At 57.5% G+C, this 50,467-nt stretch carries 36 protein-coding genes and 2 tRNA genes (1 of these 38 only partly in view); 17 read left to right on the forward strand and 21 right to left on the reverse strand.

Translation table 11 applies throughout. The features are described from left to right. From HY298_15335 to HY298_15350, 4 genes are all read right to left on the reverse strand, one after another. A protein-coding gene (locus HY298_15335) for a heparinase II/III family protein (protein MBI3851631.1) crosses the window boundary here: on the reverse strand, nt 1-424 show its 5' portion. Its footprint begins 3,692 nt before the window's first position; only the first 424 of its 4,116 coding nucleotides appear in the window; it begins with the start codon at nt 422-424; its stop codon lies beyond the left edge, outside the window. 21 nt (nt 425-445) lie between these two features. After that, on the reverse strand, nt 446-1,582 hold the full coding sequence (locus HY298_15340) for a hypothetical protein (GenBank protein MBI3851632.1): 1,137 nt from the start codon (nt 1,580-1,582) through the stop codon (nt 446-448). A 58-nt stretch (nt 1,583-1,640) separates the two neighbouring features. Continuing rightward, the gene (locus tag HY298_15345; protein ID MBI3851633.1) at nt 1,641-2,948 is read right to left on the reverse strand and encodes a DUF1552 domain-containing protein; all 1,308 of its coding nucleotides are present in this window, start codon (nt 2,946-2,948) and stop codon (nt 1,641-1,643) included. 98 nt (nt 2,949-3,046) lie between these two features. Further along, nucleotides 3,047-7,378: a DUF1592 domain-containing protein gene (locus HY298_15350; GenBank protein ID MBI3851634.1), complete on the reverse strand. Its 4,332-nt coding sequence runs from the start codon at nt 7,376-7,378 to the stop codon at nt 3,047-3,049. 543 nt (nt 7,379-7,921) lie between these two features. Between HY298_15350 and HY298_15355 the strand changes: the two genes are divergently transcribed. The 5 genes from HY298_15355 (at nt 7,922) to HY298_15375 (ending at nt 12,290) form a co-directional block, all read left to right on the forward strand. Continuing rightward, nucleotides 7,922-8,629 (forward strand): Crp/Fnr family transcriptional regulator, encoded by a 708-nt coding sequence (locus tag HY298_15355; GenBank protein ID MBI3851635.1) that lies wholly within the window; start codon nt 7,922-7,924, stop codon nt 8,627-8,629. 42 nt (nt 8,630-8,671) lie between these two features. Next, nucleotides 8,672-9,544, forward strand: coding sequence for a sugar phosphate isomerase/epimerase (locus HY298_15360; protein ID MBI3851636.1), 873 nt, complete (start codon nt 8,672-8,674; stop codon nt 9,542-9,544). Between the two features lie 26 nt (nt 9,545-9,570). Next, nucleotides 9,571-10,533, forward strand: coding sequence for a hypothetical protein (locus tag HY298_15365; protein MBI3851637.1), 963 nt, complete (start codon nt 9,571-9,573; stop codon nt 10,531-10,533). Nucleotides 10,534-10,540: 7 nt separating this feature from the next. Continuing rightward, nucleotides 10,541-11,419: a sugar phosphate isomerase/epimerase gene (locus HY298_15370; GenBank protein MBI3851638.1), complete on the forward strand. Its 879-nt coding sequence runs from the start codon at nt 10,541-10,543 to the stop codon at nt 11,417-11,419. A 298-nt stretch (nt 11,420-11,717) separates the two neighbouring features. After that, nucleotides 11,718-12,290, forward strand: a complete 573-nt coding sequence (locus HY298_15375) for a hypothetical protein (protein ID MBI3851639.1) — start codon at nt 11,718-11,720, stop codon at nt 12,288-12,290. Between the two features lie 292 nt (nt 12,291-12,582). Here HY298_15375 and HY298_15380 read toward each other — a convergent pair. Continuing rightward, a tRNA-Lys gene (locus HY298_15380) sits at nt 12,583-12,658 on the reverse strand. A 170-nt stretch (nt 12,659-12,828) separates the two neighbouring features. Here HY298_15380 and HY298_15385 point away from each other — a divergent pair. The 4 genes from HY298_15385 (at nt 12,829) to HY298_15400 (ending at nt 16,342) form a co-directional block, all read left to right on the forward strand. Further along, the gene (locus HY298_15385; protein ID MBI3851640.1) at nt 12,829-13,314 is read left to right on the forward strand and encodes a response regulator; all 486 of its coding nucleotides are present in this window, start codon (nt 12,829-12,831) and stop codon (nt 13,312-13,314) included. A 202-nt stretch (nt 13,315-13,516) separates the two neighbouring features. Next, on the forward strand, nt 13,517-14,845 hold the full coding sequence (locus tag HY298_15390) for an MFS transporter (GenBank protein MBI3851641.1): 1,329 nt from the start codon (nt 13,517-13,519) through the stop codon (nt 14,843-14,845). 81 nt (nt 14,846-14,926) lie between these two features. Further along, nucleotides 14,927-15,709: a hypothetical protein gene (locus HY298_15395; protein ID MBI3851642.1), complete on the forward strand. Its 783-nt coding sequence runs from the start codon at nt 14,927-14,929 to the stop codon at nt 15,707-15,709. A 63-nt stretch (nt 15,710-15,772) separates the two neighbouring features. Beyond that, the gene (locus HY298_15400) at nt 15,773-16,342 is read left to right on the forward strand and encodes a hypothetical protein (protein MBI3851643.1); all 570 of its coding nucleotides are present in this window, start codon (nt 15,773-15,775) and stop codon (nt 16,340-16,342) included. Between the two features lie 208 nt (nt 16,343-16,550). On the opposite strand, the gene HY298_15405 is transcribed toward HY298_15400, so the two are convergent. The 8 genes from HY298_15405 to HY298_15440 all read right to left on the reverse strand — a co-directional run bounded on the left by HY298_15405 (nt 16,551) and on the right by HY298_15440 (nt 28,783). After that, nucleotides 16,551-16,625 (reverse strand) — tRNA-Asn (locus tag HY298_15405). A 107-nt stretch (nt 16,626-16,732) separates the two neighbouring features. Next, entirely contained in the window at nt 16,733-19,951 is a 3,219-nt protein-coding gene (locus HY298_15410) for a hypothetical protein (protein MBI3851644.1), read from the reverse strand. A gap of 14 nt (nt 19,952-19,965) precedes the next feature. Continuing rightward, the gene (locus tag HY298_15415) at nt 19,966-22,617 is read right to left on the reverse strand and encodes a hypothetical protein (protein ID MBI3851645.1); all 2,652 of its coding nucleotides are present in this window, start codon (nt 22,615-22,617) and stop codon (nt 19,966-19,968) included. Nucleotides 22,618-22,721: 104 nt separating this feature from the next. After that, the gene (locus HY298_15420; GenBank protein ID MBI3851646.1) at nt 22,722-23,123 is read right to left on the reverse strand and encodes a type II toxin-antitoxin system VapC family toxin; all 402 of its coding nucleotides are present in this window, start codon (nt 23,121-23,123) and stop codon (nt 22,722-22,724) included. Continuing rightward, entirely contained in the window at nt 23,120-23,374 is a 255-nt protein-coding gene (locus tag HY298_15425; GenBank protein MBI3851647.1) for a hypothetical protein, read from the reverse strand. Before HY298_15425 ends, HY298_15420 begins: the two co-directional genes overlap by 4 nt. Nucleotides 23,375-23,446: 72 nt before the next feature. After that, entirely contained in the window at nt 23,447-25,996 is a 2,550-nt protein-coding gene (locus HY298_15430) for a DUF1553 domain-containing protein (protein ID MBI3851648.1), read from the reverse strand. A gap of 21 nt (nt 25,997-26,017) precedes the next feature. Continuing rightward, nucleotides 26,018-27,349, reverse strand: coding sequence for a DUF1501 domain-containing protein (locus HY298_15435; GenBank protein MBI3851649.1), 1,332 nt, complete (start codon nt 27,347-27,349; stop codon nt 26,018-26,020). A gap of 96 nt (nt 27,350-27,445) precedes the next feature. After that, nucleotides 27,446-28,783 carry a DUF1501 domain-containing protein gene (locus tag HY298_15440; GenBank protein MBI3851650.1) on the reverse strand — a complete coding sequence of 446 codons (1,338 nt, stop codon included), beginning with the start codon at nt 28,781-28,783 and terminating at the stop codon, nt 27,446-27,448. Between the two features lie 217 nt (nt 28,784-29,000). On the opposite strand from HY298_15440, the gene HY298_15445 reads away from it, so the two are divergent. The 3 genes from HY298_15445 to HY298_15455 all read left to right on the forward strand — a co-directional run bounded on the left by HY298_15445 (nt 29,001) and on the right by HY298_15455 (nt 31,846). Further along, nucleotides 29,001-29,369: a hypothetical protein gene (locus tag HY298_15445; protein ID MBI3851651.1), complete on the forward strand. Its 369-nt coding sequence runs from the start codon at nt 29,001-29,003 to the stop codon at nt 29,367-29,369. 93 nt (nt 29,370-29,462) lie between these two features. Further along, a complete protein-coding gene (locus tag HY298_15450) occupies nt 29,463-29,855 on the forward strand; it encodes a hypothetical protein (protein ID MBI3851652.1) in 393 nt (130 codons plus the stop codon). A gap of 1,730 nt (nt 29,856-31,585) precedes the next feature. Next, the gene (locus HY298_15455; protein MBI3851653.1) at nt 31,586-31,846 is read left to right on the forward strand and encodes a hypothetical protein; all 261 of its coding nucleotides are present in this window, start codon (nt 31,586-31,588) and stop codon (nt 31,844-31,846) included. Here the strand turns inward: HY298_15455 and HY298_15460 are convergent. Genes HY298_15460 through HY298_15470 form a run of 3 tightly spaced genes read right to left on the reverse strand, consistent with a single transcriptional unit; the run spans nt 31,814 to nt 32,665 of the window. Next, nucleotides 31,814-32,020, reverse strand: coding sequence for a hypothetical protein (locus HY298_15460; protein MBI3851654.1), 207 nt, complete (start codon nt 32,018-32,020; stop codon nt 31,814-31,816). The genes HY298_15455 and HY298_15460 overlap by 33 nt on opposite strands. A 3-nt stretch (nt 32,021-32,023) precedes the next feature. After that, nucleotides 32,024-32,497 (reverse strand): PIN domain-containing protein, encoded by a 474-nt coding sequence (locus HY298_15465; GenBank protein ID MBI3851655.1) that lies wholly within the window; start codon nt 32,495-32,497, stop codon nt 32,024-32,026. Nucleotides 32,498-32,512: 15 nt separating this feature from the next. Continuing rightward, on the reverse strand, nt 32,513-32,665 hold the full coding sequence (locus HY298_15470; protein ID MBI3851656.1) for a hypothetical protein: 153 nt from the start codon (nt 32,663-32,665) through the stop codon (nt 32,513-32,515). 181 nt (nt 32,666-32,846) lie between these two features. Between HY298_15470 and HY298_15475 the strand changes: the two genes are divergently transcribed. The 4 genes from HY298_15475 (at nt 32,847) to HY298_15490 (ending at nt 39,839) form a co-directional block, all read left to right on the forward strand. Beyond that, nucleotides 32,847-33,971 carry a glycosyltransferase gene (locus HY298_15475; GenBank protein ID MBI3851657.1) on the forward strand — a complete coding sequence of 375 codons (1,125 nt, stop codon included), beginning with the start codon at nt 32,847-32,849 and terminating at the stop codon, nt 33,969-33,971. A 28-nt stretch (nt 33,972-33,999) separates the two neighbouring features. Continuing rightward, the gene (locus tag HY298_15480; GenBank protein MBI3851658.1) at nt 34,000-35,400 is read left to right on the forward strand and encodes a 1-acyl-sn-glycerol-3-phosphate acyltransferase; all 1,401 of its coding nucleotides are present in this window, start codon (nt 34,000-34,002) and stop codon (nt 35,398-35,400) included. Between the two features lie 201 nt (nt 35,401-35,601). Beyond that, complete coding sequence (locus tag HY298_15485) at nt 35,602-39,021, forward strand: PD-(D/E)XK nuclease family protein (GenBank protein MBI3851659.1); 3,420 nt, start codon at nt 35,602-35,604, stop codon at nt 39,019-39,021. A 56-nt stretch (nt 39,022-39,077) separates the two neighbouring features. Further along, a complete protein-coding gene (locus HY298_15490; GenBank protein MBI3851660.1) occupies nt 39,078-39,839 on the forward strand; it encodes a Nif3-like dinuclear metal center hexameric protein in 762 nt (253 codons plus the stop codon). Nucleotides 39,840-39,884: 45 nt separating this feature from the next. Here the strand turns inward: HY298_15490 and HY298_15495 are convergent, their stop codons facing one another. The 5 genes from HY298_15495 to HY298_15515 are packed head-to-tail and all read right to left on the reverse strand — an operon-like array spanning nt 39,885 to nt 46,866. Further along, nucleotides 39,885-41,057, reverse strand: a complete 1,173-nt coding sequence (locus tag HY298_15495) for a hypothetical protein (protein ID MBI3851661.1) — start codon at nt 41,055-41,057, stop codon at nt 39,885-39,887. A 17-nt stretch (nt 41,058-41,074) separates the two neighbouring features. Beyond that, nucleotides 41,075-42,598: a radical SAM protein gene (locus HY298_15500; protein ID MBI3851662.1), complete on the reverse strand. Its 1,524-nt coding sequence runs from the start codon at nt 42,596-42,598 to the stop codon at nt 41,075-41,077. A 14-nt stretch (nt 42,599-42,612) separates the two neighbouring features. Next, nucleotides 42,613-43,761, reverse strand: coding sequence for an aminotransferase class I/II-fold pyridoxal phosphate-dependent enzyme (locus tag HY298_15505; GenBank protein MBI3851663.1), 1,149 nt, complete (start codon nt 43,759-43,761; stop codon nt 42,613-42,615). A 50-nt stretch (nt 43,762-43,811) separates the two neighbouring features. Continuing rightward, nucleotides 43,812-45,857, reverse strand: a complete 2,046-nt coding sequence (locus tag HY298_15510; protein MBI3851664.1) for a dehydrogenase — start codon at nt 45,855-45,857, stop codon at nt 43,812-43,814. A 4-nt stretch (nt 45,858-45,861) separates the two neighbouring features. Then, nucleotides 45,862-46,866 carry a GDP-mannose 4,6-dehydratase gene (locus HY298_15515; protein ID MBI3851665.1) on the reverse strand — a complete coding sequence of 335 codons (1,005 nt, stop codon included), beginning with the start codon at nt 46,864-46,866 and terminating at the stop codon, nt 45,862-45,864. Between the two features lie 307 nt (nt 46,867-47,173). Between HY298_15515 and HY298_15520 the strand changes: the two genes are divergently transcribed. Then, complete coding sequence (locus HY298_15520; GenBank protein ID MBI3851666.1) at nt 47,174-50,230, forward strand: immunoglobulin domain-containing protein; 3,057 nt, start codon at nt 47,174-47,176, stop codon at nt 50,228-50,230. Nucleotides 50,231-50,467 lie beyond the last annotated feature (237 nt).

Here is a 50,467-nt window from a genome sequence, read left to right on the forward strand (position 1 = left end):
CGCGGACTTCGAGCGGTGGCGGCTTCAAGTTCGTTGGCGCGCCGAGAATTTGTTCGATCGTTGAGGCGATTTGTTTGCGCCGCTCCTCCCAATCGCTGACGGTGGTGATGCGGTTGGTGCCGCTCTGGTCGCCACCAAGGAGCGGTGCCAAATCACGTCGACCGACCTGGTCAGTGCGCAAGTCCGGCTTCTGCCATGTCGTCACCTGGCGCCACTGATTCCAATCGTGGCCTTCCCAAGCGTGGAGGCGAGTGGAGCATACCAAAGTCGCAGCCAACACGAGCGAAGTCACCCGCCTTCCGGAGTAGTGGCGTCTCGGCAGAGCGCCGCATTCTTTTCCCAAGAGCAAGTTGGCGGCGCTCTGCCGAGACGCCGCTACGGCGCCCTGAAGAAAACTCGTCAGATTGGAGATGATCGGGTGCATTCGTGGTCTTCCGGCAGCCGACTACTTGCTGGCAGGCTTGCCTGACGCCGCCGGCGGCAGACTCAGATACGCAATCCCCAGCGGCACTGCCGTGGTCTCGCGATCCAATCCTGAGCTGCGACTGAATGCGATCAGGCGTTCTCGAACCGCAGGAAAATATCTGCCCAACCGTCCCCATTTCAGCACGGCGGAAGAGTATTTGTTGAATTTGTCCCCGCCGCCCACGGTGTCGCTGATGCGGTCGTCCGCCAGCATCACACGCTTGAACAACGTCTTCTCCAGACGCGCAAGATCGTCGCGCGTGAACACGATCTCGTGCTCGAAACACAGCACCACGAAGTCCACGTTGATAGTCGCGTGCGAGATGTCCTCAAAACTGTCTCCGGCGCCGTCGAGCGGCGGCCAATCGGCCCAGACGTACGAGCCGTCGTCCATCGGCCGCAGACGATTCTTCAGAAACCGCGCGAGCCGGGTCACTCGCTCGCGATGCTTCGGCGTCTTCGTTGCGTCGTCAATCGCCAGCCACGCCCGGGCGAGCGCGTTCTGCATGTTCAAGGGCAGATGTTTTTTGAGGTACGGACAATAGACGTAACCTTCGTCCGCTCCCGGGCCTTCGCGAAACTCGCCGTCATGCGCGGCCACGGCTTCTTCCGCGATTTGCAGCAACCGGTTCGCGTCCTTGCTCCAGAGCGTTTTCAAAGACGCCTCGCTCCGGATCACCGCCGCAAACCGTGCCATCGGCGCCACAATCATTCCGGTGTGAACCGCCCAGACGTAACGCGTGCCCTTCGAGTAATTGGTGGAACCCCACGCGGGCAATACTTGGCCGCGGATCTCATCGCGCGAACCGCGGCGGTCGTCGCGGGACTTCGCGATCCAGTCGGACAAATTGACGATCAGCGGGACGTACTTCGCGTCGCGCGTGGCGTCGAGCATCTCGACCAGCGCCGAGAGTTGATAGCTTTCTCCCCAGGCGATTTCGCCGCCTTGGTCCGTGGCCGGTTTGCGAACCGCCCGTTCCACCGCGGGAATGATGATGCGGTCGAATCGTTCCGCCAGTTGGGCACCTTCGCCGCCGGCTGCGGCCCCCACCACCCGGCCGCCGGTCAAAATCGCGAAAGCAAGGAGCATGAACGTGAATCTTTCGCGAAATGGCATGATCACATCTTGACCAAGGTTTTTTCCAGCCAGTCGGAAAGGATGCGCCCCGCCCTGACTACACGGCTTCGAGGGGTGTCGTCGCATCGCCGAACTTCGGCAGGCGCACGTCCATCTTGTCCATCATGGAAAGATAGAGTCGGCACATCTGGCGATCTGCCTTCGCTTTATAGTCCAGCACACGGCCACCCTTGATGCGTCCACCGGCGCCGCCGAGCAGGACGACAGGCAACTGCGTCGCATCGTGGCTTCCCGTCAACATGCTGGAGCAGTAAAGCAGCATCGTGTTGTCCAGCAGCGTGCGCGGGCCTTCCTGGATGGCGTCGAGTTTACGGGCGATGTAGGCGACTTGTTCGAGGAAGAATTGGTTCACCTTGAGCCAGTCGGCGGTGTCCGAGTGCGAGAGCAAGTGGTGAATCATGTAGTCCACGCCTAGGTTCGGAAAGCGCAACGAGCTGTGGTCGTTGTTCAGCTTGAGCGTGGTGATGCGCGTGGTGTCGGTCTGGAAACCGAGCACGAGGATGTCGCACATCAACTTCATGTGCTCGGCAATGTCCTGCGGAATGCCGTCGGCGGGACGCGGGATGTTCGGCGCGGTAAGGGTTGGACGCCAGCCCTGCAATTCGCCTTTCTTGCCGGCGTTTTCGATGCGCTGCTCCACGTCGCGCACGGAATCGAGATACTCGTCGAGTTTGCGCTGGTCGTTCGCGCTGATATGCAGGCGCAGGTCTTTCGCGTCGGTTAGGACGGCGTCGAGCACGCTCTTGTCGCCCTTGCTCGCCGCATCCTTGAACAGCCGGTCGAACGCAAGCGCGGGATAAATCTCCAGCGGTGTCGGTGTGGTCGGCGAACTCCACGAGATGTGCGAGCTGTAGAGCATCGAGTAATTCTTGTGGACGGACGGGTTCGACTTCTCGCAACCGAGCACGAGGCTCGGCACCTTGGTCGAGTGGCCGTAGTGCTGCGCCAGCAACTGGTCGATGCTCGTGCCCGAGCGAATCTCGCCGCCTGAGGCCAGCGGCGCGCCGGAGAGGAGGTTCCCCGTCTGCGAGCTGTGGATGTTTCCCTTCTGCGCCTCCTCGTTGTAGAGGCCGCGGACGAACAGCATCTTCTCGCGGAAATCCGTGAGTGGCGAAAGCACCTTGCCGAGTTCCATCTCCTTTCCTTCGCCCTTGGCCCACCATTCCTTCGAGTGAAAGCCGTTGCCGGAAAACAGCACCGCGAGCCGCACGGGTGCCTCGCTGGCGGGTTTGACACCGACGGGAGGCATGTCGCCCCAAACGGTGAGTGATTCCATCCACGGCAGCGCCATCGTGACGCCGACCCCGCGGAGAAATGTGCGACGCGAGAATTTGTGAGTGGTCATAGTCTGCTTATGGTTCAGGCTTCACACTAGCGGAACTGCTCGGGACACGCAAGGCACGAAATCGAGCGGGTCTTTTGACTTGTGTTGGTGCGTCATGGTTATTCCTCGAGCGCCATTTCCTTGCCGCGTATTTCACGGAATTGCTTGCTTCGCACAATCGTCTCGATGGCGGCGGTGACGCGGTAGTCGTTTGACTTGAGCCGCGCGCTCATCTCCGAAATCAACGGGCCGTCGGAAAGTTGCACGCCGCGACCCAGCGAATAACCGAGCAGTTTCCGGCAAAACTGTTTTACAAATGCGTCCCGGCGTTTCGTCAGCAGGTAATGGCGCAGACCGTCGAGGCCGTCGAACTCGGCGCCGTCCATCGTTTTCGCGTGCGTGTCGATTAAACGGTCACCAAGGTCGCGCTCGCGGCGGCGGCCGATGGCGTCGAAGCCTTCCAACGAATATCCGTAAGCGTCGATGCGCCGGTGGCAACCGTAGCACATCGGGTCGCTGGTGTGTTTCTCGGTCAGTTGCCGCACGGTGAGTGTCTCGGTGGCCTCATCTTCGGGCAAACGTGGCACGTCCTTTGGCGGGCGCGGCAGTTTTTCGCCCAGCAATACTTCGCACAGCCAGTTGCCGCGCAGGATCGGACTGGTGCGCGAAGCCCCGGATTGTTTCGCGAGCGTCGTGGCTTGGGCAAGGATGCCGCCGCGTCCGAACTTTTTCACGCCATCCACGCGACGCCAGCCGTCCGGTTGGAATTCAACCTTCAGGTTGGCAGGCGAGAATTCAGATTGTTCCGGCAAGCTAAAGCTTGAACTCCAACTGATGCCGTAATGCTTCGCCAGGTCTTCGTTCAGAAACGTGTAGTCGGCATCGAGGATGTTGAGCACGGAACCGTCATGTTGGAAGAAATCGGTGAAGAAGCGGATCGTTTCCTCATACATCGCGCCACGCAGAGCGGTGAAGGTCGGGAAATGCCGCTCGCTCTTCTCGCTCAATTCGTCAAAGTCATAAATGTGCAGCCAGGCGCAGGCGAACTCGGTGGCGAGGCGGCGCACGCGCGGGTCTCCGAGCATCCGGCGCATTTGCGCGGCGAGCACTTTGGGATCGCGCAGCTTGCCACTGGCAGCAACAGCCCGCAGTTCGGCGTCCGGAGCAGACGACCAGAGGAAGTAACTCAGGCGCGTCGCGAGTTCCCAATCATTCACCGGCCCCGGCTTGTTGCCCGGCCCCGGTTTCTCGGCCCGATAGAGAAACGCCGGTGATACCAACACGCGAGCGAGAGTCAGTCGGATGGCCTGGCCGTGGGGAATCTCCTCGGCGCGCAGCTTGCGATACAACCCGCGCAACTCGTCCTTCTCGGCGTCGCTGAACGGACGGCGATAGGCGCCATCGGCAAACTTCAACACTGCGTCGAGATGCTGCGGCTGCGTGTCCACGAGCAGTTTCTTGAATTCTTCCGCCCGTTGCTTGATGGGCTGGCGTAACGGCTCGAAGGCGCTTGGGTCGGCATCCTGCGTGGCGTATTGCCAGAGTTGCTCGAAGGCATCGACGAGCTTCAGCGCGTCGTGGCTGACGTAGTGCAACTCCGCCCAGAGCCGGTCCAGTTCGGCGGCTTGCGCATCGTCGAGCATCAACCGGCGGAGATGTTCATCCTCCCGGTAGAACAGGGTGAGGGTCACGACCTCATCGACGGGCACGATCTTCGTGTAGCAGAGCGCCGCGGGAAACACCTGGCGAAACTCGTCGAGTGCGGCTTCGATGCGTTTCCGCGTCGCGCTGCCGTCCGTCACGAGAACGGGTGAGTCAGAGACCGCAGGACGTTCACCATCGGACCAGGTGCTTTTGCCGCCTTGCTCTTTGACTCCCCCCGCTGCCAGGCCCGGAGTGGCGGAGGGTTTTGTCGTAAGCACCTGCATCTGCACGCTTCCCTCCGCGCCGGTTTCGCGGTGCAGCGTGCCCGTGGCCAGGAATTCGCAACCTTCTACAAAGTCGGCGGGCAGTCGCACTTCGACAACCGACGGTGCCTGCACACAAAGGCTGGAGGGGCTTAGCGCGGCGCCGTTGGGATGCTTGCCGAAGAGCGCGGGGTCGAGACCCCATTCCGTGGCAGCCGACGTGAGTCGGCTCTGATTTTCTTTGGAGGAAGTTTGAGCGGACTCACGTCCGCTGCTACGGAGGATGGAAGAAAGTAACGGCCCGTTCAACGAAGTAAGCTGCCGGTAAAGCGCGGCATCAGGCGCATCCTTCGCGAGTCCCGCCGCGCCGTTGAGCAACAGACGCTGGACTTCCTCAGCGAGTCGATGCTTTTCCTCGGCGCTCCCGCTGGATTGCCACTTCGCGAGCAGAGAACCCGCGGGCAGAACGGACTCAGGCCCGCCGCCGTTATCAGGCTCGTTATAAAAATGCCAGACGCCAGCGTTGCCGAAACTGTCGGCATGAGGATTGCCCGCCAGAATGTTTGGAGAAACTTCGCGCGAGAGATTCCATTCGTGCTGGCCGTCGCTCAGATTGAATTCGACCGCGGTGAGGTCGCACGAATGATTGCCATCACGTGGCCCGATGGCCAAGGACATCACATCGCCCGGTTGCACCGCGAGATTCTCGAAGGGACCAAATTTCACCTCCTTTGCGCCTTGGGACTTGCCGGCGGCAAGCCGCTGCCGCGAATTGCCGCGGCGCAATTCCAGAAACCACTCGATGCCGTTGCCACACTCGGGATGCGCGTGCTGCACGGTGCCCTCGACCCGCAGCGTGGCCGCCACGGGACTGCGCCAGCCAACGACGACGCGCAACTTGGGCGACGGATGGACCGCCACGCCGTGCGGTTTCATGTTTCCCGGCACGCGCACATGCTGGTCGGAAGAGTTGGCGATGACGCTCAACGCATCGGCGCCCGCCCAGCCCTTGATAAAATCATAACTTTGCAGGCTTTCCATTTTTTGAGTCATGTGCGATTCAATCCGCGCCTGCCCCGAACCGATGCCCAGGTAATCCAACCATGCCGCGAGCACTGCCACCTCGACGCCGTGCTTCTGCGCAAGTTGCTCCACTGCGGTTTTTTCGGGTGCTGCGCCCGCCTCGGCCGCTGCTTCCAGGCATTTCGCCGCACTGGAGAAAACGCGTTCGCGATGGGTCGTGAGGGCGCTGATGGCCGCCCGAACATCCCGCAACGAAAGGTCCGGCCGCCCCGGAGCGACCAGGCGCGGATTCTCCCAGACGGCGAAGTCATTTTCGTTCCCGTCACCGGCATCCGAGGTTGCAAGATAAAGTGTGATGTCGTTTCCGTTCGTGGGCGCTGGCAGCTTGAGTCGCAGTTCACGTTCGTTCGCCAGCGGCGTCACCGGCAACTGCCACGCCTTCGGGCCATCGCGTTTGCCGATGTGCCCGACCGTGGTGAAACGCCACAATGCCTTCTGCCATTGCACGATGTTGGCGGCGATCGCCGCGGCATCACCGGGTTTTGCGGTCCGCCACTGCGCTCGAACCAGATCAAGCACGAGCGAAGGGTTCGCACCGTTCAGCGTCGTCCACAGCGTGCCAAGATACTTTGCATTCAGCCTGTGTTCGCGCGCCACTCCGGCAATGGTTTTTTTCCCGGACTTGAGCGCGTCGCGCTCCGAAAGCGTCGCTGTAAGATACTTTTCCAATGGCAAGACGCCGCCGTCCTTGGTGTCGAACTTGATCCCCTGCAAATTCACCGCCGTTCCCCCGCCGTTATCGGCGAACTGACCGTAGAACGCGCGAATCGCAGCAAGTTTTTCTTCCGTCCAATCGCGCTGTGATGTGTGGGGGGAGAACCGCAGGCCATCGGGCAACAACACCGCGTGGCTGGCAATGTCCTTGGCTGCGTCGAGATACTTCGTGACGAGCGCCGGCGACATGACGAGCGAGTTGCCGACGTTCATGAAACCCTCGCCCGAAGCCGAATCCACCGGGAACTCCCGCGCCGGATCAAGGGACGCAACGCCGGTCAGATCGCGGATAGTGTATTTGTATTCAGCATTGGAGAGTCGGCGAAGGACGACGGGACCGGGGTCGCCCGCGCGGGCCCTGGCGGCTTGGTCGAGCGCGCTGTTGACCCAGCCGAGCAAGCGGTCGCGCTCGGGCGCGGTAGGTTGGGGCTTTTCCTTGGGCGGCATCTCGCCGAGTGAAAGCTGTTCGACCACGCGCTGCCAGGCGCTCGGGTGCCGGAGCACTTCATCGAGCGAAGTGAACCGCTCCAGGTTAAGGTCGCCCTTATGTTTCTCGGCTGAGTGGCAACCGAGGCAATACTGTTTGAGAACAGGGTGAATTTGTTTCGAGAATTCCCTTTCAAGCGACCGCAGGCCCGGCCTGCTCGCGGCAGGCAGAGTAAGGCTCGCCAGGAAGAACACTCCGGCGGCAAATGAAAAAAACAAAAGTCCGTGCAACCGCATAAAATCGTCAACCAATGATGTCACGAATCATATTGGCCACGACGACGACGGTCAACCGGCAACACGCGGTGGAAGTCGCCAGTTGAGGGCGGCCACGGCAAGGCTGGCGCGCCTGCACAACTCCGCAACGACAAGTGGCATAAGGCCAAGCTCGTCCCTCTTCCTCGTCACGAACGCATCTCGTCTTGTGTGGGGTGTGGCTAAGGTCCGGTTCGCCGACACGGCTTCGCCACCCTGTCATCTGACTCTGAGCGAACGCGCTGCCTGTCGCCGCGCAATAAAAGGCAAGAGAAAGCCAATTTCGGGGCAGCGCAGACCTCCAATCCGAGAGCATGGTTACGTTCAATGAACACAGCTACACGCATTGTTGCCACTGGAGTCGTTTGCCCTGGGTCCAGACGTAATGGTGTTGCGAAAGCAAATGGGAGTGTCCGCACCGTGGAATGCGCTTCCATTCCCGGTCAACGTCCAGCGAATGAAGGAAGCAATGCCGCGAAGCTGGAAACTTTGCGCCGTTGTCCGCTCTTTGCTGAACTACCGGGTGGAGATCTGCCCCTTATCACCGGCTTGACGGTCTCGAAAAGTTTGGGAAAAGGAGCTTACTTGTTCTATGAGGGTGGCCCGGTGCACGGCATTTACATCGTGCAGAGCGGGGCAATCAAACTGTCGCGGACGAGTTCCGGTGGAAAGGAACAAGTGCTCCATATTTTCCGGGCTGGAGAGTCCTTTGGCGAGGACGGCCTGGTGTCCGAAGCCGGTAATCTGGCCGACGCCCGGGCGGTGCAGCCTTCGTTTGTGTGGATGATCCAGAAGGCCGGCTTCCTTGCGTTGGTCAGGCGCAAGCCAGCTCTCGTTCTGCCGCTGCTGCGGGCCTTGCATGAACATCAAGCCACGCTCATGAGGCTGCTCGATGATTTGGCGTTCAAAGACGTCAACACCCGGCTGGCCAACTGGCTCATTGAACACTGCCCGGATCCGCATAGCGCACGGCCCTGTTGCGTCGAGCCGTCGATGCCCATGAACGTGCTGGCCGCCGAACTGGGCACGGCGAGCGAAACGTTCTCTCGCGCCTTGACCCGGTTTCGGAAAGAAAACCTGGTCTCCACCGACCGCAATAAGATCGTTTTGCTCCAACCTTCGAGACTGACGTCCTATGTGGAACAGGCCGCGCCGTTAACCAGGTTCGTTTTTCCCTTGGCCGCCGCGGCACCGTGTCGCGAAAAGCCGGAAAATATGGAGAGCGAACCGCGCTTTGATAAAGAGCGACGTCGATAACCATGTGGGTTCTTGCTCAAACCGAACCATCCAACCAATACCATGATTCACCTGGGGCTGCATACTGACAACTGGAGGCCGTTGAGCGTCGGGTTCGAAGCGGCGTGTGAAAAGATCGCCGCCACGGGCCTCAAGCATATCGAGTTCTGCGCCATCCACGGCCAGAACTTTATCGCGGCGCTGGGCTACGATCCCGGTGTCTCTTTGCAATCCAACCCGCGCGCCCTCCGTCGCTTCCTCGACAAGCGCAATCTCCGAGTTTCGCAGATCGATGGGTCCTATCCGATGATGGGGCCGAACGGCTCCGCCTACGGCGTGCAGTACGTCACGCAGAGCATCCGCTTCGCCGCCGAACTGGGCTGCCCGATGGTGGACACCGTGGACGGCGCGTTCGAGACACCCGGCCTGACCCGCAAGGAGGTCTTCCGCGTCACCTGCGATAACTACCGCCAGTGTCTCGCCTGGGCGGAAGACTACAAGGTCGTCATTAATGTCGAACCGCATGGCCCCTACACGAACGACCTCGATTTCATGCGGCGTCTGTTCAAGGAATTCGAGTCCGAATATCTGCGCTGCAATTTTGACACGGGCAACACGTTCATCGCCGGCCACAATCCGCTGGACTACCTCAAGGCGCTGCGCAAATACATCGTACATTGTCACATCAAGGACGTCAGCGGCGCGTTGGCGGCGGCGGCACGCGGCGAGGAGACCGGCATCGGCTGCAGCATCGTGCCGATTGGCGGCGGCGTGAACGCGCAGAACATCCGGCGCTGTCTCGATTATTTGAACCAGACGCGCTGGGACGGCGTCGTTTCGATCGAGTGTCACGGCTCGGATGAAAACATCGCGGCCAGCGTCAAGTGGATGAAAGCGGCGGTCAAGGCGAAGCGGTCGCCGCAACAGCAAAAGTAAGAACCCCGAACAGAAAGCGAAACACCATGAATCGTCGTTCATTCGTCAAAAGCAGCCTCCTCGGCTCCGCCAGCTTGGCACTGGCGCTGAATTCACGATCTGAGGATCCCTCCAAACCCGAGGCCGCACCGTCTGCGGCCAAGGACGCACTCCCCAAAGGCCGCATCGGCAAGCTCAAGGTCAGCCGCCTCATTCTTGGCGGCAACCTGCTCACACACTTCACCCACAGCCGCGACCTGCAATACGTCTATCGCCTCGCGGCTCAATACAACACCGACGAGAAAATCATTGAGACGCTGGCCCTCGCCGAGAAACAGGGCATCAACACCGTCTCCATGCACAACCCGCCGCATCCGATTTCCGTGCTGCGCCGTTACCGCAAGGAGCGCGGCGGCAAGATCCAGTGGATCATTTGTCCCACCGCGCCACCCGAGCCGGACATGGCCAAGTACCGCGCGCACGTCGAGGAACTGATGAAGGACGGCTGCGAGGCCATTTACCTGTGGGGTGTTCACGCGGACTCACTGGTGGCACAGGGGAAGATGGATCTCGTGGCCAAAGCCGTCGAACTGCCAAAAGAGTTCGGCGCGCCCTCCGGCGTCGGTGCGCACTCGCTGGACGTGGTCAAAGCCTGCGAGGAGCATGGCGTGAAAGCCGACTTTTATATCAAGACCTTCCACCATCACAGCTACCCGACTAGACCCAAGGCCGACCAGATCAAGGGCGCCTACAACGAATTTCCCGGCTACTGGTGCGCCAACCCGCAGGACACCGCCGAGGTGATGAAATCCATCAAGAAGCCTTGGATCGCCTTCAAGACCATGGCCGCCGGCGCCATCCCGCCGAAGAACGCCTTCCGCTACGCCTTCAAGAACGGCGCGGACTTCGTGCTCGCCGGCATGTTCGACTTCGAGATCGCCGAGGACACGCAGCACGCGCGCGACGCCATTGCCAGCTACACCGACCGCGAGAGACAATGGACGGCGTGACGGGACCATGAGAAAGTTCTGCCGAACAGTTCTCGCGCTCGCAGCGACATTCCTGGCTGCGCACGACACGACTGCCGCACCCACGAACGCCTTCTTCCCGTTTTGCATCGACTGGCATGACGCCAAGAAGCGCAACTTCGAGGAGCAGGCCGAAATGCTCAAAGAACTGGGCTACGACGGTGTGGGTCACATCTGGCTGGACAAGGTGGAGGAGCGGATCAAGACGCTCGACGCCGCCGGGCTGCGGTTGTTTCAGATCACGATGGTGGTGGACGTCGCGCCGGGCAAGACGCCCTACGACACCGCCCGTTTCAAGGAAGTCTGCGCGGCCGTCAAAGGGCGTCAGATGCAGTTCGATTTGCTCCTCAACGGCAGGAAGCCATCCGACCCTTCCGTCGATCCGCGCGCGGTGGAAATCCTGCGCGAGATGTCCGACCTGGCCCGCGATTCCGGTTCACAGTTGTTGCTCTATCCGCACCTGGGTTCCTGGGTGGAACGCATCGAGGATTCCCTGCGCGTGGCGGACAAGGTGGACCGCCCGAATGTGGGTGTGATGTTCAACCTTTGCCACTGGCTGCGCGTGGACAAGCAGCGCGACTACAAACCACTTTTGCGGCAGGCCCTGCCGCGGTTGTGGGCCGTGTCCATCAACGGTGCCGATGAGTTCGACGACCAGCCCGGGTGGGATCACTACATCCAACCGTTGGACAAAGGATCCTTCGACATCGCTGCGTTCCTGCGCACGCTGCGCGATCTGGGTTACACCGGGCCGATCGGCCTGCAGTGCTACGGCATCGGTGGCGATGCGCGCGATCACCTGGCTCGTTCGATCAACACCTGGCGCCGCTTGAACTCTACCCCGCAGAAAGTCGAACTGAACAAGTGAACGTCAGTAGAGGTCACCGAGCGTGCCGGGAAGCGATCTCAAAGAAAACAGAAGGAGGATCGATGGGCTCAGATCAGACCCGGTGACTGAGCGATGTTTCTTCACTCGTCGGTCAAAAAGAAGGCCAATATACGGTTGGCAAATCGCAAGAACCGGGTAGCGGTTTGCTTCATTGGCCGGTTAGAATTTGTCACAAATCAACCAACCATCTGGCGCCTGTTTACGGCAAGGCCACGGACGGGAAGCAATTCTGTCTGAACCGCGGCAGCCCCAGATAGAATAAAATCTAGCACGAACTATGAAAAACAAACTAATTCCGAGCGTTCTTCTTTGTTGGCTGAGCCTGCAGGGGATCAATGCTGCCAACGTATTCGAAAGTGTGGAAGGTGAATGGAGCATTTTGGGGAAAGAGACGGTAAAATTCAAAGGACAGAAACAAAGCACTTATTTTTCGGACTTGTTTTCGTTCTACCACGACGGAAGTTTCACCACGAGCGAACTGGGGAGTGGAGTTTGCACGCAGACGGGTTCGAAGGTCACCATGAGCGTCGCTGACCAGGAGTTGCTGGATGTGATCAACGGCTATTTCGACTCGCTTGGCTACGGAGGAATAATCTATGCCGATTCTGTGCAAAGCTTGAAGTTTTCCGGCAAGCTGAAGAAGGGAGTTTTGTCGGGAACCTTCAAATGGGGATTTACAGTATCCGCGCCAGCCTATGGAGTTTACAATCTAAAGGCGAGCATCTTGGGGAAATACTCCGGAACAAGGATTTCCGGTAGTGCCAGCAGTCGTGACTCGTCCGAAGTGGCGGGACGCCCACTCTACGGTCTCACAAAAGAAATCGTAGTTTCGATAACAGCCAGGGAATAGAGGCGCTGTCTGAATTTTGCCGGGATAATCAGGTTGAGGTGACATGGTCAAGCGCCCGTCGAGGTCCGGTTGGAGGACAGACGGGCGTGCTCTTCCCAGCAACCACGTTCAACAATTCCGCGCCTGCCAGTTTGTTTCTGGCCCGCCCAATCCCCTCCTGAAGTCAGCAGGATTTTTCAAACCGGACTCGCGCGGCGCCGACAATTGATATTTCTACAACGCCGGTGGTACTACGCTTGATACTGCGCTGATGGATTGCTATCCGGATGACTTTCGCAAGTGGTTGAGTGAATGGTGCCCCGGCCAGGACTCGAACCTGGGACCAATTGATTAAGAGTCAACTGCTCTACCAACTGAGCTACCGAGGCACTCAAGGGACGTGGAGAATTGTGGCGCGCTGCATTTTTGTCAACTCTCCGTTGCCACCAACGCCAATCAGCTTTGCCTGGCCGCGTCCGCTTAACTCCAACTGCAGGACCGCCTTGACAATTAGGTCATTGCTTTCTTGAGGCTCCGCGGATAAATTGCCGCGGTTCGTATGGACACGACTTCTTCCGCGGTCCCTCCACCGCCAGCCGGGCGGCGGCGCAAAGTTCTGGTCGTGGATGATAACGCCATCGTGCTCAAAACACTTGCGCTCAAGCTAAAGTCCAATGGCTATGACGTGTCCACCGCGATGGATGGCCCGGAAGCCATCAGTTTCGTCCGGAAGGAAAAGCCCGATCTCATCCTGATGGACGTCAGTTTCCCACCCGACGTGGGGCATGGTGGCGGCGTGGCGTGGGACGGTTTTCTGATCATGGACTGGGTGCGGCGCATCGAGGAGGCGAAACATATCCCCTTCATCGTCATTACCGGCGGCGACCCGGTGAAATACGAGAAGCGCTCACGGGACGCCGGGGCTGTGGCTTTTTTTCGCAAACCAATCGATCACGAGGGTTTGATCAGCGCAATCCGAAGGACCCTCGGCGAAACGACCGAACCCCCGACTCCCGGCTTCGACACCACAAATTTCGAAATCTGAGGTCGCAGTCAACCTACTTGCTGATCTCCAACGTGTGGCCTGGCAAAGTTTGCTTGCGATTCCTAACTGCCAACTGCGAGCACAAATTGTAGTACGTGAGTGCCGTGCTTGGTTGGCTTTGTTCACGGAGGAGGAATTACACTTGCCATTGACGAAACCGACGTGAACGGATAACACCTCCAGTCAAAATTCCTTTTAAGTTTTGAACAAAATAATTTCAACCGCTGCCGCCGTCCCGCCGCTCCAAACTCGCGTCCACCAGGATGTCAAACACCTGCGCGACCTCTCGCCGCAACAATGGAAATCCGGCATCGCCGCGTGGCTGGGCTGGTTGTTCGACGGGCTGGACATGCATCTCTACACGCTGGTGGCGGCCCCGTTCGTGGCGCAACTGCTGCACGTTGCCAGCGCCGCGGATCCTTCCGTCAAGCGTTACAGTTCCTGGATTCAGGCGTCGTTTCTCATCGGCTGGGCCCTGGGCGGCGGGTTCTTCGGGCGCATTGGCGACCGGCTGGGACGCAGTCGCGCGCTGAGTCTGACGATTCTGACTTATGCGCTGTTTACGGGCCTCTCCTTTTTCGCGCAAACGTGGTGGCAATTGATGATCTTCCGTTTTCTGGCGGCGCTCGGCATTGGCGGCGAATGGGCGGTGGGCGCGTCGTTGTTGTCCGAGACGTGGCCGCGTCGCTGGCGACCGTGGATCGCCGCCGTGTTGCAGACCGGTGTCAACCTCGGCGTTTTGCTGGCTTGCCTGGCGACGTATCTGATGGCCGACTTGAAACCGCGCTACGTTTTTCTGGTTGGAATTCTGCCGGCCTTGATCGTTTACTGGATTCGGCGCAACGTGCCGGAGCCGGAGGAATGGCACGCGGCGAAATTGAAGGCGCTACATCACGAGCCGGGCGTCGCGGAACTTTTTCGCGGCGATGTTCGGCGCATCACTGTGTTGACGATCATTGTCTGCGCATCGTCGCTGTCCGCCTGGTGGGCGTTCATGTTCTGGCATCCGCAACATTTGTTCAACCTGCCCGAACTTTCCTCCTGGTTGGAAGCCGACCGCAAGAAACTGATGAGCACAACGTTTTTCACCGTCATCTCCACGTCGATCATCGGCAACTTCGTCGCCGGCTGGTTCGCAAAACTTTTTGGTTATCGGCGGACGATCGCCGTGATGTTTTTTTGTTTTGTGCTGGCGATGTTGGGAGCGTTCGGTCAGCCGCATCATTACAAAGCGCTCGTCTGGTTCTGGTTTCCGGCGGTGGGTTTTTGTTCGGGTGTTTTCGGATTGTTTACCATGTTCATGCCGCCGTTGTTTCCAACGCTCTTGCGAACCACGGGGGCGGGGTTCTGTTACAACATCGGGCGTATCGCCGCGGCCTTCGGCACCGTATTTTTCGGATTGTTCTCCAAGGTGGGCGATTTTCGAACTGCGCTTTTGTTCGCCGGCTCGTTGTTTCTCCCCGCCGCCATCGTGGCGCTTTTTCTGCCCGAGCCGCCGGATGAACCGACGCCGAGCATGCCGCTGGAATAGGTGACTGGGGCCATCCGTTTACCAGCATTTGAGTCCGTTCTCGGCTTGCCTTGCCCCGCCTCAGGCGCAAGAATGTGCACCATGATTTCACCGCGATGCTTCATGGTTTATTGCCTGACGTGGCTGCTATCCTGGCAGCCCCAGGTCACCACGGCCGGGCCGAATGGCCCGGGTCGCTACCGAGGTTTGGGTCAACCGCCGGAAGGATTGCTCCCGGACGCGGCGCGGGAATACCGGAATGTGCTGAGTTCGCTGAACACCACCGCGGCGAAGTTGGAGAAAAGCCATGGCGACCGACTCCCCGAAAGCCGACCATCGCTCCAGCAGATTCAGAGTGATGCTGACTTTCTCCAGAGGAAATGGATCGACTGGTCCCAACGGCATCCGGGCCGGAGTTCCTATTCCGGCACAAACGTGAGATTGGAGCCGTACTTCCGCGCTCTCCAGGCAATGCAGAAGCAGTTGAAGGAGTCGCCCAAGAGCAACGATGAGGAGATTCTTGGGACGGTAAAAGCTGTGGCGGCGGATTTACATGCCAAAGCAGAGAATTGCCGCCATTCCGCGGATGGGCTGGGCAAGGACATCAAGGTGACCGTGCGCACGAAAAAGGGAACCGAAGAGGCCCCAGGCTATGAGGTCTGGTGCGCGCCGATGGCGCTCGTCAAATTCAAGAATGAGCACATTCGCTTTCCGAAAATCAGCAGTCCCACCGTGTTCAAGAACTTTGCGCCCGGCCATTACGTGATGTGGCTGGAAAAAGGAAAAGAAAAGCTGCCGCCGGTGACACAGACCATCGGCGGCCACGGAGAAACGGAATTCGAGATAGACCTACCGGTTTCCGCGGAGTCGGAAGGCCCAAAGTAGGGTCAAGCATTCATGGGTAATCCCGTTCAAGAAGTCTTAAAGCGATCCCAAAAATCCTGGGTGATGCTCGCCCAGACCGCCACGTGGGTTTTGGGAGTGTTGGCCGGATTTCTTCTGCCGCCACCGATTGGGACCCCGCAGGAAAGCCAAGTCTGGGTGCGCTTCGCTCAATTTGTGATCACGGTCTTGATCGGATTACTGGTGCTCGCGGCGTTGCGTTGGGAGAGGAAGAAAGACGCTTTCCGCTGGGGCGCGATTTCCCTGCTATTTTTGTTTTTGGGAACCGCAACATTTTTCGGCTATCAATTCTTCGCAGCCCGTTGGACAACGACATATAACGAGCAACGCGTGGTAATCGGAGACGTCTATACCGCTCACGGGCGTGGGTACCATGACGAAAATCCAAACCTCCCGCCCGCGGATTTGATCATGGATCACAAGGGCGAAGTCGAGAAAATCTGGACTCGAGAATCAATCGCGCAACGCCGTTTGCTCCTTGCCGCCATGTACGTGCTGGCGATGCCTCTGTTCACGGTCTGTGTCATGAGCATTGTGCAGGCCCTCCACTGTGCCGTCGCCAAGACCAACCGTCGGAGACGCGTCGCTGCGTCGGCCCACCGAACTTCGCATTAGAGTGATTGCCATAAGACATTTCGTTTCCACGAACCTGAGTACGCCAATCGAGCCACTGAACGCCCCGGCCCCTCCAAGGAGGGGAGCAGCGCAGGGTGGATTGCTCCCCTCTTGGGAGGGGTCAGGGGTGGGTAAGTTGCGAAAGATGTACCGTCATCTCGCGCTGCAAATGGGATGAAGTTATAGGAACAACAGTTGGCTTCAAAAATGGCTCCAAAGGCAGGACTCGAACCTGCAACCCATCGGTTAACAGCCGATTGCTCTACCATTGAGCTACTTTGGATGCCAACGGGTGCGTAATCTACAAATCACTCCCATACGCGTCAACTGTTTTACCCGGCGGCTCGGCGGAGGGATTTGGGAAATCAAGTTAACCGCCGAGACAAAGCGCTACTTGGCTCCGGGTGGAGCAAATGTGGCCATGACTTCCGCATTGGTGCCATTCCAAACACGCAGAACACTGTCATCACCACCGGCGATGACGATTTTGCCGTCCGGCGTGATCGAAGCCGAGTTCATGAAATTGGTACCGCCTTCGTAAGAACGGATTTTCTCGCCGGTGTCAGTCACCGTTCGAATCTGGTCGTCGCCGGAAGTAGCCAGGGTTTGGTCCGTAATTCCAATGAAACTGATGGAGGTCACTTCCTTGCTGAAACCTTCAATGGTTTTCCTGCGCTCACCGGTCACAAAATCCCACACTTTGATCACGTTGTCGGCGCCGGCACTGGCCAACGTTCGCCCGTCCCGTTTCCAACTGACGCCGAGCACGTGATGGGTGTGCCCTTCAAATGTCTTCACAACTTTCCCGCTGCTTAGATCCAGGACCTTGGCAAATTTATCAGCGGCGCCGGAGGCCAGATATTTTCCGTCAGCGGAAAAATCCAGGCTGAACACCGCATCACTGTGAACGTTGGTGAACGATTGCATCAGCTTGCCGTCAGCAACCTGCCAGATTTTAATGTCACCGCCGCGAGTCGGTTCGCCGCCGCCCGTCGCCAATCGTTTGCCATCGGGACTGAATCGGACCGCGTTGACCCGGTCACTGATGGGCGATGAGGCGTCGCCGGTGCCGATGGTTCGTTCGAGAGTCCAGCCGGCATTCAAATCCCAGATCGCCGCGCTGCGGTCCGCCGCACCGGACGCCAACGTTGCATTGCCGGCAAAAGCGACGGCAAAGACCGGACCTTTGTGCCCTTTGAAGGTTTCAATGGCGGCGCCGGTTTCGGCGTTCCACGTATGAACTGCCTGATCATCCCCTGCCGTCGCCAAGAGGAGATTGTCAGGCGAGAAGGTAATCATGCGAATCGGTTTTTCGGAATCGGCAGAAGTTTTTTTAGCGGATTGAAGTTCAGTGTCTGATTGTTTTTGGAACTCTTCGGCTGATTGAATTGCGGCCTTGGCCGCGGTCACTGCTTCCTCTGTCTTGTAGGCGGCTTTGGTCGCAAGTTGAAGCTCGTGCTCGGCATTGGATTTTGGCAACTCGGCTTTTTTCAACTCCGCTTCGGCGTCTGCCAGGGCTTTGGTGGCGGCGTTGAATTTGTCATTCACCGGTTTGAATTTCTCCTTCACTTCCGCAGGAAGCTTGTCGAGGACGGCCTTGGCCTCGGCGGCCGCTTTCGCCTTCGCGTCGGCTTCGGCAACCAGTTTGTCAACGACTGCTTTTTCCGGCGACGGCTTTTCCTTGGCGGCCTTGACTTCGGCAGCAGCCTGAGTCGACGCTTTTTCGGCGGCTTCGTGAGCTTCAGTGGCTTTCTTGACCTCGGAAAATTCAGCGAGCGCCTTTTCAGCGGTGGCTTTGGCTTCGGTGGCATTCACGACGTTTGTCTTTTTCTCACCGTAGGTTTTTTCCGCCGCGGCGAGAGTTTCGGTGGCTTTCTTCACCCGATCGAGTTGAGCGTTTTGGTTGTTCGTCGCGGTTTGAAAAGCCGTTTTCCGATAAGTCACTTCATTGTTAGCGAAGGCCAGTTCTCGCTCTTTCGCCGCCTGGAATTCCTGAGCGTAACGGTCACCTTTCAATTCGGAGACTTCCTTGCCTGTCATCGCATCCCAAAGTTTGGCGACATTGTTCAGTCCGGCGGAAGCGAATCGTTTCCCATCGTTGCGCACGGCCACGGACGCCACCGGGCCGCCATGTTTCATCTGCCGGATCAACTGGCCATCCTCGATGTTCCACTGCCGGATGGTGCCATCGCCGCTGCCGGAAATAACTTGCGCGCCATTCGGCGGAAGCGCGGCCAGCGACGTGACCGGCCCTTCGTGACCTTTGATTTCCTTGAGCGCCGCGAGTTCCCTTTTGGCCACATCCACATACCAGACACGGATGAGATAATCCGCGCCGCCTGAGGCGATTTGCCGGCCGTCAGCAATCCAAGTCACGGTGTTTACTTCCGTCGCAGTTTGGGTCTGGCAAAGAACCTTGCCTTTGCCGAGGTCCCAAACCCGGATGGTTTTATCCGCCGAACCGGAAACGAGCTTGCCGCTGTCGGGCGAAAAACTCAGTCCATTCACCGCGCGCTTGTGACCTGAAAGTTTCCTGACGGATTTGCCCGTGGCCGGATTCCACAACCTGATGCTGCCGTCGTCGCCGCCAGTCGCCAGCCATTTCCCATCGGGGCTGACTGCCACCGCGAGAACCGCTTGGCGGGCGATTGAGGAAAGATTGAACTTCTGAACGTCCTTCGGACGTCGCCAGAGTTTGACCTCGCGATAGCCGCCGGAGGCAAGCACATTGCCATCAGGATTGAACGCGAGCGAATGCACCAGGTCGCGATGAGCCACGCCAAACTGCTTCTTCTCCCTCTCCCCTTCCGCAGGGGAGAGGGCCGGGGTGAGGGGTTTCTTTTTGTAGGCTGCACTGCGGCCCGCTGCTTCCGATCCGGTTTTGAGCAGTTGCGGGTCGGTCAATCGGGTGACCAGTTGCTTCGAGGGAAGGTGATAAATGAAAATCTGATTGGCGCGCGCGCAAGCGGCGAACTGCCCATCCGAAGTCAACGCCACCGCGTAGATCGGATTCAATCCCTCCGGCAACGGCTGCCAGACGATCGGACCGGTGCCGTGGACCTCGCCCTTCGCGCCTTGATCGATCCAAAGCTTGATGAGTCCCAATTCTTCGGGCGTCAGGTCGGATGCTTCGACTTTGTTGTTTTTGGGCGGCATCATGGGTTTCACCTGGTGCGATGCGATCTTCAACAGCAAGCTGTCGCCGCTACGTTTGGGCACAACGACCTTTCCCGATTCGCCTCCCTTGAGGATGTCTTGCGGCGTTTCGAGAATCAGTTCGGCCTTGGTCGTGGTTTTGTTGTGGCAGGCCAGACAGTTGTTCTTGAGGATCGGCAGAATTTCCTTCTCAAAATCAACGGGCGTCTTCCGAGCGATTTTGGCGATGGGTATCGGCTTCCGTTGAACATCGGCAGGCGGAGTGTCTTCGGAAAGCAGAAGGGATGGACAAAGGAACAGTCCAAGGATCGCGAGGACGGAGAAATGTTTTCCAATTCGTGTCCTGAGCGTAAAGTAGCCGCCGACGTAAGGAGGCGGAAGGAACCTCGCTGTTTTCCAGACAGGACTCCGCCTCCTTACGTCGGCGGCTAAGGCTTTTCTCGACTTTGTCATTGGTCCAGGGAGAATCATTTGGCGGCGGGTGTCGTCGGCGTGGGAGTAATTTTCAAATTGATGGGCGCCGAGTAAACGGTGACGGTCACATCGCGGGGTTCGGCCGTCTTGGCCGTTTCCTTCGCGCGCGTCGCGGCCAGCTCTTTACTCTTTTCGGCGTCTTTGAGTTTGGCGGGCGCTTCGGCCTCGGCCTTCTCAGCAGCGATTTGGGCCTCGGCATCCGCCTTGGCCTTGGCTTGAGCTTCCGTCGCCGCTTTTTCGGCAACAACCTTCGTTTCAAGCGCGGCCTTGGATTTTGATTCAGCTTCTTCGGCGGCTTTTGCGGCGGCCTCTTTCGCAGCGAGCAATTCCGTATCGTCGGGTTTCTGTTCAAGCGCGGCTTTTGCGGCGGCCAGTTTTTCAGCGGCCGTTTTTGCCAGGGCTTCAGCTTCGCCTGAGGCTTTGGCAGGTCCGGCGACTGCTTCGGATGCTGCTTTGGCTTTGGCGGCGGAGTCGGCTGCGGTTTTGATGGCGGCCTGCTTGACTTCCGGCGCCGACTTGATTGCCGCGGTCAGATCAGCGATCAACTTTTCAATTTGCTTGAGGGCCTCCTCCGCGGCTTTGGCGGCTTCGGGATTGTTGCGGTATTTGCCCGGCGTCTGGGTCTGAAGATGGAAACTATGTGTGCCCGGCGGAATTTTGTATTGATTGAGGTCAAGCTCGATGGTCGCGTTGGTGGCTTTACCATTGACTTCAATTTCTTTCAGCTTGTCGAGCGCCGGGATGCCGGCGGCTTTGAGTTTCAGAGTCGCGTTAAAGTCAGCACGACGAATGACCTTGAGCGGAATTGTTAATTTCCCCGCCTCCGACGTTTCCCAGAGCTTGTTCTCGCCCGCTTCGATCGAGATGGGCGCGGCTTCAACTCCGCTCACCGCCAACACAAAATCCCGGGTCAAACGTGATTGAATGGCGTCGATGTTGTAGTCGGTCACCGTCCAGTTCACCGTGGCGCCGCGCGCTTCACGCAACACTTCGGCGTCCCCGGTTTTGGCTTTGCCGACTAGTTTGATCGGGCCAACCCAGCCGGCGGCATTCTCAGTCGCCGTCAACATGAGCATCCCGGAGCTTTTGTCCTTTTCGATCTTCGCTTCGTTAGCAGTGACGCCGGCCTGGAGACCTTCAACTTTGAGTTCAATGTCGCCGTTGAAATTGTCGCGCCGAAACGCCATCACTTTGATCGGCATGGTTTCACCGCGGCGCAACAGGGGGGTCCACAGCAAAGCTTCCTTCGCGTCTTTGTTCGGCGAAGGTGGCGCTTGCGGGACGACCAAAAGACGAAAGTCGGGCGCTTCCTTGCGAATCGAGAGGCGATACACCAGACGCGGGTCAGGTTGAAAACGGTTGAAGAGGTCGCGGACTTCCAGCCGATAGGTGCCGTTTTCCTCAGCCTCGAAACGACCGGAAGGATCGCGCGTCGCTGTTTTGTATTCCGCGCCGCCGATGTTGGAGTCGGTATCGTAAAGCTCTTTTACGTCGGAAACCTGCTCCTCGCCTTTGTCGTTTTTCGAAACGCGCTGGATGAGCGCGAACGGATCGGTCGGCAATCCCAAGCGCTGTGAAAAAACTTCCACCCAGTAAACATCGCCTTTCTTCGCGTCGAACGTGACCCAGTCCCGGTCGCCTTGCGGGTACAACTGACCGACAACTTCGCACGGTGGAGAAATGCTTTGCGCCTGCGCGGGCTGATCGTTTGGCTGTTGTTCGGTCGCGACCGTCGCCGTGGCAAAACTGATCAACACGGGATTCGAAACTCCGTGCGGCGCGCTCAAGCGGTATTCAAAGGCGTCGAGCGTGGCGTCGGACGGCTTCAGCGCGCAACTGAGATGTCGCGGGGCCACCGGGTCACGCGGCAGTTCGATTTCGACTTCGAGTTGCTCCAGCGGTTTTCCGTCAATGGACAAATCCTTGGCCGGAGTGCCACCCGGCAAATTACGCCCGTAAAGGACATACTTGCCTTTCGTGCCGGCCAATCCCGAAGGCGGGAAAATGAAGTCAATATGCGGCGCGGTGCCGACCGCGAGCCGATAAAAATATTCTCCGCCGCCGCGAAAAATGAAGTCGTGAACCTTGAGCACGTACTCGCCGTCGGCTGTCGGCGTAAAATCCAGCAGGCCCCCCTTACGATTGCGTTCGAGTTCCTTGCCGGCGGAGTCATACAAAAGCAGCGCGGGATCCACCCGCGAATCGATTTCCCTGGCGTTGCACTCGATCAGAATTCGCTGACCTTTCCTCGCGGTGAACTTGAAGTAATCGAAAGCGTTCGCTTCGGAATGGCCGTTGACGATTGTACCCAACGGAATTGTCGTGGCGCTGGCAACTGTGGTGTTCGTGGTTGGCGCAATGCTTTCGGGTAAATCGCCGACGACAAATGCACGCGGATTTGAGATTCCAAATCGCCCAACCACGCGCGCTTCATAAACTCCAGGCGGCACGTTGGTGGCGATGCTGACGAGAAATTTGTTTGCTTCCGGCAATGCGTTGGTTTCCCCGACTTTTTGTTTCGCGGTGATGCCGGTGTGCGAAAAATGAAGCTGGTTGGCTTCGTCTAGATCGGCGCCGGTCAGGCTGATTTCAAACTGGCTGCCGACTTTTCCGCCCGGCGGAAAGACCGTGAGCAGGCGGGCCACGGGGAGTTGGGCAAGAAACGGTTGGACTAGGACAGTAAGCCATAGAAATGCGAACAGGCACACCCGTATCGCACGTTGGCGGGAATTGTGCACAGCAACCATCTTCATGCCCATAGCCTGAAACCGACGCGTTCAAAATGAGCATCAAAGGTAAATGCTCGGTGAACATTTTCTTTGCGCATTAGAACAAACGAAATGCAATCGGTGAAGCTTACCTCCTGATCCGCATATTTTTCAAACAATTCCAGAGCCTCCAGTTCTTCCACCATGCCTGGCCGGAAAATCTGGAACAATTCGGACGAGTAGATGATTCGCGCTTTTGCCGCAGCAAAACGATAGCTGCTGCGACGAGCCAGTAAGGTAGCGGTTTCGTCCAGAATAAAATTGCTGGTAATACAGTGTTCTCCTCTGCGCCGCACCTTCTCCCATAAGTCGAGCGCTGCTTGATGATACTGGTCGCCGATCAGGTAACGCCCAAGCAGGGCGCCTGTATCAACGAAAATCATGCCTCATCTCCGTAAAGGTATTTGTCGTGCTTAAGCGATGTATCTCTTGGCACCTTGCCGTTAAAGAAGGTCGTATCGGCAAAAAAAGGATCATCTTTGCGGGGGTCTCTGACTTTTTTAAAAGACTTTGCAGAACGTATATTCTGGTCCGCCAGTTCGATGATTTTGGTTACCAGCTTTTCAACCTTGCGGGCAGTCGTTGGCCGCCACTTCTTCAGCTTTCGTTCGAGTTGTTGTGCAATCGCGGTCATGACTGAAAAACCATAGTTGCAGGGAATACTCGTGTCAATTCAAGCCTGCTTGGCCAACGAAAATGTTTCAGCTTAATGATTGAACAAAAACTCCTTGGTGTTAATCAAGGCCCAGATGATGTCCTCGTAACCTTGCTGTTTGCCCAGCTTCGGATCGGCTTTCGCGTCCTTGTCCTTCGGCTGCTTGCCGAGGTAATTCAGGGCCAGTTGGATTTCCTTTGCCTCCGGCGCGCGCGAATAAACCGTGTAATACAGCTCCCGGATTTTTTTCTCGTCGTCCTGTTGGGCGTCGCCCACCAACAACGCCGCGCAGCCATTGGGATTGGTCAGCTTGTCCTGCACATCCTTGGAGTTCAGCAGGTGCAGGCTTTGCGCGAGGCTGGCGTCCTGCGAGCGCTCACATTCGCACGAGCTTGAAGATTCGGGCCGGCCGAACACCGCCAGAAAATAGGAACTGGAATTGAAACTGTTGTCGGGCAGTTGCACGGCCCGCGTGCCCGCCGGCAAGCCTGCAAATTTGCTGTCCGACTTCGTCACTTCATCAACGGCATCCAACAACACTTCGGCGGTCAATCGCTTGGGATAGTAACGCGAAAAGTATTGTTTATCGACGGCATTGAATTTGTTGGGCAGCGAACTGAGTTGATAAACTTGCGAGCGGCAAATGGTGCGCACGAGATTCTTCAGGTCGAAGCGGCTCTCGATGAAATTCCTGGCCAGCGCGTCGAGCAGTTCGGGATTGGTGGCCGGGTTGGTTTCGCGCATGTCGTCTTCCGGATCCACCAGCCCGCGACTGAAGAAGTGTTTCCAATATCGGTTCACCAGCGCCTTGGCAAAAAACGGATTTTCCTTGCTCGACATCCAATCGGCCAAAGCCTGGCGCGCGTCATCATCCGGTGAGAGTTTCACTGGAGCACTGCCCAAGCCCGCCGGGGGCACGGGTTGCTTGGTTTTTTTGTTCGTGGCCGTGGGCATGGTGCGCTTGGCGTAGATGATTTCCTCGCCCGGCTGGGCGCCGGCTTTCCGATCGACCTGGGAAAAGAAAGCGGCGAAGCTGTAATAATCCTGCTGACTCCATTTTTCGAACGGATGATGGTGACATTGCGCGCATTGGAGTCTCATGCCGAGGAAAAGTTGCGCGGTATCTTCGAGTTGCGCGTTGGGGTCCTTGACCTGGCGATACCAGGCCACTGGCGGGTTCTGGCTGATGTCGCCGGACGCCGCCACGATTTCGCGCGCAAACTGGTCGTAAGGTTTATTGGCCAGCAAACTGTCGCGAATCCAATCGTAAAACGCATACGTGCCGCGCGTGTGCGTTGGCGCGCCGCGCTTGTTGCGCAACAGCGCGCTCCATTTGTTGGCGAAGTAATCCGCGTAATCCGTGCTGTCGAGCAGGGTATCGATCCACTTCTCCCGTTTGGCCGGGTCAGCATCCGCCAGGAATATTTTGGTTTCCTTCACCGTGGGCAATCGGCCTGCGATATCAATGCACGTCCGGCGAAAGAAGGTTGAATCATCGCAAATCTCCGAAGGCGGCATGCCCACCGTTTTCAGTTTCTTGAAGACCAGTTCGTCGATGAAGTTTTTCGCGACGGGCAGATTCTCGACCGGAGCGCCGAGTGGAACAGTGGCGCGGAAGACGGCGACCTTCGCCTGATAGCGGATCATGACCGCCACGTCGCCGGGTTGCTCAAAGACTTTGACCCGGCCGGTGCCATCGGTCTTGGCCAGGTCTTTGTCGTTCGGTTCAAACAGCGCGCTGCGCGTCACGTCCTCCGTCGCGCCATCGGTGTAATGAGCCACGACGACCAGTTGCTGCTCGCCTGCCAACGGCATCGTGCGCTCCTTTGGAAACACTTCGATCCTGGCCACTGTTGGATCAGTGGGTTTGCCATAGGGCATTCCCTGCGCGATCCAGCGCAGCAGCAGTTTGTAATCATCGGAATCGACGTCCAGCCGTTTGCCGCCGCCGTGTGGCAATGTGGCCGTGGCTTTCATCAACAACAGACTGCGATCAGGCGCCGCTGGAAATACTCGGCGACCACGGGCCTCCTTGGTCAAATGTTCGTAATCCTCCGACGGTTCGAAACCGAGCAGCGAAAGTTTGAAGCCGTTCTGACCGCTCGATTTGCCGTGACAACCGCCGGAATTGCAACCGGCCTTGGTGAAAATCGGTACGATCTGGTTCGGGAAATTGATCCGGGGAACATCTTTGAACTGCTCTACGTTGACAGACAGTGTGGCCGTCAAACCGTCCGGACTTTTTGCCGTGATCGTGGTGGTGCCATCGGCAAGCGGCGTCACGCGGCCACTCTTGCTCACTTGAATCACGCCCGCCGGCGAAGTCTCGTAGCTGACGTCGCGGGTGTAATCGCGTAGCCCGCCCGAACTGAATTTTGCCGTAACGAGCAATTGTTGCCGCGCGTCGGCGCCTCGCAAACGAAGCACCTGATTTGTTTCCGCCCCGGCGACCGGTTGTGCGACCAGTTCCAAAGCGGTTACTTCGCCGGGTGACTTCGAGTCGGTCGTCTCCTTGGCCAGCGCAATGGAGCTGGAGGTGCAAACTCCGATCAACACGAGGATCGATGCGGCTCTCCCGATTGCGTTTGTTCGATTCAGCATGATTGCTCTTGAGAAAATGGTTTAGATTAATTCCTTCATCGGCTGATGCCCGTCCACAAGGTACTGCGGGCGACCGGCCAGATCAGGCAGGGTGACCTTGTTCACGTCGATGTCCATGTTGTGGTAGAGCGTCGCAAAGACTTCCTGGAAATGTACCGGGCGATCATGGGCTTCGCCGCCCAGACGGTCGGTCGAACCAATGACTTGTCCGGTCTTCATCCCGCCACAGGCCAGCAACGCGCACGAGACATTGGGCCAGTGGTCGCGTCCGGCATCTTTGTTGATCGTCGGCGTCCGACCGAACTCGCCCCAGACGATCACGGAGACATCCTTGTCCAATCCGCGCTGGTGCAGGTCTTCCACCAGAGCAGTGACGCCCTCGTCGAGCATTGGCAGGCAGGTGCGGGCATTTTGGAAATTGCTGCCGTGATAATCCCAGAATCCGAACGCGCAAGTCACCACGCGCGCGCCGGCCTCCACCAGCCGCCGCGCCATCAAAAACTGCTGATTGTAAAGCGGCGCGGCGTCACCATGCGGTTTCGGATCGCCCTTGCCGTAGCGTTCGATGGTGCGTTTGTCTTCGCCTTTCAAATCCAGCGCCTCGACCATTTTGCTCGAAGTCAACATGCCGAACGCCTGTTGGTTGAACGCGTCGAGGCCAGCCATCAACCCGCTTGAATCGACATCTCGGCGAAAGTTATCGAAACTGTTCAGCAACGTCTTTCGGTCTTCCAACCGGTCCAGCGTGATGCCATTGAGCGTCATGTCGGTTTTCCCGTCGCCTTCCGGGTGAAAAGAATGATGGGCAACGCCGAGGAAGCCGGAAGAAGCCGCGTTGTAGGGGTGATGTTGCATCTTCGGCTCCAAACCAATGTACGCCGGCACCGCCGGGTCATTCGCGCCCTGTAGTTTCGAGACCACCGAACCAAACGACGGCCAGCCGCCGGGCGGTTGGTTGCGGGAAATGTGCCCGGTCATGCAATGAAAATCCGTGTGCTCATCGATCATGCCGACGATGGAGCGGATGGGCACGAGCTTGTCCATCATCGCCGCCATGCGCGGCAGGTGCTCGCAAATCTGGATGCCGGGAACGTTCGTCTTGATCGGTTTGAATTCGCCGCGAATTTCCGATGGCGCATCCAGCTTGAGATCGAACATGTCCTGATGCGGTGGACCGCCCGGCAGATAAATCATGATGACTGCCTTGTGCGATTTGCGGACGCCCGACTGCGCCTCCGCCTGGAGCAACTGCGGCAGCGCCAGCCCGCCCAATCCCAACGCGCCGACCTTCAGGAAATTCCGCCGGGAAATCCCGTCGCAGAAGCGGTGCTGTTGGCCGTAGATCGTCAGCATGAGGAAAATTTCAAATGACGAATGCCGAATGTAGAATAAATTTGGTTCGTCATTTCGGCGTTCATTTCAAATTGCAAATTCGACATTCGGAATTTGCTAAATCAGTTCTGGCATCGGCTGGCAGCCGCTCTCGACCAGATATTGCGGACGGCCTGAGAGATCCGGGATGGTAACTTTGCTGACATCGATGCCGAGGTTGTGATACAGCGTGGCGAAGACATCGCCGAATTGCACGGGCCGCTCCGTGGCTTCGCCGCCCAATCGGTCCGTCGCGCCGATGACCTGTCCCGTCTTCATGCCGCCTCCCGCCAGCACTGCGCACGAAACTCTGGGCCAGTGATCGCGCCCGGCGTCTTTATTGATCGTCGGCGTGCGACCGAACTCGCCCCAGACAACCACCGAAACATCCTTGTCCAATCCACGCTGGTGCAAATCTTCGACCAGCGCGCTGAGTCCTTGATCGAACAGCGGCAGGTCCTGTCGCAACGCGCCAAAGTTGTCGCCGTGATGGTCCCAGCGGCTGAACGCCAGTGTCACGCAGCGCGCTCCCGCTTCGACGAGCCGGCGTGCGATGAGAAAATGCTCCATCAATTTTGGTCCGCCATCGTCGCGGTTCTTCGGATCGCCTTTGCCGTAAAGTTGCACGACCTTCTTGTCTTCCTTTTGCAGATCGAGCGCTTCGAGAAGTTTGCTGGAGGTCAACAGCCCGAACGCCTGTTCGTTGAAAGCATCGAGTCCTTCCATCAAGCCGCTGGCATCGACATCGCGGCGAAAACCATCAAAGCGGGCCAGCAAGTTCTTGCGGTCCGCGAGGCGGTCGAGCGTGACTCCGTTGAGGACCATGTCGGCTTTGCCCGCGCCTTCGGGCTTGAAGGGCGCATGAGCGATGCCGAGAAAACCGGGTTTGCCGGGATCGGCCCATTCCATGTGACCCATCTTCGGCGCGAGACCAATGAACGCCGGCACCGCCTTGTCAACCGGCCCTTGAAGTTTGGATACGACCGACCCGAGCGACGGCCAGCCGCCCGGAGGTTGGGGCGAGGTGAGGTGGCCCGTCATGCATTGGAACGCATCATGATTGTCCCGCGCGCCGACAATCGACCGTATGACCGTCAGCTTGTCCATGATGCCGGCGATGCGCGGCATGTGCTCGCAAATCTGGATGCCAGGGACTTTGGTCTTGATCGGCTTGAACTCGCCGCGAATTTCCGACGGCGCGTCCTGCTTGAGATCGAACATGTCCTGGTGCGACGGCCCGCCCGGCAGGAAGATCATAATGACGGCCTTGTGCGATTTGCGGATGCCGGATTGCGCCTCGGCGCGCAGCAATTGCGGCAACGTCAAACCGCCCAGCCCCAGCGCGCCGATCTTCAGAAAATTCCTGCGCGAAATGCCGTCGCAAAACCGCGATTTATTACCGTAGATCGTCAACATAACGCTGCTTCAAATCTCCCCGCCAAGGGTTCAAATCTCATAGACGGGTGCACTGTAAAGAGTGTTCCTTTCCGGGCGTTTCTTGTCAAGCGTGGAGACAAAGGAGGATTGAGCCTGTCAAACTGTTGTTTACAGATTAGAGAGGCAGTTATAGGGTGCGAAGTGTGAAGAGAATCAGGCCGCGCCGTGCGGTCGAATAATAAACGTTGGGGCGCATATGAAGTCCATCGCATTACTTTCGAGCCTGTTCATGTTGGTCGGTTTGGCATGGGGGCAAGTCTATTTCTCGAACAACGTTACCAGAGCGGAAGCCGTCCGAGTCGCATCGCATCTCAAGATTGGTATGTGGGAGGAAGATGCCGCGAAGTTACTTGCGACGAACGGACTGAAGCACGCAATCGGTGTTGGCGCGAAAACGGGATGGAATCGCGATTACGGTCTGTCGGACGGCTGCAGTCTTGTGCTGGACTACAGAGCACGCGACCTTAGACCGAATGGCTGGGGTGGGAACGGCGCTCTCCAGAAAGCATTCATACGAAGCAATGGGGTGACGATTGTTTCCATCACCCTTACGAATGCGCCCTAACGAGAGCGTTGAAGCGCCGCACCGCTCGCCACGTAGGACGCGACTATTACAGTTGCTGGGCGTTTACGGCGGCGGTCTTGTTGTTAGATAACTATGCACCAGCTTCCATTTGGAGCCTCCATCTCAGATACTGTGCTTGCAGAACTCAAAAGAGCTGCGGTGCATGGTCGTGACCAAACACCGGAAATGCTTCCAGAGATACGATTGGTTGAGGTCTGTGGGGATGCGATGGCTGGTTTGAGGCCGACATCGGAGGGACGGTTAAGCTTTCGTACCGAGCCAGTGAATCGCCTGGCTGCATATTCCGCACGTCCTGCGGCCACGAAATGGGAGTGGGCTATTCTTCTGTTCGAGCGCAAATATGCGCACAGCGTATTTGTCATCGGAGAATTCGAGTTCGAGATCGGCGAGGAAGCACAAACCGCTCTCAAGGGCAAGGTGCTCGACTTGGTTGACAACAAGATCATCGCGATTCTATCCACATGACATCATCTAAAAAGAGCGCCCCAGCGCCGCCCCGCTGGGCAGTCGGAGGGTTAGCTGTGGTTCGTGGGCGACGCTTGCAGCCGGAGCGGGTTCCCAGCGGCAGTCGCTTCGTTTGAGAATCCCAACGGGATTCCAGCACTCAGCCCAAGGTTGCGAGGAACGAGCTACCTTGGGTCCACATCCAAAGAATAATCCAACCCCAACGGGGGTTGCATCACTCGCGTCCGGTGACGGATGAAACCCCGTTGGGGTTTTCCTTTTCTGCGGTCAACCCAGGGTAGCTCGTTCCTCGCAACCCTGGGCTGAAGGACGAAATCCCTTTGGGATTTTCTCCGCGCCTTAACGTCTTGGCGCGGATTCCCCAAACCTTTCGCACATCTTAGGGCACCCTTCGCACGGCAACCGGCGCGGGCCAGGGCTTATGCCAGAGTTTCTGCGTTGACCCGGCTGGGACTTGCGGCCAAATTGGGAGCCAGTGATTCGAAAACAGAAAACCAAGCCTTGTCCCCGGGAGCAGGCCCAACGCCGGGTAGGCAAAAAATCTTCTGCTCAATCTAAAGGTTAGCCGGCATCGCGCCGTTTGTATGGCTCAAGTTTGCGGAGATTCATCATTCGATTTCTTGTGGAATCGCCAGCACGACGTTGCTCTCGGAGTGCTGCGAAAGGCGGCAGATTCGTGGACGATCGATGGCGTTGCCGCGGTTTCCTTGGATGCCGTTATCGCGGCGTTATTGCGTATCTACCTGTCCGAGTGGCCCGATTTTGGCGGAATAATTCAGGAGACGCGAGACCTTGAGTCGTGGCTTCAGCTAGTGACAACCGCGCACCAAGAGATGCTGACTCTTCGTCCGAGCGCCGACCCCGCAGTCCTTGGTCGCCTTGATGCCGAGTTGTCGTTTGCCGCCAAGCAGTGGGCTCTCGGAGACCCCGAATCGCCTCCGACGGCACATACCATCAATGCTATCGAGCATATTCTGTTTTCCAGCAAGTTGACTCGCCGCCCTCCAAGTCCCAAGATGCCGACGAGCCTGTTGCACCATGAATCACCATCGTCCGTCGGCTAACCAGAGCGCTCGCTGCAAATGAAGGCATCGCATTTGAACAGATTATCGCGGAGAATCATCAAGTGCGTTCTCGCCGCAGCCATTTCTATCCTCTTGTCGGGTTGTATGACGGCTAGCCAACAGTCCGACTGGCAATGGAAACAGTACAACCCGGAATACCGGGATCCGTTTCCTAAGAATCCAAATCCGTTTGGGCCGGGGATATTCTAACTGGCATCGAACTCAATATGCACTTGCTACGCCCAATCCTCCTTGCGTCAATTGTCGGACTTTGCGCAACGAGCTGTCTGCACGTGACGCCACTTGTGACCAGCGATACCGACAGGACTGGCTGGGTGAAGGTGACAACTGTTGCAGCAGTTGGGGTCGCCAAGATGAAGCGGGTTATGAATCAAGAGGGCATCCCTGCTTGGTTTGACGCCAGCGGTTACCCGTATTATCCGGTTACAGTTCCACCAGAGTACCGAGACCGGGCCGCACAGATTCTTACAAAGAAAGGATATCGTGTTGTTTTTGAATGAGCCGGCTAACAAGAGCGATCCAGCGCCTACGAGGGTTGTCAAGAGTCGAGAACGCTGAGCGACGCGGGCAGCACGCCGGAAGCGTTTACCAAATCTCTCGATTTGTGACGTCATTGCCAGATGTGACCAAACACCAACTTCAATCATGCGCATCTTGATCGCGACGGTGACAGCGGGCGCCGGGCATTTGCAGGCGGCGGCCGCGTTGGAGGAAGCGTGGCGCGCGTTGCGCCCGCACGACACTTTGGAGCGCGGTGATCTGCTCGAATTCGTTTCGCGGCTGCATCGACAAAGCGCGTCGAACAATTCTCCTTCTCCTGGGGGAGAAGGTCGGGATGAGGGCGGACGTTTCCTCAACTTGATGGGGTTGTCCTTACTTCTGTTTGGGCGGTTCTTCGCGCAGTGAGTATGCGGTTTCCTTTTCGCGGGGCGCAGGAGAGACGAACTTCACGCCGCGCGCGGCGGCTTCGCGCTCGCGCTCGCGGACGTAATCGAAAAGGCGCTTCAAGTCGTAACCGGTCTCGCGCGCGAGGTCGTCGCGCGTCTGGCGGATTTCAGTCAGGATTGTATTTGTTTTCATGGCTCAAGATTCCAGCAAATCGAACGGGGTGCAAATCGCGGGACAGGGCCAGCCCGCCCGCGCGCAGATGCGTTCGATCTGCCGGCTGATGACAATGTTATGAATGTGCGTGCAATTCCAAGTCAGCAAAATATCCATCCGATGCACGGCGGCCACCGCGATGTGCGCGGCGTCCACTGCGGCTTTGGCGGGAATCAAGCCCGTGCTGAGAATCTCGGCGGCAAGTTCGCGGACGTCTTCCGTCGCCGCCAGGCGCGGCAAATCCTGAAGCGCCGCAGCGCGGGCCACCGACATTTCCGCATCTCCGCGTCCCGCTTCAATGTCCACAAATTCGGAAACAAAAAGTTCGTAATCGCTCCGCTGCTGTTCCCACCACTTCCGCGTTGCGGCCTGCTGGCCGTGCATGATGGCGTCCCGGTTCTCCCGCGCGACGAGGTAGCTGGGAATGGTGGTTTCGAGATAGAGCCGGGGTTTCATTCGCGAGCCTGACGATTAGATGACGGCCGTGTTGGTGACGAAGTCCGCCATCGGATTGAACGCGCCATCGCTGCCAATGTGGCCGTTGTTGACCTGCGCCCGCGCGTTCGCCGTGTGAAAGAGAATGGCAGTAGCGAAAGTGCAGCCGCATTGAAAAGTATTTCGCATAGGTTTCCTTTCAGATGTGGGGTTCTGATTGATTGCTTTCATACTCCTTTGGCTGATTCCCGCAAGCTGGAAATAGTTGGCGCATGTTCTGAAGTTTTCACGCCAAGAAATCCAAAGAATAAATTTCCTGTTCACGCGCTCGACGCTCGGCTAAACAACTGGCGTTCATATAAATCCAACCATGCGCATCTTGATCGCGACGGTGACAGCGGGCGCCGGGCACTTGCAGGCGGCGGCCGCGTTGGAGGAAGCGTGGCGCGCATTGCGTCCGCACGACACTTTGGAGCGGGTCGATCTGCTCGAATTCGTGTCGCGCCTGCATCGCAAGGTTTATGTGCAGGGCTACGTGAAGTTGGTCGAGCACGCGCCGGAACTTTGGTCGCTGGTTTTCAAAAAGACCGACAACCCGGCGTTGGTCCGCAAGGTTTCTCGCATCCGCCGCACCTTTGCCCGGCACAGCAACAAAAAATTCGTCCGTTACATCCGACACTTTCAACCCGATGTCGTGCTTTGCACTCATTACCTGCCGTTGGAGATTCTGGGCTATTTGCAGACCCGAAAACGCGGTCCTGATCCGTTGACGGTCTCCGTCGTCACCGATTTTGAGGCGCACGCGCTCTGGATGGAACAGGCGGTGGACCTTTATTGCGTGGCGGCGGAAGAAACCAAGGCCCGGCTCGTAGCGCGCGGCGCAAGTCCGGGCAACGTGGTGGTGACGGGCATTCCCATCGCGGCGAAATTTTCAAACCGTCCCAACGCGCGCACCGTCCGAAAAAATCTCGGGCTGCGCGATGACCTTCCCATTCTGCTCGTGCTCGGCGGCGGTTTCGGCATGGGGCCGGTAGCGGAGATTCTTGCCGAGCTTAACAAAGTGGAACGTCCGTTCCAGGTCCTTGTGGTGGCAGGTAAAAACAAGAAATTGCAACACGAGCTGGCTTGTCAGGAACATCGACATCCAACCAAAGTGCTCGGTTTCGTCACGAACATGCATGAGCTTATGGCGGTGGCAGACCTCATCATCACAAAGCCCGGCGGGCTGACGACTTCCGAAGCGTTGGCGCTGGGAAAACCGTTGTTCATTCTGAATCCGATCCCCGGTCAGGAAGCCGCGAACAGCGACTTCCTGCTCGAACGCGGTGCAGCGGCCAAAGTGAACCGGGTGGAGGACCTGCCGTTTCGATTGGAGCAACTGATCGGTTCAAAGAAACTGATGGAGATGGCGCGCGCGGCCAAAGCGCTGGGCCGACCGCACGCCGCCGAAGATGTCTGTCGCGAAGTTGCCCGGCGATTGAAAACGCAGGCGTGATCGGGCACAGTCAGTTCGATGTCTCGCTGTGAATGCGCTCGAAACCAGTCTCACCAAGTTGACCCGCGCGCTGATCCGCGTGGCGCTCGGTTTTTATTTCAGTCGCATCGAGCGTTTTCACGCGGAGCGTGCTCCCGCGATTGGGCCAGTCATGTTCACCGCCAACCATCCGAATTCGTTGACCGACGCCTTTGTGATCGGCACGTCCGTTCCGCGCAAAGTTCATTTCGTCGCCACCGCGCAACTGTTCCGGTTCAAACCGCTGGCGTGGTTTTTGAAACAATGCGGTGTGATTCCGATCAACCGCGTCAAGGACGACCCGCGAGCGATGCGGACGGTTTTCGACACTTTCGAGGCGTGCTTCCGCGTGCTCGAACGCGACGGCGCCATTGTCATTTTTCCCGAAGGCATCACTCACGACGATCCGCAACTCAAGACCGTCAAGAGCGGCGCCGCGCGGATGGTGCTGGAACTGGAGCATCGGCATGGCGGCAGACTGGGTCTGCAAATTGTGCCGGTGGGATTAACGTTTTCCGCCAAGGAGATTTATCGCAGTAAAGTGCTCGTGAATTATGGCGAGCCGATTCGCATCGCGGAATTCGTTGGCGGTTACGAGGAGCGACGGAAGGAATCCATCAATGAACTTACGGCGGAGATCGAACAGCGCATTCAGTCGCTCATGCTCCATTTACCAAAACTGGAGCAGGCCCGCGTCATCGAGGCCGTCAAGCGGCTCTACCTCGACCGGCTTCGGCTGGGAAATCTGATTGTCAAGGAGCCGATTTCGCCGCGCGCCGAGGAGTTGCTGTTGACCCAGGCGATTGCCGATGCGGTTGAATACACTCAGCGCACACAGCCGGAACGTCTGACGGCTTTTATTCAAAAGCTTGATCGCTACGAAGGGTGGCTCAAGCGGTTGAAACTCTCCGATGAAGCGATAGAACTTTTTGCGGATCGGAAGAATTTGATCGGGCATGAATTTGCCTGGGCATTGATGGCGGTGTTGGGAGCACCCGTGGCGCTGTATGGCTGGGCGCATCGGCTGTTGCCGGCGGCGGTGGTGCGCTGGGCCGTGAACCATTTCATCAAACGTGAGCACCGCAAGTCCCCGGCTTCGACAACCGCAATCATCTCAGGCATCGTCAGCTTTGGCGTCATTTACAGTTTTTACGTTTGGCTCATTCACCGCTGGCTTGGCTGGCCGGTGAGTTTGTGGTTCGCGTTATCGCTGCCGGTGACGGGATTGATCGCGCACTATTATTTGCGCGAACTGCGCCGGCTCGCCGCCGGTTTGCGGATCACGATGATTTTTTTCAGACTTCCGATTGTCACGCGACGGCTGTTGGGAATGCGCTCGGCGTTGATTGCGGAGATTGAATCGTTGCGGACTGAGTACCGCCTGACGTTGCAGCCAACGTCAGGCTCGTGAAACGTAATACAAGGGCAAAGATTTGCCGATGCCCCCTCACCCCATCCCTCTCCCCATCGAATGGGGAGAGGGTGGCCTTTAGGCCGGGTGAGGGGAATTCCCTTCCGAGATTCTTTTTGAGGATTGTTGGAATCCAACCGTAGAACCAGCCGGTCGCAAACTCACCTTTGCGTCTGCGCTTTTTTTGTTTATCAATCCTTCGTGCAAACGCGCTTCCTCCTCGGCCCGGCTGGCAGCGGCAAGACGTTCCGTTGTCTTGCTGAGATTCGCGCGGCGTTGCGAGCATCGCAGGAAGGCGACCCGCTGATTTTTCTCGCGCCCAAACAGGCCACGTTTCAATTGGAGCGGCAGTTGTTGGCCGACCCGTCGCTGCCCGGCTACACGCGGCTGAGCATTTTGTCGTTTGAACGACTGGCCGATTTTGTTCTCGAACAACTGCATCGACCCCCGCCCAGCCTTTTGACCGACGAGGGGCGATTGATGGTGCTCCGCGCTCTGTTGTCACAAAAGCGGAGCGAACTGAAACTGTTCCGTGCCTCGGCGCGCTTGCCGGGCTTTGCGCAACAGCTCAATCGACTCCTGCGCGAGTTGCAACGGTATCATCTGACGGCGGATCGTCTGGAGAAACTCGCTCAACAAGTCGGCAGCCACGAATCGCTCCGAGACAAACTGCATGATCTGGCGTTGTTGCTGCGAGCGTATCTCGACTGGCTGAAAGCGCACGGTTTGCAGGATGGCGATTGCTTGCTGGACGTTGCGACCGAGGCGCTGGCGTCCGACAAATCTCCACTCCGCATTCAGAACCTGTGGCTGGATGGATTCGCCGAGATGACCCCGCAGGAACTGGATTTGCTCGCCGGCGTTTTGCCGCGTTGTGAGCGGGCGACGCTGGCTTTCTGTCTGGAAAACGAATCGACTCAGAGCGTCTCGTGGCTTTCGCCTTGGTCGGTCGTAAGCCAGACGTTTAGCAATTGCTTTGCGGAATTGAAGGCCATTCCGAACTGCGACGTGACGGTTGAAGTTCTGGACCGACAACCTGCCCAAAGCCGCTTCGCAGCCAGTCCGGTATTGCAACACTTAGAAAAATGTTGGGCGAAGCCTGAACCCTTTCCAGGAGGAACGACTTCCACGTCGTCCCTGACCGCCTCAGCAGATAAAGAACAAATTGGCGACGCAGTGGAACGCGTCCCTCCCCCACCGGAGGACGCGCTCCGCATGGTCGCGTGCGCGAATCCCGAAGCCGAGGCCACGTTCGCCGCGCGCGAGATTTTGCGGCACGTCCGTGACCGCAACGGGCGATTCCGCGATTGCGCCGTCCTGCTGCGTTCGCTGAAAGGCTACGACGATTTGCTGCGGCGCGTGTTCACCCGCTACGAGATTCCTTTCTTCCTCGACCGACGTGAACCGGTGGCGCATCACCCGCTCGCCGAGCTGACACGCTTTGCGTTGCGCACCGTTGCGTTCGACTGGAAACAGGAGGATTGGTTTGGCGCGTTGAAGACCGGCCTGGTGCATGACGACGAGGAAGCCATCGACCGGCTGGAGAACGAGGCGCTGGCTTATGGCTGGAAGGGCGAGGTCTGGTTGCAACCGTTGGTCGTTCCCAAAGAGTCAAAGCCGGCCGGAGACCGGGAACGATTGAGGGAAAAAATAGTTCCACCGTTGGAACAACTGGCTAAGCGAACCGGCACTCCGTTGGCCGGCGCGGAACTCGCCGTGGTGTTACGTGAGTTTTGGCGGCAGCTTGGAATCGAGCAACGCTTGGAAGCGTGGGCCGCTGCCGCCGATCCGGCCTCCGACCTCCGGCTTCCGACTTCCGTGCATGCGACGGTCTGGGATCAGCTGCAAGCATGGCTGGAAAATCTAGAGCGCGCATTTCCAACCGAGGCGCTGCCGTTGCGCGATTGGCTGCCGATTTTGGAAGCCGGGCTGGCGAATCTCACCGTGGGCATCATTCCACCGTCGCTGGACCAGGTGTTGATCGGCACCGTGGACCGCTCGCGCAATCCCGATTTGCAATTCGTGCTGTTGCTGGGCATGAACGAGTCGGTTTTCCCCGCCGTGCCGGCACCGGACAACCTCCTCACCGACTCCGAACGCGAAATCCTGGCGCAGCATCAGGCGACTCTCGGACTCAGCCAGCGGATGCAACTCGGCCATGAGCGCTATTACGGCTACATCGCCTGCACCCGTGCGCGCCAGCGTCTCCTGCTCACATTTTCCGAGCGCGATGCGAATGACAAACCACTCAACCCGTCGCCGTTCATCGGGCATCTGCAACGGCTCTTCTCAAAACTGGAGATCGAAGCCGATGCTGCGGTTCGAGATTGGACGGCAAGCGAGCATGTCAGTGAATTGATCGCGCCGCTGGTAAGATTTCAAATTTCGAATTCAGAATTTCAAATTGCGGATTCGATTCCGGCGCTCGCTCCTATCGCGGAGCGGTTGCGACATTTACGGGTCGTTGACAAGAGTGAGTCGTTGTCGCCGGAACTTGCGGAGAGGCTTTATGGGCCGGTGTTGCGCACCTCGGTGAGCCGGCTCGAACAGTTCGCCGCCTGCCCGTTCAAGTTTTTTGTCAATTCGGGAATGCGGGCCGAGGAGCGCAAGTTGTTCGAGGTGGACGCGCGCGAACGCGGGAGTTTCCAGCATGAAGTCCTCGCCCGCTTTCATGAGGCGGTGCGCGCTCAGAACAGGGAATGGCGTGACCTCTCGCCACAGGAATCCAGCGATCTAATCGGAAGAATCGCCGAAGAACTTGCCGCCGACTTTCGCGACGGTTTGTTTAAAGTGGATGACAAGAGTCTGTTCACGGCCCAGGCTCTCACCGTTGCGTTGCAAAAGTTCATCAGCACCATCATCGCATGGATGCAGCACTACGAGTTTAATCCGCGCGCGGTGGAACTGGCGTTTGGCGAGAGCGGCGCGCCGTTGCCGGCCTGGGAAATCGATTTGGGCGACGGACATCGCATGGCGTTTCGGGGAAAGATCGATCGCGTGGATTTGGCCGTGAATCGTGAGCGCGACGAAGCGTTGTGCGTGGTGATGGATTACAAATCCGGCGCGAAGAAAATCGATCCGGTGTTGTTGGCAAACGGCATCCAAATCCAATTGCCGGCTTATCTGGCTGCGCTGCGTCAACTGGCTGATCCGCGACCGGTCTTCGGCGTCGCGCGTTTGATTCCGGCGGGCGTGTTCTATGTGAATCTGCGAGGACAGTATGAGCGCGGCCAGTCGCGGCGCGAAGTGTTGGAAGCTGCGGACGCGGCCCGTCAGCGCGCCTACCGACACGCGGGCCGATTCAGTCTGGATGCGCTGCCGCTGCTCGACCGCGGTTACCGCGAGAAACCCAGCGGCCAGTTCAATTTCAAACTGAAGAAGGACAACCAATCGAGCAAACAGATCAAAGATTTGCTCGAAGCTGGCGAATTCTCCGCGTTGCTAGACGGAGTGGAAGAACAACTCCGCGCAATGGGCCAGAAGATTTTCGAGGGCGTCGCCGAAGTGAAACCGTACCGTAAGGGCAGCGAAACCGCGTGCGATCAGTGCGACTATCGCGCCATCTGCCGCATCGATCCGTGGACGGACGAGTTCCGCACGTTGAGGCTGTCGGAAATGTGAGCGCGGCCATTGATTCCCTCCTTGCAAGCGAACCGGGTTTTGATTCCATCACCCGCATGCAGAAAGCTCCACTTCACCAGATCGTGCAATTTTGCGACCGACTGCTTCGCACCGACAAGGTCCACGACTACGAAGGCGCGGTGAACGGGTTGCAGGTGGAGAATCGCGGACGCGTGACGCGGATTGCGGCGACGGTCGATGCCAGTCTGGCGACGATCAAGCTCGCCATCGTCGCGCGAGCGGACTTGTTGATTGTTCATCATGGACTTTTTTGGAGCGTGACGCATCCATGGACGGGCAAGCGTTACGAAATGCTGCGTCTGCTCCTGAAAAATGATCTCGCGGTTTATAGTTCGCATCTTCCCCTCGACATGCATCCCAAGCTCGGCAACAACGCGCAACTGTGCGCCGCACTCGGGTTCAAGAAGCTGCGTCCGTTCTTTTTCTCGAAAGAACAATTCCTGGGATTTCAAACCGAAACCAGGATTTCGCGGGCGAATTTGCAACGACGATTGCGGCGGGCCGTTGGCGGTGAGGTCAAACTGTTGCCGGGCGGGCCGGAAATCTGCCGGTGCATTGGTATCGTGACTGGCGGTGCTGGTGGTGATTTGAAACTGGCTGCCGACGAAGGCGTGGACACGTTCGTCAGCGGCGAAGGGCCGCACTGGACTTATGCCGTGGCGGAGGAGTTGGGAATTAACGTCCTCTACGGTGGCCATTACGCTACGGAGACTTTCGGCGTCAAAGCGCTCGCGGCGCACCTTTCAAAAAAGTTCCGCGTGCCGTGGACGTTCCTCGATCATCCGACGGGTCTTTGATTGGAGCACGGCTGAGTCTTCGGGTTCAGCCACGCTCCGCGAGAGTTATTTTCCCTTCTTGCCTTTCTGCGTCAATCCAACCAGCAGACGCTTGCCGTCGTTGGCAACCATGCCGAGGAACCGGAAGAAGCGTCGGCTATTGTTCATTTCCGGCCACGTGGTGAGACATTCATTTCCAATCCGCTCGGCCTCGGCTGTCCGACCGAGCGCGCGCAGGCACTCGGCTTTCAAAGCGTGCGCTTGTCGTACGCGAAGGTCGGAGAGTTGTGTGGCGTCGAGAAAGACCATCGCTTCGGCGTATTGCTTTTTAGCGATAAGTTCACCGGCGTGAGAAATCAATCGTCCGACGGCCAACGCCTCCTGTTTGAAATACTTCGCATCAAAATGTTTTCGTTCTTCGGGGGTCATCTCGGTGTGGCGTTCCTCCTGGAAGACGCAGTAGATGTCGGAGAATGTGTCCAGTTCCTTCGCCAGTTTGGCGGCCACCTTTTCCAAGGCCGCCTCGGCGGCGACCGGATCGGTCTGGCTGGCGGCGAGCAACGCGCGCGCGGATTCTTTTCGTTCGTCGAGGGTGAGTTGGAAGAAGCGGGTCCAGAAGGGGAGGTTTCGCATACGTTTGGTGCGGCCCTTGCCGCGGATAGGGTAGAGGAGGATGGGAAGTTTGACGCATCGCCCAGCGAGCGCGCCGACCTGGTTGACCCAGCGGTCGTCGAACCAATACGGAAAATGGCCGGGGAAGATTTGTTGGAGCGTTTCGAGCCAGCCCCAGCCGAAAATCGGATACGTGGCGGTGTCGGCGGTCATTGGATCGTGCGGGAAGGCAAGCAACACCCCGTCGGAATATTCGGAAAACTTTTGCCGCGTGATTTCATCCCAACCCGGCGTGTCGAACCTTGCGTCATCGACGGAAACCATGAAAATCTCAGCGGTGCGACCGGACTTTCGCCAGAGAACTTCGTGCATGCCGCCAATATCGCCGGTCTGCTGGCCGTAGTGCCAGTGAACAGCGAAGCCGGGGTCGGGAAATTGCCCGGCCTCGATGACCTGACGGGTTACGGTGTCATCTTCGTCAACGTAAAGCCAGAAGGAAACTTTATCTTTGCGCGCGGTGTTTTTTTGGAGCGATTGAAACACTTCGACGAGATATTGGGGCCGCGCCCGCGTGCCGATGAGCAGGGCGATTTCGCCACGGTTGATTTGGGGCGGGACGGGGTTCATGCGGCGGAGGCAACGCCTTAATCACCGAGCAGTTTGCGTTTGAGGCGGATGCTGGCCATGTCCTGGACGTTCTTGCGTTGCTGGATGCCGAAGGTGCGCTCGACCAATTGGAGGTAGCGCGGGTTGTTGAAGTAAGTCTGCCAGGCGTAGTCGCGGAACTGAACGACTTGGGCGGACGTAAGGTTCTTGGTTGGCAAGGGTTCACTGTCGTAAGAGAGAAACGCATAACCGCTGTAAGAGGAGGGGAGCTTCCAACCATTGGCCTTGGCAGTGTAGTAGAGCGGGCTGCCGGGCAATGCCTGACACGGATACATGTTTGCCATCTCGGTGTTCAGTTCGAGCGAGAGGTTGAGCGTTTCCTGCATAGTGTCGAGCGTGTCCTCGGGCAGGCCGAAGATGTAGTTGGAGATGACGTAAATGCCGGAATTGCGCACGGTCTTGATGACTTCGCGGATGTCCACGTCCTCGAAACTACCTTTGGAAACTTCGCGGCGGATGGTCCGGTTGGCGGCTTCGACGCCGAGCGCGAGCCACTTGATGCCAGCCTTGTGAAATTGTTCCAGATACTGCGGGCGCACGGTATCCACGCGCGAATAAGTCCACAACCTAAAACCATAGTCGCGTTCGGCCAGACCGTTCACGAGTGGCTCGAAATAGTTTTTGTTCAAAAAGAACATTTCGTCCGAGACGCGGATGGTTTGCACACCCATACCCGCAAGGTTCTCAAACTCCTTTAACATGAACGTCGGCGACCAGAAGCGCATATTGGGCGAATTGGCCGACGCGATCCCGTCCGAGTTGTTCACGCGGTTGACGATGTTGATCATGCAGAAGTCGCACTTGAACTTGCAGCCCAGCGACGTGTAGATGGCGGCAAACGGCGTGCGCAGGTCGTGATTGAATTCCGCGTGCCAGAAGTGGGCGCGGTAAAGGTCGAGCGCGGTTTTTTTGCGGGGCAGCAAATCCCACGCGTAGCCGGGCAGGTCCGCGTCCATGCGGTCGTTGGGCACGACGCGCTCGGGCGGGTTCAACACCGGCACGCCATTTTGCTTGTGCCCGATGCCCTTGACCTGATCGAGCTTGGACTGCAAATCCGTCCGCAACAAATTCTGCAGGGCGTACACTCCCTCGTTGAGCAAAACAAAATCCACTTCGGGCAACGACAGGACTTCCAGGGGCAGTGCGCTGGTGTGCGAGCCGACGAAACAAGTGCGGGTTTCGGGATACGCCGCCTTGAGTTGCTGCGCCAGCGAGGATGTGCCAATCATGCTCGTCGTGCCGGAATTGGGATTCTGCCCATACATCACGAAACACACGAGGCGGGCCCGGGCTTCGCCGATGCGAGTCACGGCTTGAGCTTCGGGAAGCCGTTCCGCACCGCAATCGAGGATATCCACACCGAAACCGTTGGTGCGGCAGGCTTGTGCCAGCAGCAGCGCCCACGTCGGCGGCTCGATGGCCGAGAAGTCCTTGCTTAGTTCCTGGTAGGCTTGTGCGGCGGAGTCGGGGCTGACGAAGAGGACATCAAGTTGGCGGTTCATAACGAGAGGACGGGTTAGAGGCCGTTGAGCAAATGACACAGTGCTTGGATGCGATCCGTTTCCAGTTCGGGATAGTTGCCGATATATGCGCCGAAGAAATGGACATGGTCCACCTGCGGATAGTTTTTGTATTCGTCGCGCATGAGCCGTCGCAGGAACGGTTGACGAAGCTGGTTGCCGCCGCCGGACGTACCGCGTCGGAATTCGATCTTATGTTCGCGCAAAGTCTTTTCAATGCGCTGCCATAGTGCCTGATCTGGCTCGCACAGAACGAGCGTGAAGGCATAATTGCAACTCCCTTCGCGGTCGAAGTCGGTGAAGTAACGCTGTGGATCGAGGTGGTCGAGGAAGCAATTCAGGTTGCGGGTGCGTAGAATGTTGCGGGCGTCGAGGCGTTTCAGTTGAGAGCGGCCGAGGACGGCGTTGATCTCCGTGCTGCGGACGTTGTAGGCGGGGAAGGCGAAGATGAAATCGGGATTCAAGTCCGAATGCTTTTCCCGGTAGCTTTGCTTGAGACGCTCCGAGGTCGATTCGCGGACCATCCCGTGGGAGCGTAGCATGCGCAGAGTTTCGTAAAGCTTCGGATCGTTGGTCGAAATCATCCCGCCCTCGATGGTGCTCATGTGGTGCGCGTAGTAAAAGGAAAAATCAGACATCAATCCGAACGTGCCCAACTTGCGGCCGCCGAATGTAGCGCCATGCGATTCGCACACGTCCTCGATGAGCGGAATGTTCCGCGCCTTCAATTCGTCCATGAGCCGCTGGGTCAGCGCATTGTAACCGAGCACATGCGTGATGAACACGGCGCGCGTCTGCGGCGTGAGTTTGGCCAGCACCGCGTCGTTGTCCATGCCCAGGGTGCGGGGATTGATGTCAACGAAGACGGGTTTGAAGCCGCATTGAATAACCGAAGCGATGTCTGATACCCAGGTTAGCGTCGGCACAATCACTTCACCCGTGCCAAAAGTTTCGCGCAGAGCGGCCATCGTCAGCAGGTTGGCTGAAGAACCGGAGTTGACGAATACGCTGTAATTGACGCCAAGCCAATCAGACCATTCCTGTTCAAACACCGCCACGTTTTGCGACTGCGTGAGGATGGAGTCATCCTGTTCTAGAAAGTCAATCACCGCGTCGAGGTCTTCACGCGCGAAATTATTTTTCATCAACGGCCAGTTGCATGGAGCAGTGGGCGTCGTGGTCTTCGGGGTCATGATCAAAATGGTCCTTTAAACTCAATTGCCTGAAGTTCCGGGCGTTCTTCCGGCAACCAGTCCGTCTGGTTGCCACGCACCAGATTGTAAGCGACGGAGGCGATATTCCGTGGGTTAGGATAGAAGTGCGCTTCCAGCGTGGGTGTGGTCGGGCAGGTCACTGGCGCGAAACCAAGCCGACGGATGCGAATGTCCAGATCGCCTTCAAAGTGCTGCGCCACCCGCGCGGCGATTTCCGCGCTCGCGCCGCAGGTTGTCCAGCCGTTGTCCACGATCACCAATCGCTTGGTTTTGCGTACTGATTCAAAAACTGTTTCCGTGTCCAGCGGGCTGAGCCAGATCGGGTCAATGACTTCGGCGTGGATGCCGACGGTTTCCAGATACCGCTGAGCGCGCAGACATTCGATCTGCATGTAGGAAATTCCCACGAGCGTCACGTCGTCGCCCGCCGCGGTGATGCGTGCCTTGCCGGGAAGCACTTCGTAAACTGACTCAGGCACCGGTCCTCGTTGGTGATGGACGAGCCGGTGTTCGACGTAAATAACTGGATTTTCATCGCGGATGGCAGCAACCAGACATCCTTTCGCATCGTAAGGTGTCGAAGGCGCGACGACTTTCAATCCCGGCACGTGCATGAAGAAGGAGTGAAATGCTTGCGAATGTTGTGCGCCTTGCCCCCAACTGCGACCGATGATCGCGCGCACCACCAGCGGCACAGAAACTTGTCCACCAAACATGTAAGAACTCTTCGCAGCGATATTGACCAACTGGTTCATGGCCAGCATCAAAAAATCCATGCGAATGTGAACATGCACCGGACGCAAACCAGCGAGCGCCATGCCGATGGCGGCGCCGGTCAGAGCGTCTTCGGCGAGCGGCGTGCCGAAAACCCGTTCCGCCCCATACTTTTGCAGCAGCCCGCGCGTCGTGCCCAAAATCGCCTTTGGATCATCCACGTCCAAACCAAACACAGTCACGGAAGGATCGCGACCCATTTCCTGATCCAACGCTTCACGCACGGCGTCCACAAAACCAATCTCCCGCTCTGTCGGCGGCGGTGCGCCGACGGGGTGCTTTGGCTTAGATGACGAAACAACGGCTGGCCCAGATTCCTTGAACACACTCGTATAAAGCTCCTCGGCATCAGGGAATGGGCTCGTTTCGGCGAATTGAATTGCTTCCTGAAGTTCCTTCTCAACCTCAGCTTCGATCTGCAACCGGCGGCTCGCGGGCACTTTCTCGCCAACGGTTTTGAGCGCGTCGTTGTCTTTCCAAACTTGGGCTTCCTTCGCGGTGCGATAGCCGAGATCAAAATCGTCGTTCGGGCCGACGTGTTCTTTCCAGCGATACGTCATGCACTCGAAGAAGACTGGTCCACTGTGGCCGCTACGCATGGAGGTGGCCACGGCGTTCGTCCGCTCAAAAATTTGGGCGGTATCGTTGCCTTCGATCCGCTCCGCCGGAACGCCGTGACCACGCACCATGTTGCCAATCTCCGCCCAATGTTGGCGCTGCCTTTGGTGCGAGTGAATGGCGTACAAATTATTTTCGCAAACAAAAATAAGCGGCAACTTCTTGAGGGCCGCAAAGTTCAGACTCTCGTGAAACGCACCTTCCTCCGTCGCGCCATCGCCCATGAAGCTCACCGCGATGGTCTTTTCGCCGCGTTGCTTTATGGCATAAGCGTAGCCGACGGCTTGCGAAATGGTTGTGGCGACGACAGCGGATGTGCCCATCATGCCTTGCGCGACGTTCGCTAGGTGCATCGAGCCACCCTTGCCTTTGGCGCAGCCCGTGGCCTTGCCGTAAAGCTCGGCGAAAAATCCCTTTAGGTCACTTGTCTTGGCGAGGTAAAGCGCGTGGCTCCGGTATGTGCCGAAAACCACGTCGCCCTTCTGTAACGCCTCGCAAACGCCGACGGAGACCGCTTCCTGCCCGATGGATAGATGCACCGGACTTTTTATTTTATCCGTGGGATAGATGCGGACAACTTCCTCTTCCGCACGACGGACAAGATAAAGCGAGCGATAAATGTTTTCTGAGTTCATGGCATCAAGCTGTGGCGCCGGCTTCCTTGGCGACTTCGCGCCGCCAATGGTCGAGTAGGAAGCTGACGCTTTCCTTGAATGAATATTTGGGTTTCCAGCCAGTGATCGTTTCAAATTTTTCAGTGGAAGGGATTTGCAAAGTCACGTCAGCGGGTCGGAGTAACGCAGGGTCAACGCGGGACGGAATGGGCGTTTTGGCAAGCGACTTAAGTAGGTCGAGAAAGCTGCCTACAGTAATTGTCGTCTTGCCGCCGATGTTGTAAGCCTCGCCCGGTGTGCAATGCAAAGCTGCCTCCCAATACGCCCTCATCGCATCTCGCACGTCAATAATCGTGCGGACGGAATCAAGATTGCCATGCACGAGTTCCTGCTGCAAACCGCGTTCAATGCGCGCCACCTGCCGTGCGAAAGACGTGGCGAACAAGTCCGTACGGCGCGGGTTCAAGTAAGCAAACATCCGGGTGCGGATGATGGCCATCTGGTAGGCGACGAAATATGTGTAGCCCAGCAAATCTTGCGTGACCTTGGAAACGGCGTAGGGGCTGGCAGGTCGGATGGGCGCATCTTCGCGAATTGGCACGTCCTTGGGGTCAACCTGGCCATAGACCTCCGAGGTGCTGCAAATCTGTATGATAGGATTTACTTTGGCCGCGCGAATGGCTTCCAACAAATTTGCGGTTCCTTGAATGTTGTTGTTCAACACCGCGAGCGGCGTCTGAAAAGAGGCGCGGACGTTGGCGTGAGAAGCCAGATGAAACACGGCATCCGGTCGGCTTTTCTCCAAGGCCGCCAGCACTGAACTGAAATCCATCAGGTCGCATTCGTGGACGATGACCTGGTTGCGGATGGAATCCAGATTGTCCCTGACGGTGGTGCTGTGCCAGCGGCTTAACCCGTGAATTTCGACCCCGGGATGATTTTGGGCGATGTGTTCTGCTAGGTAACTGCCGCCAGAGCCGGTGATGCCGGTAATCAAGGCCCGTTTGATCGCCACGCCTTGCTTACTCATAACGCTTGGTTAGCGGGCCTGAGCCACGCCCAATCGTTGCTCGATGTGTGACTATCCCCAGGCCGTGCATAAAATATATCGTGCAACCAATGCGCATAACTGATCGTCAAAATCTGTCACTATTTTGTTTGGAGTCGCCAGCCGTCTCCAGAACGACGAAAATGAGTTTATAGCTGCGCACCAAATCAAGTTCAAGCTCCAATCGTACGCGTGTTGAGAAAGAACACGGAGACGGCGCCTCAGTTTCCTGCGAACAATCGCATTGACAATCATCTGAGTTTAGTGGCAAGTTAGCCCTGACAAGCCCGTGGGGGTCATTCATGCGTCTGACCAAACACATTTACTTCCAGTAATTATGAATCTTAAGACCAGTTGCTTCGTTCTTATGACGTTTTTGTTATTGGCGTTTTGGGCACAAGGTCAACCCTGTGTTCCCGGACCTTCGGGGATGGTAAGTTGGTGGCGGGCCGAAGGTGATGCTACGGATTATGTCGGCACGAATCACGGAACGTTAGCGGGCGATACTACTTTCGACTTGGGAGTCGCGGGGCAGGGATTTGTATATGATGGTAATGGTGACGCGGTTCAGTTGGGCGACGCGGGGAGCTTGCAACTGCAAAACTTCACAATAGAAACCTGGATCAAACGTTCAAGCGACTCAATGGCCACTCTTGACGGGTCGGGTGCTGGCATGCTGTTTTCCTACGGCTTCGGCGGTTACGGTTTGGGGGTAGATAATGGAGGTAGTCTATTATTGGCGAATGTAAATATTGTTAACTCATACTCGATCGCTTCTATCACTAATACTGACTGGCACCATGTAGCGGTGACCAAATCTGGATCGACGGTGGTGTTTTATGTCGATGGAGTAGCCTACGCCCACCCCTCTTTTGGCTCCTCCTTCACGTTTTCGACACAGGCGGCGATTGGGGCACGAGGGGATAACCTGGCCGCCAGTTTTTTTGGCTCAATAGATGAGTTGGCAATATACAACCACGCGCTTTCGGCGATTGAACTCCAAGCTATTTACAACGCCGGTAGCGCGGGCAAGTGCGTATCCCCTGGGCCACCTTTCATTTTCGTGCATCCGACCAGTCAAACAGTTATTGTCGGCGAATCGGCGATCTTTTCCGTGGTGGCTGATGGCCCTCAACCGTTAAGCTATCAGTGGCTTTTCAATACAACCAACACAATCGGCGGTGCCACCAATGCCTCGTTGACACTCACCAACGTCCAACTGACGCAAGGCGGCATTTACGCGGTCCAAGTGAGCAATACAAATGGCCCGGTTGTCAGTTCCAACGCGGTTCTGACGGTTAATCCACCACCTCCTTGCGTGATTGCGCCTTCGAATTTGGTGAGTTGGTGGCAGGGCGAAGGAAATGCATCGGACAGTGTCAACGGCAATAACGGCACCTTGGCGGGTAACACGGCTTTCGGAGCGGCTCGAGTCGGGCAGGGATTTATATTTGATGGCAACGGCGACGCAGTTCAGTTGGGCAATCCTGGGAGCTTGCAGTTGCAGGATTTCACGGTCGAAACGTGGCTGACGCGTTCTAGTGCTTCGTTAGCGACTCTTGGTGGAGCGGGCGCTGGCATGCTCTTTTCATATGGCTCCGGCGGTTATGGCTTTGGAATGAATAACAGCGGTTTCTTATTTCTGGCGAAAGTAAATGTTATTAACTCAGGTTCGGGCGCGCGTGTCGCTGATACTAACTGGCACCATGTGGCGGTTACCAAATCCGGAACGAATGTGTTCTTCTATATCGATGGTGTTGGTTACTCCCTTCCGTCTTTTAGCTCCACCTTTACGTTTTCTACATCGGCGGCGATTGGAGCGCGCGGTGATAATCTAACGGCCAGTTTTTTTGGTTCAATCGACGAATTGGCGGTGTATAATCGCGCTCTTTCGACGAATGAAATCCAAGCCATCTACCTTGCTGGAGGCACTGGTAAGTGCGGGCTGCCACCCGCGATCCTGACCCAACCGCAAAGCCGCACGGTTCGCGTAGGCACCAATGTCACACTCAACGTGGTGGCGGCAGGGACGTCGCCGTTGGGTTACCAATGGTGGTTTAACGCCACGAATCTCCTTATTGGAGCGACCAATTCATCGCTGATTCTATCCAACGTTCAACCCGCCACGAATGGGAATTACAGCGTGGTAGTCAGCAACAGCATCAACTCCGTCACCAGTGCGCCGGCGAACTTAAGCGTGCGCTATGTTTTTGTCTTCGGAAACGGTCAACTCCTCACCAACGCTGAACACTCGTTTATCAATTCGGCGACCATCCAACTCCAAACCTTTTTCACCAACGGAACCATTTTTTACACCTTGGACGGCTCCCAGCCGAGTTTTGATTCGACTCAATACGCCGGGTCATTCATTGTAACAAATTCCTCTCTTCTTCGGGTCATCACGTACAGTGCGGACTTTTTCCAGTCTTGGGAAGCTGGTCCGATCACATTGACCATCATTCCGACCTATTCGCTCACGGCGACAACGGCGGGTGGAGGAACGGTTTCGGTTAATCCAACCAACGGCCCCTACGCGAGCAATAGCGTGGTCAATGTCACCGCCACGCCGACCAACGGGTGGACGTTCCTCGGCTGGACGGGCGACGCCAGCGGCACCAACACGACGATCGGTGTGACGATGAACCGAAATGAATTTGTGCAGGCGCTATTTGGCACGGGGTTGGGCACGTCGGTGGCTGGTAACGGCACCGTTACTTTCATTCCATCCATATTCCCTCCGGGTTCACTATATCCCTTTGGCACAGTGGTGCAGGTCGTTGCAGTTCCGCAATCCGGAAACTACTTTGCTTTATGGGGAAACGCCGCCAGTGGCACCACCAATCCCTTGAACTTTGCGATGACCAAGGCCAGCCCGACCATTTCTGCGCTATTCGCTTCACTAAATGCCGTCGAATTCGCGCTAACGGTCATCCCCAATGGTTTTGGTCAGGTGACAGTCAGTCCGCGCGCCAACCGATACACCAACGGGCAGAACGTCACTTTGATAACCGTGCCGGATACCGGACGGCAGTTTATTGATTGGAGCGGAGATGCCACGGGCACGAACAGTCCATTGAACGTTCTGATGAACCAGAGCAAAACGATTCTGGCGAATTTCAGCGGGCCGCCCAGCTTAACTGTCGACCCTGAAGGGTTGGACGAACAAGGCTTACACCTGACACTGACAGGTGATTCCGGAGGCCATTACCGAATCGACACCTCCACGAATTTGGTGGTGTGGACGGCACTGCTGACGTTAACGAATGCCTCTGGCACTGTGCAATTCACTGACATTTCAGCCACGAATTCAACTCTGCGATTTTACAGAGCGGTGGGAGTCCGCTAGCATGTTATCTTGGCCACACTCATGGTTTCCCAATTGGCAGTGTCCTTGTGCAAGCGCAAGCATATAACCGCAATTCAAGTAAACCCAAGTTGCGCTTAATTCTCTCTGAAAACGAGAAATTTCCAAAAGTTGTGGATGGCGGGGGGTGGAGGGCATCCCAAGGGTAAATGTGTTTACGCTGCTATTGCCTTGGGGTTGAGTTCGACACCATCGACGAACTTCACTCCCGCGATCACG

This window comes from Verrucomicrobiota bacterium, from assembly GCA_016200005.1.
GTDB lineage: Bacteria > Verrucomicrobiota > Verrucomicrobiia > Limisphaerales > PALSA-1396 > PALSA-1396.

Bases quoted from the DNA above. Each gene is read 5' to 3' on its own strand.
- HY298_15340 (MBI3851632.1), bottom strand. From the start codon at position 1,582: ATGCCATTTCGCGAAAGATTCACGTTCATGCTCCTTGCTTTCGCGATT.
- HY298_15345 (MBI3851633.1), bottom strand. From the start codon at position 2,948: ATGACCACTCACAAATTCTCGCGTCGCACATTTCTCCGCGGGGTCGGC.
- HY298_15360 (MBI3851636.1), top strand. From the start codon at position 8,672: ATGATTCACCTGGGGCTGCATACTGACAACTGGAGGCCGTTGAGCGTC.
- HY298_15365 (MBI3851637.1), top strand. From the start codon at position 9,571: ATGAATCGTCGTTCATTCGTCAAAAGCAGCCTCCTCGGCTCCGCCAGC.
- HY298_15370 (MBI3851638.1), top strand. From the start codon at position 10,541: ATGAGAAAGTTCTGCCGAACAGTTCTCGCGCTCGCAGCGACATTCCTG.
- HY298_15375 (MBI3851639.1), top strand. From the start codon at position 11,718: ATGAAAAACAAACTAATTCCGAGCGTTCTTCTTTGTTGGCTGAGCCTG.
- HY298_15385 (MBI3851640.1), top strand. From the start codon at position 12,829: ATGGACACGACTTCTTCCGCGGTCCCTCCACCGCCAGCCGGGCGGCGG.
- HY298_15395 (MBI3851642.1), top strand. From the start codon at position 14,927: ATGATTTCACCGCGATGCTTCATGGTTTATTGCCTGACGTGGCTGCTA.
- HY298_15400 (MBI3851643.1), top strand. From the start codon at position 15,773: ATGCTCGCCCAGACCGCCACGTGGGTTTTGGGAGTGTTGGCCGGATTT.
- HY298_15410 (MBI3851644.1), bottom strand. From the start codon at position 19,951: ATGACAAAGTCGAGAAAAGCCTTAGCCGCCGACGTAAGGAGGCGGAGT.
- HY298_15420 (MBI3851646.1), bottom strand. From the start codon at position 23,123: ATGATTTTCGTTGATACAGGCGCCCTGCTTGGGCGTTACCTGATCGGC.
- HY298_15425 (MBI3851647.1), bottom strand. From the start codon at position 23,374: ATGACCGCGATTGCACAACAACTCGAACGAAAGCTGAAGAAGTGGCGG.
- HY298_15430 (MBI3851648.1), bottom strand. From the start codon at position 25,996: ATGCTGAATCGAACAAACGCAATCGGGAGAGCCGCATCGATCCTCGTG.
- HY298_15435 (MBI3851649.1), bottom strand. From the start codon at position 27,349: ATGCTGACGATCTACGGCCAACAGCACCGCTTCTGCGACGGGATTTCC.
- HY298_15440 (MBI3851650.1), bottom strand. From the start codon at position 28,783: ATGTTGACGATCTACGGTAATAAATCGCGGTTTTGCGACGGCATTTCG.
- HY298_15445 (MBI3851651.1), top strand. From the start codon at position 29,001: ATGAAGTCCATCGCATTACTTTCGAGCCTGTTCATGTTGGTCGGTTTG.
- HY298_15450 (MBI3851652.1), top strand. From the start codon at position 29,463: ATGCACCAGCTTCCATTTGGAGCCTCCATCTCAGATACTGTGCTTGCA.
- HY298_15455 (MBI3851653.1), top strand. From the start codon at position 31,586: ATGCGCATCTTGATCGCGACGGTGACAGCGGGCGCCGGGCATTTGCAG.
- HY298_15460 (MBI3851654.1), bottom strand. From the start codon at position 32,020: ATGAAAACAAATACAATCCTGACTGAAATCCGCCAGACGCGCGACGAC.
- HY298_15465 (MBI3851655.1), bottom strand. From the start codon at position 32,497: ATGAAACCCCGGCTCTATCTCGAAACCACCATTCCCAGCTACCTCGTC.
- HY298_15470 (MBI3851656.1), bottom strand. From the start codon at position 32,665: ATGCGAAATACTTTTCAATGCGGCTGCACTTTCGCTACTGCCATTCTC.
- HY298_15475 (MBI3851657.1), top strand. From the start codon at position 32,847: ATGCGCATCTTGATCGCGACGGTGACAGCGGGCGCCGGGCACTTGCAG.
- HY298_15490 (MBI3851660.1), top strand. From the start codon at position 39,078: ATGCAGAAAGCTCCACTTCACCAGATCGTGCAATTTTGCGACCGACTG.
- HY298_15495 (MBI3851661.1), bottom strand. From the start codon at position 41,057: ATGAACCCCGTCCCGCCCCAAATCAACCGTGGCGAAATCGCCCTGCTC.
- HY298_15500 (MBI3851662.1), bottom strand. From the start codon at position 42,598: ATGAACCGCCAACTTGATGTCCTCTTCGTCAGCCCCGACTCCGCCGCA.
- HY298_15505 (MBI3851663.1), bottom strand. From the start codon at position 43,761: ATGAAAAATAATTTCGCGCGTGAAGACCTCGACGCGGTGATTGACTTT.
- HY298_15510 (MBI3851664.1), bottom strand. From the start codon at position 45,857: ATGAACTCAGAAAACATTTATCGCTCGCTTTATCTTGTCCGTCGTGCG.
- HY298_15515 (MBI3851665.1), bottom strand. From the start codon at position 46,866: ATGAGTAAGCAAGGCGTGGCGATCAAACGGGCCTTGATTACCGGCATC.